The sequence below is a fragment of the Paraglaciecola chathamensis S18K6 genome (assembly GCA_000314955.1).
GTDB classification, from domain to species: domain Bacteria; phylum Pseudomonadota; class Gammaproteobacteria; order Enterobacterales; family Alteromonadaceae; genus Paraglaciecola; species Paraglaciecola chathamensis.
Genome location: BAEM01000027.1, coordinates 57,672 through 115,342 on the forward strand (window position 1 = coordinate 57,672; position 57,671 = coordinate 115,342).

General features: G+C 44.5%; 51 protein-coding genes (2 of these 51 cut by a window edge). 22 read left to right on the plus strand and 29 right to left on the minus strand.

Annotated elements, in window-relative coordinates:
- On the minus strand, positions 1–692 hold the beginning of the coding sequence (locus GCHA_RS08515; protein ID WP_007987121.1) for an ATP-binding protein. Its footprint begins 2,338 nt before the window's first position; only the first 692 of its 3,030 coding nucleotides appear in the window; its start codon is at positions 690–692; its stop codon lies beyond the left edge, outside the window.
- 214 nt (positions 693–906) lie between these two features.
- Positions 907–1,509, minus strand: coding sequence for a tRNA-uridine aminocarboxypropyltransferase (locus tag GCHA_RS08520; protein WP_007987122.1), 603 nt, complete (start codon positions 1,507–1,509; stop codon positions 907–909).
- Positions 1,510–1,635: 126 nt separating this feature from the next.
- Here GCHA_RS08520 and GCHA_RS08525 point away from each other — a divergent pair, with 126 nt between their 5' ends.
- On the plus strand, positions 1,636–1,980 hold the full coding sequence (locus GCHA_RS08525) for an MGMT family protein (RefSeq protein WP_007987123.1): 345 nt from the start codon (positions 1,636–1,638) through the stop codon (positions 1,978–1,980).
- 149 nt (positions 1,981–2,129) lie between these two features.
- Here GCHA_RS08525 and GCHA_RS08530 read toward each other — a convergent pair whose 3' ends face one another.
- From GCHA_RS08530 to GCHA_RS08545, 4 genes are all read right to left on the minus strand, one after another.
- Positions 2,130–3,620 carry a tryptophan halogenase family protein gene (locus GCHA_RS08530; RefSeq protein ID WP_007987124.1) on the minus strand — a complete coding sequence of 497 codons (1,491 nt, stop codon included), beginning with the start codon at positions 3,618–3,620 and terminating at the stop codon, positions 2,130–2,132.
- A 30-nt stretch (positions 3,621–3,650) separates the two neighbouring features.
- Positions 3,651–4,694: a cupin-like domain-containing protein gene (locus GCHA_RS08535; RefSeq protein ID WP_007987125.1), complete on the minus strand. Its 1,044-nt coding sequence runs from the start codon at positions 4,692–4,694 to the stop codon at positions 3,651–3,653.
- Positions 4,695–4,697: 3 nt separating this feature from the next.
- Positions 4,698–5,432, minus strand: a complete 735-nt coding sequence (locus tag GCHA_RS08540; protein ID WP_007987126.1) for a SapC family protein — start codon at positions 5,430–5,432, stop codon at positions 4,698–4,700.
- 151 nt (positions 5,433–5,583) lie between these two features.
- Positions 5,584–8,625, minus strand: coding sequence for a TonB-dependent receptor (locus GCHA_RS08545; protein WP_007987127.1), 3,042 nt, complete (start codon positions 8,623–8,625; stop codon positions 5,584–5,586).
- A gap of 389 nt (positions 8,626–9,014) precedes the next feature.
- Between GCHA_RS08545 and GCHA_RS08550 the strand changes: the two genes are divergently transcribed.
- Positions 9,015–10,184 (plus strand): cyclic di-GMP phosphodiesterase, encoded by a 1,170-nt coding sequence (locus GCHA_RS08550; RefSeq protein WP_039992263.1) that lies wholly within the window; start codon positions 9,015–9,017, stop codon positions 10,182–10,184.
- Here GCHA_RS08550 and GCHA_RS08555 read toward each other — a convergent pair.
- The 4 genes from GCHA_RS08555 to GCHA_RS08570 all read right to left on the minus strand — a co-directional run bounded on the left by GCHA_RS08555 (position 10,181) and on the right by GCHA_RS08570 (position 13,867).
- Positions 10,181–10,363: a hypothetical protein gene (locus GCHA_RS08555; protein WP_007987129.1), complete on the minus strand. Its 183-nt coding sequence runs from the start codon at positions 10,361–10,363 to the stop codon at positions 10,181–10,183. The two genes, GCHA_RS08550 and GCHA_RS08555, sit on opposite strands and share 4 nt — an antisense overlap.
- A 680-nt stretch (positions 10,364–11,043) precedes the next feature.
- Complete coding sequence (locus tag GCHA_RS08560; RefSeq protein ID WP_007987131.1) at positions 11,044–11,892, minus strand: SDR family oxidoreductase; 849 nt, start codon at positions 11,890–11,892, stop codon at positions 11,044–11,046.
- 50 nt (positions 11,893–11,942) lie between these two features.
- On the minus strand, positions 11,943–12,854 hold the full coding sequence (locus tag GCHA_RS08565) for a helix-turn-helix domain-containing protein (RefSeq protein ID WP_007987133.1): 912 nt from the start codon (positions 12,852–12,854) through the stop codon (positions 11,943–11,945).
- A 95-nt stretch (positions 12,855–12,949) separates the two neighbouring features.
- Positions 12,950–13,867 (minus strand): LysR family transcriptional regulator, encoded by a 918-nt coding sequence (locus GCHA_RS08570; RefSeq protein WP_007987135.1) that lies wholly within the window; start codon positions 13,865–13,867, stop codon positions 12,950–12,952.
- Between the two features lie 135 nt (positions 13,868–14,002).
- Here GCHA_RS08570 and GCHA_RS08575 point away from each other — a divergent pair, with 135 nt between their 5' ends.
- Both GCHA_RS08575 and GCHA_RS08580 read left to right on the plus strand, forming a co-directional pair.
- Positions 14,003–15,217 (plus strand): MFS transporter, encoded by a 1,215-nt coding sequence (locus GCHA_RS08575; RefSeq protein ID WP_007987137.1) that lies wholly within the window; start codon positions 14,003–14,005, stop codon positions 15,215–15,217.
- Between the two features lie 17 nt (positions 15,218–15,234).
- Positions 15,235–16,389 carry an MFS transporter gene (locus GCHA_RS08580; protein WP_007987139.1) on the plus strand — a complete coding sequence of 385 codons (1,155 nt, stop codon included), beginning with the start codon at positions 15,235–15,237 and terminating at the stop codon, positions 16,387–16,389.
- Positions 16,390–16,520: 131 nt separating this feature from the next.
- Here GCHA_RS08580 and GCHA_RS08585 read toward each other — a convergent pair whose 3' ends face one another.
- Complete coding sequence (locus tag GCHA_RS08585) at positions 16,521–18,290, minus strand: SulP family inorganic anion transporter (RefSeq protein WP_007987140.1); 1,770 nt, start codon at positions 18,288–18,290, stop codon at positions 16,521–16,523.
- A gap of 534 nt (positions 18,291–18,824) precedes the next feature.
- Positions 18,825–19,688, minus strand: a complete 864-nt coding sequence (locus tag GCHA_RS08595; RefSeq protein ID WP_007987142.1) for a YicC/YloC family endoribonuclease — start codon at positions 19,686–19,688, stop codon at positions 18,825–18,827.
- Positions 19,689–19,866: 178 nt separating this feature from the next.
- Here GCHA_RS08595 and rph point away from each other — a divergent pair, with 178 nt between their 5' ends.
- Genes rph through tusA form a run of 3 tightly spaced genes read left to right on the plus strand, consistent with a single transcriptional unit; the run spans position 19,867 to position 21,526 of the window.
- Entirely contained in the window at positions 19,867–20,580 is a 714-nt protein-coding gene (rph, locus tag GCHA_RS08600) for a ribonuclease PH (protein ID WP_007987144.1), read from the plus strand.
- A gap of 39 nt (positions 20,581–20,619) precedes the next feature.
- The gene (gene pyrE, locus GCHA_RS08605; protein ID WP_007987146.1) at positions 20,620–21,273 is read left to right on the plus strand and encodes an orotate phosphoribosyltransferase; all 654 of its coding nucleotides are present in this window, start codon (positions 20,620–20,622) and stop codon (positions 21,271–21,273) included.
- Positions 21,263–21,526: a sulfurtransferase TusA gene (gene tusA, locus GCHA_RS08610; protein ID WP_229816553.1), complete on the plus strand. Its 264-nt coding sequence runs from the start codon at positions 21,263–21,265 to the stop codon at positions 21,524–21,526. The genes pyrE and tusA overlap by 11 nt, the downstream gene beginning before the upstream one ends.
- Positions 21,527–21,585: 59 nt before the next feature.
- Here tusA and GCHA_RS08615 read toward each other — a convergent pair whose 3' ends face one another.
- The 6 genes from GCHA_RS08615 to GCHA_RS08640 form a co-directional block, all read right to left on the minus strand.
- Positions 21,586–21,765 carry a hypothetical protein gene (locus GCHA_RS08615; RefSeq protein ID WP_007987149.1) on the minus strand — a complete coding sequence of 60 codons (180 nt, stop codon included), beginning with the start codon at positions 21,763–21,765 and terminating at the stop codon, positions 21,586–21,588.
- 20 nt (positions 21,766–21,785) lie between these two features.
- The gene (locus GCHA_RS08620) at positions 21,786–22,238 is read right to left on the minus strand and encodes a hypothetical protein (RefSeq protein ID WP_007987151.1); all 453 of its coding nucleotides are present in this window, start codon (positions 22,236–22,238) and stop codon (positions 21,786–21,788) included.
- Positions 22,239–22,388: 150 nt separating this feature from the next.
- Positions 22,389–23,156, minus strand: a complete 768-nt coding sequence (locus GCHA_RS08625; protein WP_007987156.1) for a class I SAM-dependent methyltransferase — start codon at positions 23,154–23,156, stop codon at positions 22,389–22,391.
- Positions 23,157–23,189: 33 nt separating this feature from the next.
- The gene (locus GCHA_RS08630; protein ID WP_007987158.1) at positions 23,190–24,485 is read right to left on the minus strand and encodes a metal-dependent hydrolase family protein; all 1,296 of its coding nucleotides are present in this window, start codon (positions 24,483–24,485) and stop codon (positions 23,190–23,192) included.
- Between the two features lie 170 nt (positions 24,486–24,655).
- A complete protein-coding gene (locus GCHA_RS08635) occupies positions 24,656–25,180 on the minus strand; it encodes a DUF1285 domain-containing protein (RefSeq protein ID WP_007987161.1) in 525 nt (174 codons plus the stop codon).
- Positions 25,181–25,191: 11 nt separating this feature from the next.
- Positions 25,192–26,031, minus strand: a complete 840-nt coding sequence (locus GCHA_RS08640) for a DUF3014 domain-containing protein (RefSeq protein WP_007987164.1) — start codon at positions 26,029–26,031, stop codon at positions 25,192–25,194.
- Positions 26,032–26,338: 307 nt separating this feature from the next.
- Between GCHA_RS08640 and GCHA_RS08645 the strand changes: the two genes are divergently transcribed.
- Positions 26,339–27,586 (plus strand): sterol desaturase family protein, encoded by a 1,248-nt coding sequence (locus GCHA_RS08645; RefSeq protein WP_007987165.1) that lies wholly within the window; start codon positions 26,339–26,341, stop codon positions 27,584–27,586.
- Positions 27,587–27,670: 84 nt separating this feature from the next.
- On the plus strand, positions 27,671–27,979 hold the full coding sequence (locus GCHA_RS08650; RefSeq protein WP_007987167.1) for a DUF6482 family protein: 309 nt from the start codon (positions 27,671–27,673) through the stop codon (positions 27,977–27,979).
- A gap of 15 nt (positions 27,980–27,994) precedes the next feature.
- On the opposite strand, the gene GCHA_RS23205 is transcribed toward GCHA_RS08650, so the two are convergent.
- The 4 genes from GCHA_RS23205 to GCHA_RS08665 all read right to left on the minus strand — a co-directional run bounded on the left by GCHA_RS23205 (position 27,995) and on the right by GCHA_RS08665 (position 32,448).
- The gene (locus GCHA_RS23205; RefSeq protein ID WP_007987169.1) at positions 27,995–28,117 is read right to left on the minus strand and encodes a hypothetical protein; all 123 of its coding nucleotides are present in this window, start codon (positions 28,115–28,117) and stop codon (positions 27,995–27,997) included.
- A 125-nt stretch (positions 28,118–28,242) separates the two neighbouring features.
- The gene (locus GCHA_RS08655; RefSeq protein WP_007987171.1) at positions 28,243–29,364 is read right to left on the minus strand and encodes an AI-2E family transporter; all 1,122 of its coding nucleotides are present in this window, start codon (positions 29,362–29,364) and stop codon (positions 28,243–28,245) included.
- A gap of 124 nt (positions 29,365–29,488) precedes the next feature.
- Positions 29,489–29,995 (minus strand): DUF6702 family protein, encoded by a 507-nt coding sequence (locus GCHA_RS08660; RefSeq protein ID WP_007987173.1) that lies wholly within the window; start codon positions 29,993–29,995, stop codon positions 29,489–29,491.
- A 2-nt stretch (positions 29,996–29,997) separates the two neighbouring features.
- A complete protein-coding gene (locus tag GCHA_RS08665) occupies positions 29,998–32,448 on the minus strand; it encodes a M1 family metallopeptidase (RefSeq protein WP_007987176.1) in 2,451 nt (816 codons plus the stop codon).
- Between the two features lie 282 nt (positions 32,449–32,730).
- Between GCHA_RS08665 and proB the strand changes: the two genes are divergently transcribed.
- From proB to GCHA_RS08700, 7 genes are all read left to right on the plus strand, one after another.
- A complete protein-coding gene (proB, locus tag GCHA_RS08670; RefSeq protein ID WP_007987177.1) occupies positions 32,731–33,828 on the plus strand; it encodes a glutamate 5-kinase in 1,098 nt (365 codons plus the stop codon).
- 47 nt (positions 33,829–33,875) lie between these two features.
- A complete protein-coding gene (locus GCHA_RS08675) occupies positions 33,876–35,126 on the plus strand; it encodes a glutamate-5-semialdehyde dehydrogenase (protein ID WP_007987179.1) in 1,251 nt (416 codons plus the stop codon).
- 116 nt (positions 35,127–35,242) lie between these two features.
- On the plus strand, positions 35,243–35,647 hold the full coding sequence (locus GCHA_RS08680; protein ID WP_153810707.1) for a hypothetical protein: 405 nt from the start codon (positions 35,243–35,245) through the stop codon (positions 35,645–35,647).
- Entirely contained in the window at positions 35,604–36,896 is a 1,293-nt protein-coding gene (locus GCHA_RS08685; protein WP_007987181.1) for an NAD(P)/FAD-dependent oxidoreductase, read from the plus strand. The genes GCHA_RS08680 and GCHA_RS08685 overlap by 44 nt, the downstream gene beginning before the upstream one ends.
- 263 nt (positions 36,897–37,159) lie before the next feature.
- Positions 37,160–38,563, plus strand: coding sequence for a nidogen-like domain-containing protein (locus tag GCHA_RS08690; protein ID WP_007987183.1), 1,404 nt, complete (start codon positions 37,160–37,162; stop codon positions 38,561–38,563).
- A gap of 66 nt (positions 38,564–38,629) precedes the next feature.
- Positions 38,630–39,118, plus strand: coding sequence for an invasion associated locus B family protein (locus GCHA_RS08695; RefSeq protein ID WP_007987185.1), 489 nt, complete (start codon positions 38,630–38,632; stop codon positions 39,116–39,118).
- 194 nt (positions 39,119–39,312) lie between these two features.
- Positions 39,313–41,208, plus strand: a complete 1,896-nt coding sequence (locus GCHA_RS08700; RefSeq protein WP_007987187.1) for a hypothetical protein — start codon at positions 39,313–39,315, stop codon at positions 41,206–41,208.
- A 31-nt stretch (positions 41,209–41,239) separates the two neighbouring features.
- Here GCHA_RS08700 and GCHA_RS08705 read toward each other — a convergent pair whose 3' ends face one another.
- Positions 41,240–42,703 (minus strand): M20 family peptidase, encoded by a 1,464-nt coding sequence (locus tag GCHA_RS08705; protein WP_039992269.1) that lies wholly within the window; start codon positions 42,701–42,703, stop codon positions 41,240–41,242.
- Between the two features lie 74 nt (positions 42,704–42,777).
- Between GCHA_RS08705 and GCHA_RS08710 the strand changes: the two genes are divergently transcribed.
- The 3 genes from GCHA_RS08710 to GCHA_RS08720 all read left to right on the plus strand — a co-directional run bounded on the left by GCHA_RS08710 (position 42,778) and on the right by GCHA_RS08720 (position 45,882).
- Positions 42,778–43,674, plus strand: a complete 897-nt coding sequence (locus GCHA_RS08710; RefSeq protein ID WP_007987191.1) for a DMT family transporter — start codon at positions 42,778–42,780, stop codon at positions 43,672–43,674.
- 155 nt (positions 43,675–43,829) lie between these two features.
- Complete coding sequence (locus tag GCHA_RS08715; RefSeq protein ID WP_007987193.1) at positions 43,830–45,062, plus strand: multidrug effflux MFS transporter; 1,233 nt, start codon at positions 43,830–43,832, stop codon at positions 45,060–45,062.
- Between the two features lie 172 nt (positions 45,063–45,234).
- On the plus strand, positions 45,235–45,882 hold the full coding sequence (locus GCHA_RS08720; RefSeq protein WP_007987195.1) for a YiaD family glycine zipper/OmpA-like lipoprotein: 648 nt from the start codon (positions 45,235–45,237) through the stop codon (positions 45,880–45,882).
- Positions 45,883–46,007: 125 nt separating this feature from the next.
- Here the strand turns inward: GCHA_RS08720 and GCHA_RS08725 are convergent, their stop codons facing one another.
- Positions 46,008–46,319 (minus strand): hypothetical protein, encoded by a 312-nt coding sequence (locus GCHA_RS08725; RefSeq protein ID WP_007987196.1) that lies wholly within the window; start codon positions 46,317–46,319, stop codon positions 46,008–46,010.
- Between the two features lie 628 nt (positions 46,320–46,947).
- Positions 46,948–48,432, minus strand: a complete 1,485-nt coding sequence (ilvC, locus tag GCHA_RS08730; RefSeq protein WP_007987200.1) for a ketol-acid reductoisomerase — start codon at positions 48,430–48,432, stop codon at positions 46,948–46,950.
- A 142-nt stretch (positions 48,433–48,574) separates the two neighbouring features.
- Here ilvC and ilvY point away from each other — a divergent pair, with 142 nt between their 5' ends.
- Complete coding sequence (gene ilvY, locus GCHA_RS08735; RefSeq protein ID WP_007987202.1) at positions 48,575–49,429, plus strand: HTH-type transcriptional activator IlvY; 855 nt, start codon at positions 48,575–48,577, stop codon at positions 49,427–49,429.
- Here the strand turns inward: ilvY and GCHA_RS08740 are convergent.
- The 3 genes from GCHA_RS08740 to GCHA_RS08750 form a co-directional block, all read right to left on the minus strand.
- Positions 49,419–50,615: a PepSY-associated TM helix domain-containing protein gene (locus tag GCHA_RS08740; RefSeq protein ID WP_007987204.1), complete on the minus strand. Its 1,197-nt coding sequence runs from the start codon at positions 50,613–50,615 to the stop codon at positions 49,419–49,421. The genes ilvY and GCHA_RS08740 overlap by 11 nt on opposite strands.
- A gap of 417 nt (positions 50,616–51,032) precedes the next feature.
- Positions 51,033–52,547: a YifB family Mg chelatase-like AAA ATPase gene (locus GCHA_RS08745; RefSeq protein WP_007987206.1), complete on the minus strand. Its 1,515-nt coding sequence runs from the start codon at positions 52,545–52,547 to the stop codon at positions 51,033–51,035.
- 97 nt (positions 52,548–52,644) lie between these two features.
- On the minus strand, positions 52,645–53,265 hold the full coding sequence (locus GCHA_RS08750; RefSeq protein ID WP_007987208.1) for a trimeric intracellular cation channel family protein: 621 nt from the start codon (positions 53,263–53,265) through the stop codon (positions 52,645–52,647).
- 439 nt (positions 53,266–53,704) lie between these two features.
- Between GCHA_RS08750 and ilvD the strand changes: the two genes are divergently transcribed.
- Positions 53,705–55,552, plus strand: a complete 1,848-nt coding sequence (gene ilvD / locus GCHA_RS08755) for a dihydroxy-acid dehydratase (protein WP_007987210.1) — start codon at positions 53,705–53,707, stop codon at positions 55,550–55,552.
- The gene (ilvA, locus tag GCHA_RS08760; protein ID WP_007987212.1) at positions 55,552–57,102 is read left to right on the plus strand and encodes a threonine ammonia-lyase, biosynthetic; all 1,551 of its coding nucleotides are present in this window, start codon (positions 55,552–55,554) and stop codon (positions 57,100–57,102) included. The genes ilvD and ilvA overlap by 1 nt, the downstream gene beginning before the upstream one ends.
- Positions 57,103–57,225: 123 nt before the next feature.
- On the opposite strand, the gene plsB is transcribed toward ilvA, so the two are convergent.
- Positions 57,226–57,671 carry the 3' portion of a glycerol-3-phosphate 1-O-acyltransferase PlsB gene (gene plsB, locus GCHA_RS08765; protein ID WP_007987214.1) on the minus strand. The gene runs 1,990 nt beyond the window's last position, so the window shows 446 of its 2,436 coding nt (coding positions 1,991–2,436); its start codon lies beyond the right edge, outside the window; the stop codon is at positions 57,226–57,228.

Sequence of the window (57,671 nt, forward strand, 5' to 3'; positions counted from 1 at the left end):
TACTCAAATACACCAAAGATAGCTGCCCATGCGCTGGCGTAAAAAAGAGTGGAAAGTGCGTAAAACAGATATTGGGTGTCGCGCATCACTATGTATATAAATAGATTATATAAGCCTAGCGCCAAATAAATGCCAAAGCAGATAAAAAGGATAACATTGTGATTCGCTACTGATGTCAGCATATGCTCTTCGGTTTCAAGCACGATTTTTATAGGGGCAAAGAAGAAATCACTATCAAACACCATGAGTAAGGTGGCGGTTTCTCCGGCAGGAATACTGAGTTTACTACCGTAATGTAAGGGGTAAATATTGTTATGATCTAAGCCTGATATTGAGCTCTCCACCGGACTATGTTGAGAGTAAAGTGACACTTGAACCGTTTCGATCACTGAGCCGCTTGGGTAAATAAACCATTGCTCATTTTGCGTATCGTTATAAATTTCGAACGCAGTGACATACCTGTCTTTGAAAGGGTCATTGGGATTATGTTGCTCGAAAGTGCCAAGCCACTCTTGTAGTGGTTCTCGGTAATGCGGAGTTTCAGCTCGACCAATACTTAAATAAACTAACTGCTGACTAATGTCATTTTGCCTAATTTCAGATGCATTAAAGTGCGGAATTAAGGTGTCTTGTGCCTTAAGATCGAAACTGAACAGGGACAACAACAAAATACAAAATATAGCTGTTTTCAAAATAGTACCAACATACTAAAGAGACCTTGAGGCTAACCTCTGATCTGCTTAACTGTGATGGCAACATGTGTGCGAATACGCGTTCTAATGTCGCCAATCTACGACTAATGTGAATTATGCCCGACAATGTGCCTGTACGGTTAGTGTTTTTACCTTTTTGCTACATTTCCCCTTAAAATTCCGTTAAAAAGGCGCTAATTCTGCGTATTTCTTCCTATTTTTGATTGTTAACTTGCTGATTTGCTAATTGGCGGGCAAAAACACGGTCCTGCATCTGGGTAAAAGTAGACAATAACGGCGTAGTGTCGATACCTTGAGTAAAATGTAGTGTATGCGCAAGCGCTTCTAATGTTGATAAACCAGCTGCTACCGATGTTTTACGTATCCTATATAGGCTTTTTGGTGGCTGTATAAAGTGCCAAGCAGGCAGAGTATGCAACCAAGGGTTCATCATCCATAGCTTATAGGCTTTGCGCCACGTGGCGTCGAGCAATATAAGAGCGGGTGGAGCGCTACGCTCTCGGCTTGTCGTTGTTTCTAAGGGTTTACTGTTATCATTTGGATACACTAGGCAGGCTAACTCTTGTTGTACGTTAATCCAACTCATTAGTTGACTGAAATCCCCTGGCTTTTCGCCCACCCAAATTTCGCTATTCGGTACACAAAGCTGAATCAATTTGGCGCTATTTTTAGCGTGATTCACTTCACTCGGGTGCTGCAAAATAATGACTTTTTGCGCGCTGCAAACAGTACACAATAGATCGCAAATACACACTGATTGTGGGTAATCACAATGATGACATATCACTCTTTTCATGTCGTTGAGCCGAGTAGTCCTAGGTCACTATTTACATTTGATTGTTCTTTGCAGTTTGAAATAGTGAGTATTAATCGTAAGTTTTGCATAATGAACACTTAAAGTTTGATGAAAAGAAAAATGCATATGGCTCGAAACCCACATTATACCCAAATTTGGCAAACTGTTTGTGCGATACCTGCTGGCAAGGTAGCTAGTTATGGTCAAATAGCGGATCTTGCTGGATTACCGGGACGAGCTCGCTTGGTTGGAAAATCACTAGGGGTAGCTCCGAAAGAAATGAACTTACCCTGGTTCCGAGTGCTGCGATCATCAGGACAATTAGCTTTTGCTGCGGGCTCAGAACAAGCATTGAACCAGGCGGGTTTGCTTCAGGAGGAAAACGTGGTTGTGTTGCGTAATCGCGTTAAGTTAGCTGAATTTCAGTGGAAACCGACCTTAGATGAAATGCTTTGGAAACTTAACCATTAATATTTAGTGCTCCTTTAAGAAAGTGAGTGTTTACTACGTTGAATTTCTTAATATTCTTGCATTACGGCTATCTGAGTCGCGTCGTCACTAATATCACAAGTGAGCATCAATCAGTCATTTGCTTAGCACCACTAAAATGTATGCCACGATTAAACTGCGGCACGTTTACAATAGTAACGAATAAACGCTAAATGGTTCGGTAAGCTGCTGACTCGGCGTGCCGTTTGTTGCTTTACGTTATCCAAAAAACTGGCTAATTCCTGCACTGGCATTAAATCGACGATTGGGTGATACGCCTTCGGCGTTATGCCCTGCCCGAGCATCACTTGTAACCACGATGCTTCGCCGAATAATTCCCCGTTTCCTTGGTGGACGTGAGCACTGTGGGCAAATTGCTCCATGCGCTCATCTAACGAAGTTGGAATAGGCATGTCTTTGCAGTAGCGCCAAAACGCCGAGTCTTTGCGGGCGGTGGCATGGTAATGCAAGATAATAAAATCGCGAATATTATCTATCTCATTGCGCATGGTAGCGTTAAATTTATCGATGATTGGAGATTCCATATGAGCAGACGGTAACGACTGCATCAAACGGATTATGCTTTGTTGAATTAAGTGAATGCTGGTGGACTCAAGTGGCTCTATAAAGCCACCAGCCAACCCAATGGCGACGCAGTTTTTATTCCAAAGTTTGCGTCTCACGCCTGTTTTAAATTTCAGTACACGAGGGGTGTTTAAGGTCTTACCCCGAATGTTGTCCAGCAACTGGGTTTTTGCTTCATCATCGCTGATGTATTTACTGCAGAAAACCAAGCCATTACCCACACGGGTTTGCAGCGGAATCTGCCATTGCCAGCCTGCATCATGGGCAATTGACCGAGTGTAGGGCACATTTGACTCGTTCAATTCAGTTTGTACTGCGACAGCACTGTCGCAAGGTAACCAATGACTCCAGTCTTCATAGCCGGTGTGCAAAGCTTGCTCAATCAATAAACCACGAAACCCAGTGCAATCAATAAATAATTGCCCTTCAACACGTTGTCCACTTTCTAAACTGAGTGATTGAATAAAGCCGTTGTTATGATTAAGGTTTACGTTATCAATTTTACCTTCAATGCGCCTGACCCCATATTGCTCGGCAAAATCGCGTAAAAACTTGGCGTATAACCCTGCATCTAAGTGAAAGGCGTGATTGCGCTCTTGTTTTGGTGCCGTGGCGAACTTACCCATTCTGCAAGCAAGATGCTCGGGGCAGTAGTCTCCTATCTCAGAAGCAATATCTAACTGTCTTCCTCGCAGCCAAAAATGCTGAAAGCCAGCCGCCCAGCACCCATGGTCAAAACGGCCAAACGAGTGTATATACGACTGATTTCGTTGATACCAATCCTCGAACTTTATGCCCAGTTTGAATGTGGCATTGGTGGCAGTCATAAACTCGGACTCTTTGATTTTTAGTAGGTCGTGAAACAGGTGCAATGTGGGGATAGTTGCTTCCCCAACGCCTACCGTTGGGATCGTGTCAGATTCTATGAGTGTCACTTTGATGTTCGCGCCAAATAGCTTACCAAGGGCCGCCGCGGTCATCCAGCCAGCGGTTCCGCCACCAGCGATAACAATATGTTTGATTGAATCTTTTTGCATAAGATAAATACTTCGTTCTTTTGTCGTTCGTTATCGTCTGAGTTTGTTTTGCAGTTCTGCACGCAGCTTTCTTAGGCTGATGTCGTCCATAGGGCTTGCCAGTATACTTTTGGCCGCTTCTGGTATATGTGAGAAATTTTCTGGCTGATGTGCAAACACGTAATGATCAAATAGGTTTTTCCAAGCATCTCGCTGGTGTGTTGGTAAGTCTCGTACACTCATCATTGCCAGTAACAAGGCATTCATTGGACGCCCCATCTGAGCAGGGCTATCACGCCACCAGTGGGTAATAAGCACGTTGAAAGCACTTAATCCTTGTACATGGTGCCACCACATACTGGGCAGAATAAGAGCATCACCTGGTTCTAGCTCTGCAACTTGAGCTGCTTCTAGCGCCTCAGAATACTTTGGATGCTCGGCAAGATCAGGATTGGCAACGTCGACGGTACTAATTTCTTGCCCGCCAGGCGCTTTGTCTAGAGGGCCCACATAGAGGTTCTTTAACTGCTCAGGGGGAAATAAAGTGAAACGTCGTTTGCCGACCACACAACAGGCAAAATTTTGCGCAAAATCATAGTGTGCTGCTATACGACTAGCATTACCCAGCCAAATATTGACCAACGGTGAGGTAATATCGGGCAGTGTTTCAATTTGCTTGAGTAAGCTTGGTAAACTTTGGGCAAGGCTGGTGGCACTGACATACACGCATTCACCCGTTTTGCTCTGGGCAGTTTGCAGAATATCATTCAGTAACTTAGGCAGTTTTTGCTGCTTGGATGCAAAATTAAAACCTGTCATATCCTGGTTGTAAAACACCCGCCCTTGCGCAGCACTTGGCAAATAATGTGTATGAAAATTTGCTCCTTCATCGAACTGCAGCAGATATTGCTTGGCAGCCTCATCAGACTGTTTAGCCGCTTTTACTAACGGCCAGTGGTTACAATATCCTCTGAGAACAATGGGTTCATGGCTGTTGAGCAACACCGAAGGGATATTTTTAGGGCTAATACCCTCGAGGTATTTTACCTCTTGAGCAGTCTGTTTCGCGTTCGATAAGGGCACGTCAGTGTTCACAGGTTATTCCTCTGGCGCGACTCGCTTATTTTTTAGCGCTACCAGATCGTTAAAATGAACCTGTGAGGCGAGTATAAGATAAACAGCTTGCAGGTAACCAGCGTTATGGAGCTGCACTATATTGTCAGGTGTAAGGTTATTTAGAACGTCCTCGTTTATGGTGTAAAAACCAATCAACTGATGTTTGCTGCCGTCATTCAAAGTGATATCAAGAGTCATTGACTCGAGTAGATTAAGTGTAACTAAGGTGTTTATAAAAGCGTCGTTAGCCTGTAGGCCATGATGCAGTGTCTCGAGGATCGCCGCGATATTTTCTAAATATTGGCTGTTACCGCCGTATTCCAAGAACAACTCAATACCTTGTGTTTTACTCACTTTCGGCGAGTCAATATCCAAGGTAATCACGCGTTGTTGCTCGGTCATGCCATCTGTTGTTACTGCTTGTCTGCCAATGAAAAAAGGCATGCGTTGCACAGAAAGTGGAATATACGAGGCGTTCCATTCGTTTGCCTGCAGAAATAGATTTTCTTGCTGTTCGAAGCCAAAAAGGGCCACAGGTGTAAATTGAGCTGTGGTTTGGTCTTTGTGAAATACAATTGGGTAATGCGCTTGCACGCTGCGTATCTCATCTACAAAAGTTGGAGAAAACCATAAGTCGTCTCCGTATTTATCACCGCGCTGAGTAATAACACGCAGATCACTATGCTCAACACTGTTCAGTAATACATGGTTTGCCATAAACGTCCCATTCGTTATTGTTATGCATATCACTAGTTGTTCTTATCTGTACTCAACTAGTACTCGTTAGTGACACTGCACAAAAGCCACAGGACTTATGTTAAGCATAAGTCTGTGGCTACCTTTTTATTTTTATAAACAGAGTGTGGCGTTAAAACGTATACCTCGCTCCTACGTTATAACGCGCACCTGTTTGAGTTAACTTATAGATTAAACGGTTATCACGACCAAATTCATTTGTATATTCGTCAGTAATGTTAATACCTTCAACGAAAACGGTCAGTCCTTCAAGCTGCTTAACCTCATAACTGATGTTAAAGTCAATTTGATAATAAGCGTCGGTAAAAATAGGCGCGGTTAAATCACCGTTTACCCGGCGCTCATTTAAATACTCATCACGCCAGTTGTAAGCTACTCGAGCCTGTAAACCATCTTTGTCGTAGAACAAGACTAAGTTAGCTGTGTCACTTAAACCGACGAGTGCTTCGGTATCACTCAGTGAAGACTTATCGTATTCTAAACCTGAGTCCACCATGGTGTAGTTGGCAATACCCCCAAAACCAGACTCACCAAACAGATGTTGAACGTTAAACTCTATCCCATCTATTGTGTGCTCAGTGTCGCCATTGACAGGTACGTTAATTCTGAAGTTAACGAGGTTATCTGTCGCTGGGTCGCCTAGTATTGTGCCGCCATCTAATTGCCCATTCTCATCGAAGTTAGGGGTAACATTCGGATCATCTGCGAAGTTTTCGAAGATGTAAGCTCGAAGTTCTTGGTTACTCGCACCTGCGCCTAATGCGGCGACGGCAGCATCAAACTTCTCTCCGTCCAGTGGGTTAGCAAGATTAAATATGGTTGAATCAACTGTGCCTGTGGTTATCCAATTAGTGACGTCTTTCCTGAAATAGCCAAGAGAGACGTAACTCCCTTCATCGTAATACCACTCGGCAGAAAGGTCATAATTCACAGATTCTAATGGACGCAAGCCTGGGTTACCTGAATTTCCCGAATAGCCACTCAAGCTACCTGATGTATTGATAGTTGTGCCGCCCTGTAACTCACCATAGCCAGCTCGTGAGATAGTTTTCCCCACAGCTGCGCGTAAAATGACGTCATCTGTTACGGAAATATTAAAGTTGAAACTCGGTAAAAATTGAGAATAATCAGCCTCTTGGCTTAACGTCTCTACCCCAGTAACACCGGTGACAGCGGTTGACGTATCTTCTGACCATTCAACACGGCTATAGCCGGGAGCCGATGCGGTTGAGGTAACATCGGTTCTTTCATAACGCATGCCCAAGTGAGCATCGTATGGCATATCACCTAACTCACCTTCGTAGTGTAACTGCACGAATGCGGCGGTCGTTTCTTCTTCGGTGAAACGGTTAGTATCAGCGTCCCAGTCGGTTGAAGCACAAAAGTGTCCCTCTCCATTTGGCCCCGCAGATGCGCCCTCAGGTGCTAAACAATCACCCCAAACCGTATCTACATTTGCAACCGGGTCGGCAAATTCAGCAGCCCTCACTATCTCATCAAAATCAGCGAACCAGATACGGTTAAACAGATCATAGTCGCCCTGAGTGGGGGTACCTTCGAAGTTACCTGCATCGGCGTCGAACTTGTCTAGAATGGTGTCTTCGGTCCAGTTAACATCGGCAAAATCACCTTCAACCCCGACGCCGGCCCAGTCCGCTCTTTGTACTTGAGTATGCCGGTAGCGGTTATTAACCGTATTTATTGAAACACCAAAATCGATACTGGCTTCATCGTTGTAGTGATATTTACCGGTGACTTGGGTCTGGTCAATTTCAGAGGTGTAAAAATCGTTAGCAAACCAACTGCCCGACAAGCGCATGGTGTTAGGATTAAAGTTCTCAATATTACCTGTGGCAATACCGGGTAAATCACCCGTTAAGTCTAAGCCTGTGCGTGTTCGCGTATAAGAAGGTAACTGTAGATTGTTGCGCGTACCATGGCGCGGGTCCGACGCCTTCATTTCGGCTTCTGAACTATGGTGATCTAGGGCAAACTGTAAATCGTCATTGACCTGCCAGTCTAAATTCAGGCCAATAGAATCAATGCTCTCTTCGCGCCCCCAAGCCCCTACGGTTAAAGAGGTATCCTGCAAATCAGCGTCACTGTTGATTTGGTATATCTCTGAGTAAATTAATGGCACTGCGTTAGGTTCACCGGCCCATACCGACTCGCTGCGATCCCCTGAATAGGTAAACCACACAGAAGCATCAGTATGTTGCTCTTCTATATTGTTGCGGATTAAGGTGTAATCTAGGGTGGCAGTCAGGTTATCTGTTGGTCTAAATTGCAGAACCAGCTGTCCATTGGTTCGTTCGCGCTGGCGCTCTTCAAATACATACCTAGGTTGCTGTGGATTAGAATAAATACCTGATGTAGGCCGATTGATACCGCCCTCTTCACCAGCGGGTACACCGCCCCAGCCTGTATTCGTATAGTCACTTGCGCGATAACCTTGGTCTGCTAAAAACTGCTGCATGCCGCTTTCGCGTTCTTGATAACTACCAGATATTGAAATACCGAAGGTTTCGTCAGCAAAGGTTTGTGAATATAAACCGCTGATCTCGGGCGTGACATCACCTTTTTCTGTAGACTTATCGTCCACTAATTTAGCCCCAAAAGTCGCCTTTGTTCCAGGAGACTGAAATGGTCTGTGGGTAGATAAGTTGATTGTTGCGCCTATACCACCTGAGGTAACGCTGGCATCAGCGGTTTTATAAACTTCAACGCCTGATACACTTTCAGAGGCTAAGTTTGCGAAGTCGAATGTTCTGCTGCCGGTTGTGGTCGGCAACTGGCGACCGTTCAGGGTAATTAAGTTATTGGCTGCGCCAAAGCCACGTACAGTAACCTGCGAGCCCTCACCACTGGCGCGATCAATCGATACACCGGTAATACGCTGTAATGATTCAGCTAAGTTTGTATCGGGGAACTTCCCCATATCTTCTGCTGAAATGGCATCCACTATGCCGGTGGAGTCGCGTTTAATGTCCATTGCACGCAGTAAGCTGCCGCGAATACCTGAGACTTGTATGACTTCTACATCTTCTTGCGCTGTTTGTTCTTGTGCTATTACGGGGGTAATAGCGGCGCTGCTAAGTAGCAGTGAAACACTGCTTGCTAACACCGACTTGTTAAACTTTTTGTGTGTGTTCATAACGTGTACCTTGTGATCCTGATTTGTAATCATCAAAAGAGGCGCTGACCTTGGTGTCTCGGGTAACTTGAACCAACAACAAGATGTAAACGCAACATTACGTTAAAGTCACATTAACTATATGTCAATCGGCTATAATTAACTTGTTATTAACAAAAATTGTTATTAATTTGTTTTTTTTCGTGAAACGTTATTTTTGAGCGAATTTCGTCATTTTAAGGGTGACGTAATTACTAAAAGCGCTGGAAATTTAGGGCGAAAATAAAAAAGAAAGCGGTTTTTAAAGGCTTGATGAGCAATGTGTGGCGTTCGGTTAGGTTTGCGCTAATTTGCAAAATCGTTTATTTTTCTCACATCCCTCGTGTTTCACTGATTGGAATATATTTTTAGTGTTGAAAACTATCCCGGTAGACGAATTGAAAGTCGGCATGTATGTCGATTCAATTGCTGAGCAAAACGGCAACCTAAAGATTAAAAGCAGAGGGAGAGTAACCACTAACGCCGCTATTACGACTATGAAAAAGCAAGGTATTGTTGCTTTGGTAATAGATTTGAGTAAGCAAATCGAGAAGGAAGAAGAGCCTAGCCCAGTAGAAGAACAAGAACCTCAAGAGGTTGACGTTTCTTTTGCTGATGAAATAGGCAAAGCGGCGAAATTGCACGAAAAAGGCAAAGTGCTGCAACGAAGAATGTTGCAGTCAGTGGGTAAAGGCTTACCTATTGATATTGCCATACCAAAAGAATTCACCACTAATTTAGTCTCGTCAATTGATCGTAACCCGAATGCCTTGCTGTGCATGACTAAAATTCGCGAGAAAGACAGTTACTTACTGGAGCATTCGCTGAACGTGGCTATTTTACTGGCTAATTTTGCAACCTATTTAGGCATGTCTGAGAGTGACGTGCAGGAGTTGGCGCTTTCTGGATTTCTGCATGACATTGGTAAGATTAAAGTGCCCGATGAGATCCTGCATAAGCCTGGCCGTTTAACCGACCAAGAAATGGTGGTAATGCGTGATCATGTATATTACGGCGTGCGGATTTTAGAAGATATGGGCATACCGCAGCGTATGATCAATACAATTTCTCAGCATCATGAGCGACTCGATGGGTACGGTTACCCAGATGGTGCGCGCGGCGATGAAATTAGCCATTTTGGACGTATGATTGCGATAGTCGATACCTATGACGCAATCACTGCAGATCGCTGTTACAAGGCTGGTATGCCATCACAAAAAGCACTCAAAATTTTACATGCAGAAGCGCCAATCAAGTACGATCAGGACTTAGTGGAGCAATTTATCAAGTGCATTGGTGTTTATCCAGTCGGTAGTCTGGTTAAACTGTCCAGCGAGAAAATTGCCGTAGTGATTAAGCAAAACGAGAACCACCCATTAAAGCCATTGGTAAAGGTATTTTACTCTGTTCGCAGTGCGCATTACCTTCAACCTGCGGAGATTGACTTGCTGCATTCCCAATACCGAGTCGAAAAAGCCGTTCTCGCTAGTGAGTTCAAGCTAGATTTCAATCGTTACTTCAATGAGTCCATCGCTATTTAGCTGCTACGCACATCCTGCAGTATTACCTTTACCTGATCGGTAGTAACATCTGAAGGGCACACCCCTTTGCTGACTAAAACATCGCGAATCTGCTCTGCATTGTTAGCGGTCAGTGCGTTGCTATTACGCTGAATATAACGCGTAAGTTGTTGCTGTAATTTTCGTGTTAAACAAGACATCTGTGCATCTAAACCAGTTAGTTATTTATCAATTAAATCATGTATACCGTTTAGCAAACCCACCCTAAATTCGTATACAAAGTTGGAATATACTCAGTACTACATCTCTAAATTAATAAAAGCATATAGCAAGCCAGAAAATAAAAAATTATAAAAATCAAAGCATTAAAATAAGATGACGAGCTTTTTTACAGTTTCTGTTAAATTTTTTGACAGTCGATAAGCTCATATAACCCCTGCAACAACACTACAGTTGGCTAGGGAGCCCGCAGGTTATACCGCGAGGCCGGCATACTAGGTTACTTCAGGGGAGAATAGAACCGCAGTGTTAGTGAAAATGCTGATTATATATGCAGATAGGTTGTTAAAAGTACTGATAAGAAAACGCCAAGCTAGGATTTAATGATGATTTCACCCTTGTATGTGTCGCTTATGCCGGCCAGCCATTGTCACTCCTTATATTTTGGCTGTTTCACATGAAACACAAAACCCTATTGAAATATATGAGCTGGCTGGTAGTGCATATTGCTAAAGTTTAACTTGAGCAAGTGTGATCCAAGTCGCCGTGGCCTAATGCAGCATGAACGGGAGCACTGCAGAAAAAGGAGTTAGGGGAAAGTGGCCGTCACTCCTTTGTGAGCTTTCCCTCTTACTCGTGAGAACACAGCAAGCTGTACAGGTTACAGCATAGTTTTTAACACTTGCTGTTGTTGCTTTAAACCGCTCGGGTCACGCTCGGTCTTCAACAAGCAAAACTGTTCAGCCCAAGGGGAAGTACGCATTCTTATCGGGGGATGCGGTTGGTTAACACAGTCTGTAACGACCTTGGCAACCTCAGCGGAGGTTTGATAAACCCCTTCAGTGCGGCTGCCCGCCCCAGCGATGTATTTTTCTAGAATAGGACGATATTCATCCTCCTTCATGCCACCGCCACCTTGGAATTGAGCCAATGCATTATTAGCAAATTCAGAGCGAATACCGCCAGGCTCCACATTAGTAAAGTTAATGCCGAAATTAGCAGTGATATAGGTAGAAACGGACTCAACATAACCTTCCACAGCAAATTTAGCAGCACAGTAAAATTCATTGAATGGTTGGCCTATTAAGCCACCAACAGAAGATATATTAATCACGTGCCCGCTGCGCGCTTGACGCATGTGTGGTAACACAGCTTTGATGCAGCGCACAACGCCTTTGAAGTTCACATCCATCACCCATTCAATTTCTTCTTCTGTGGCTTGTTCTGTTGTTCTTACAAACCCTGCCCCGGCGTTATTGACCAGCACGTCTATCCGTCCTTCTTGTTCGATAATCTGCTCGACACAGCGCTGAACACTGTCTGTGTTTTGCACGTCGAGTTGTTTAATCGATAAGCTCACTTGCGCTTTTTCAGCTGCTTCAAGCAGAGCGGTTTTCTTATCAGTGTTGCGCATAGTGGCAAATATTTTATGACCTTGAGCAGCCAGCTGTATGGCTATGTCGATACCTAAGCCGCTAGATGTGCCGGTAACTAATATGACTTTTTGCATGATAATTTCCTTAAAACTAAGGTGGGAATGATAACCGTGTTTTGTTGCTACTAATGTTGAAGTTGTGCTGCACGGTATTGTGATGGAGTTTGGCCGACTTTCTTTTTAAACAGCCGCGCGAAATATTGTGGGTACTCAAACCCCAACGAATAGGCGATCGTAGCTATGCTCTGGTCGGTACCTATCAACAAATCTTTTGAACGCTCGATCAATCTAAGTTGCATGCATTCTTTGGCTGTTTTACCGGTTTCTACTTTTAGGGCGTCACTAAGATAGCGTTGGCTCATTTGCATACTTTGCGCTATCTCCGTAATCGTCGGCATATGAGTGTGATTTGGGTCGCTACACAGAATATCTAAGGCGCTTGCGAATCGTTGGAAGGTTGATGAGTGAGATTCGCTTCTTAATAGGAACTGGCGACGATAAAAGCGCTCAGCATAGTGCAGTAATGCTGATAACTGAGCGAGAATAATTTCTCGGCTAAAGTCGTCGTATCGCTGCTGATATTCATTGTGGATGGTATTAACAATCTGCTCTAGCACCAGCTCTTCACTGGGGGATAAATGTAGTGCTTCATTCACCGCATAGCCGAAAAATGAATAAGATTTGATGCGTTCGAAAATCTTGTGCCCGCGTATGAAATCAGGATGAATTAAGAGAGTTTTTCCGGTCGGCTCAATAGTCACGCCTTGGGCGCTAAAGACTTGATTAGGTGCCATGAACAACATTGTTCCACTACTGCAGTCGTATTTGGTTTTGCCATAAAATATTTCACCTGAGGTTACTTTTTTAAGTGAAATTAAATACAAATCACTGCTGATGGCACTAGATTGCTGTTGGCAGCTTGTATCATTGGTGGCATGAGTTTTTGTTTCAGTAATCGAAAACAGCGGATGCTCTGGCGCAGGCTTTCCCGCGTACTGGTAATACTCACTTATAGAATTAAAATGCACTCGCTTCATGAACTTATTCTCGAATGAACGTTTTAAATAAGTTTATAGCGTTCTTAGCGTAATGGCAGTGCACAAACACGCAAAATATGGATACAAACTTACATTCAAGCCACTGACATTCGGGCTTGTATTTCAGTGTTATGCTCAGCTAACAAGGTGACAAAACTTGACACCGTTGGGCTCATTGGTGAGTGTTTATATTGAGCTACCAACGGAATTGAAACACTGACATCATTGATTTTGACAAAGGCACAGGTATTGCTGACCAAGCGCTTTATACAATGTGGTGCAATACCTATCCCTAAACCGGCACCCACCTCAACTAATAATGTTTGCATTGAACGCGGTTGGCTGGAAATCAATGGTGTCACGCCTGCTGCTTGAAACGCGCTTAAGGTTTGTTCATATAAACCCACTGCTTCTTCGCGCTTAAATATAATAAACGGGCTATCACGCATTACGTTTAATGCGATGCTTGGCACATTAGCAAGGTGGTGGTCTTGGGGAAGCACCAACACTAGCTCGTCGTTGTAAATTAACTCTGTTTTTAACCCAATTGGTTCAACGTCATCCAAAATTGGACGTGTTAAGGCGATATCAATGTCATTATTTTCAAATGCTTGCTGCTGACCTTGAACCGTTAAATCAAATAAAGACACCTGTACGTTTGGATGCGCAACACTGTATTGCCTGACTAAATCAGGCAAAAAATTTGAGCAAGCTGAGCTGATATAACCTATGCGAAGCTGGCCTGTTTCACCTTTGGCCACTCTACGAACTTTTTCGATGGCGCTTTGTTGCAGGGCGATTAAACGGTTGCTTTCGACGAGCAATGCATCTCCTGCTGAGGTAAGTTTTACTTCTCGTGTGTTTCGCCAGAACAGTTTTACCCCTAATTCATTCTCTAACTCTGATATTTGCCGACTTACTGCTGGTTGAACGGTATGCAGGGCTCGAGCAGCACCAGAAAAGCTACGATAAGTTGCGACTGCTACGAATGTTTTAAGAACCTTTATTTCCACTTGTTTCACCCTATAAACCGCCAACCTATAGCAAAATAGTATCAGTTTAATCAATAAATAACATTTCTGTTATGCATCAATAATCCCTACTCTATTTGCTATTCCAAACTCAATGAAATTAAGGATTTTGCCGCTATGCAATCAATACGCCCCGTGCAATCTCTACAGACCAAACAAGCGATAGCTCAGCCATCTATTCTAAGTACAAGGCAGTTATTCCTTTTTGCTTTCGTTATTGCCGCTACAGTGGCCAATTTGTATTACGTACAACCCCTGTTGCCTGAAATAAAAAACAGTTTTGTACTCAGTGGCCTTGAATCCAGTTTACTGGGCTCGTTTACCCAGCTTGGTTATGCAGCTGCGCTACTATTTATATCTCCCCTCGGGGACATTTTTCCACGTAAAAATGTGGTCAGAGTGTTGTCTTGCACCTTAGTTGTTGGCTCTCTTCTTGTGGGCTTCAGTGAATACAATGTCGCGTTGCTCTTGGGATTATTTTGCATCGGCGTTAGCGCCAATATCACACAGCAAATTATTCCTTTAGCGGCTTCACTATCAATACCCTCGGATAGGGGCCGCGTAGTGGGTACATTAATGACTGGCTTGACCGCAGGTATATTAATTTCCAGAGCCATAAGTGGGTTTATCGCTCAGCATTATGAATGGCGAGCAGTGTTTATTTTTGCCGCAGTGATAGCCGCCTGTATTGGTTTGTTGCTGAATGCCCGTTTACCGCTAAATCAGCCTGCTGCTAAGCTGGCATACCCTGCTCTTTTACGTTCAATGTTGACCCTTTTTAAACAACATAAGTTGCTCAGGGTGGCTTCAATCACTGGCGCTTTATGGTTTGCTGCGTTTAACGCGTTGTGGGTCACCGTGGCTATTCACGTTATGGATGAGCCTCTGAGTTTTTCTGTTCAGCAAGCCGGTTTGCTTGGGTTTATTGGCTTGTCTGGCATTGTTGGGGCAAAAGTGTCAGGTCGTTTAGTCACTAAACTAGGTGCTAGTCGGCTAATCAGTATAGCGATAGGGCTGACCATAGCTGGGTTCGCGGTATTGATGTTGTTTGGCGCTAGTATTTGGGGGCTGGTATTCGGAATTATTCTGATTGATATCGGCGTCTTCGCTGCTCAAGTGCCTAATCAGGTCAGTGTGTTTTCTATCGATCCCGCTGCGCAAAGCCGTATCAATGCGGTCTACATGTTGATGTATTACACAGGCGCTTCACTTGGCGCCGCTGGGGCTATGTACCTAGTCAATCATATTAATTGGCAAGCCGTTATCTACTTCGCTATGGGCCTAAGCGTCCTCGCGCTCACTCATCATCGCTTTCAAGCGAAACACTACTAATTATTGAAGGAAAGTTTATGTCTCAGTTATCTCGTATAGCTGGGTTCACTTTATTGGTGATATCCAGTTTAACTATCATGGTGGGCACAGTCGTTGCCCCTGGTTTACATGGGGTAGCGAATGCCCTAGGTGTTGACCACTTCGCTACTTGGCTTATCACACTACCTGCGTTAGGAGCGGTCATTTTTGCTCCATTTGCTGGGCGGATAATCGATAAGTTTGGCGCTTACTATGCGCTGATATTTGGCTTGGCTCTGTATGGATTACTAGGAGCAGGAGGCATCTTTTTGCATGGGCCTTATTTTGTGTTTGCTGATCGCATCTTACTTGGTGCGGCAACCGCAATCGTTATGGCTGGTGGTACCACGTTAATATCTCAGTGGTACCAAGGGCATAAGCGTTTAGCTATGATTGCCAAGCAAGGTATGGCGATAGAGCTTGGTGGCGTAATATTTTTATTTATTGGTGGCCAACTCGCCCTTGAAGGCTGGCAAATGCCCTTTGGGCTTTACCTGATCGCTTGGGTTTGTTTAGTCCTCATGCTGTTATTTATTCCTAAGCAAAGCCCAAAAACGAATAAAAACAGCCATGCAGATGAAGATGAAAAGCGCCCTGCTACATCACTCAAGTTAGTCTATTTAATGTCAGTACTTTCGATGGTGTTGTTTTTTATCGCCATTGCTGTACTGCCAATGAGTATGGCTAGTTCAGGTTTTAGTGAGGATGAAATCGGCTTTTTCTTAGCATTTATTTCACTGATTGCTGTGGTGGGGGCACTTATCATGCCTAAGTTGGTGGTTAAGCTCGGTGAGAAAGTCGTGCTCATTCTTGCCACATGCATGTTTGCATTGACCCACTTTACCTTCTTCAACGCTGAAACGTTGCAACTATTAATTCTTGGCGGTGTATTTTGTGGCTTGGGTTTTGGCTTTTCTATTCCTTTGTTAAATCATATGGTTGTTGAACAAAGTCATCCGCAATACCGCGGGCGTAACCTATCGTACTTTACCATGGCAGTCTTTCTAGGCCAGTTTCTCACCTCTTTCGTTGAGCTAATACCAGGTGAACGAAATACAGTTTATGCAGTGGCAAGTATCGCAGCGCTGATCATTGCTTGTTTATTAATTGCACAGCGCGTTGTCAGTCTGCGTCAGCCAATCTATCAACGGTAACGATAGAAGAAAATATAGACCATGAAATTTTTCATTCGATAAGAATTTAATTTGTTTGTTTTGTCGGTAAAGCTCACCTCGCAGGACCTAAGTGAGGTGAGCTTTCTGTTCAGTGATTAGCCTTATGGAGCTTAGGCTACCAGTGTGCTTTGTATATTCACTTCAACAATATCATTGGCTTTTCGCAGTAATTGGGCTGATTCGTTATTTAAGTTGCGTAAATAAACGGTTTTGCCCAGCTTTTTGTATTTCTCACTAATACCCTGTACAGCTTCGATGGCAGACTGATCAAACAAACGAGCGTCTAAGAAATCAATTGCTACGCAATTAGGGTCTTGCGATGGATTGAATTTAGCTTTGAAGTCAGTTATCGAACCAAAAAACAAATTGCCTACAAGGTGATAGGTTTTGCCCTTTTCATCTTCATCAACCCTAACGATGATATGTTTGGCACTGTTCCAAGCATAAACGAGTGCGGATAAGATAACGCCAATACTCACCGCTATGGCTAAATCAAAGATTACAGTCACTGTGGAAACACAGATGATGATGAAAATTTCAGATTTAGGCACCTTGCCAAACAAGCGCAATGAGGTCCACTCAAAGGTCGCAATGACCACCATGAACATAACGCCTATCAGCGATGCTACTGGGATCATCTCGATCACACTTGGGAAGAACAAAATGAATACCATCATAAATAAAGCTGTTGATATGCCCGACATACGCCCGCGCCCACCGGAGTTAAGACAGATCATACTTTGTCCTATCATCGCGCATCCACACATGCCGCCGAAAAATCCACTTAGCATATTGCCTGACCCTTGGGCGATAGCTTCTTTATTACTGCGCCCTTTAGTCTGTGTAATTTCATCTATGAGAGATAGAGTCATCAGTGATTCAATAAGCCCGACTGATGCTAATACTAGAGCTAAAAAGAACACGGTTATCAGTGCGCTAGTGGCACTGGAGTCTGACAAATCCCAACTTAAGGTCGGAATATGCAAGCTCGGTATTTCTCCTCTTAAACTACCATCTAAGGGATCAGCATGTTCTTTTTCACCACTGTCGAGCATTCTTTGTTGGTTTTTATTCCATCTTGCGTTTATTTGCGCTTGTGAAGGACGGTCAGCGGCAATCTGCGTTGCTACCGCGTCATATTGCCCGTAGGGGATCGTGTCTTTAATGGCATCGAATCGTTCATCAATGATTTGTTTTTCGATCATTGACGTGCGCTGATCAAGCACGACCTGGCTGACTAGTTTTGATTGTAACGGGGTGAATGATACTAGTAAGGTGCATAGCACAATTGCAGCCAAAGGGGCTGGTACAGCTTTAGTGACCTTGGGCAGAAAATGCACTATTGCCATCGTCAGCGCAATAAGACCCATCATTGTCAGCATTTCAGGACTGGTTAGAGAAAGCCAATCTCCAGCATAGGTAAAGAAATTATTCTGGGCATCAAACACGACGTGGGTATTGCCTTTGAATTGGTTAAATTGTGCTAAGCCGATAACAATCGCGAGGCCATTTACAAACCCAAGCATAACAGGGTGAGGTAACAGCCGAATGAATTTACCCATTTTGAATATGCCAAATAGCACCTGTAATATTCCGGTCAAAATGACGGCGGCTAACAGATACTCCAAGCCAAACATAATAATAAAGGCAGTAGTGACCACAGCCATTGAACCCGCTGCACCAGAAATCATGATAGTGCGGCCACCAAATATCGCCGTGATCAAGCCAATGAAAAACGAGCCGTACAATCCCATCATCGGGTCAATACCCGCGACAAAAGTGAAAGCGACCGCTTCTGGGATCAATGTCAGCACGGCCGTTAGACCAGCCAGAACATCGTTCTTCAAATTCGCCTGACGTTTAGTGATTAAGTTAAACATGTTTTTCCTCGTAAAAGTCTGAAAGAAAAATTCCTTATACGCACCGCATCAAGGCAGACGCATGTGCAGCAAATTTATAAGAAGCTTGAAAGAGTGTTGAATTAACGTGGGGTGGTTAACGGGAAAGAATTTTAATTTTAGGAGGTATAAAAACAATGAATTTTAAAAGGAAACTCTTTATTGATTCTGTTGATAACACACGAATATTTATCTTCTTTCTTATAAAAATCAATATAATGACACGTGGCCTTAGAGTGTTATTTTTGGCCGTCGTGGCGTTGAATGATAGCAAAGCTAGCCGCTTTCTACGGTTACAGAGCAGAATAAACAAACTATGACTTCACGCGTAAAGGTTGAGTAGAAGAGAGGCTAAGCGATAGAGCAAAAAAGAGGGAGACAAACGCGGAGAATAAATCAAAAAGACATAGCCACAAGTGACCCAAATATACGAGGGCTTATCATGTATTTCAATGTGGCCAAAAAACTTGATAAGCCCATAGTGTTCGTGGTGTTTGGTTAAATCATGTCAGGTAATTACTCTATATTAGCAATCTGCTCGCGCATTTGCTCGATTAGCACTTTTAGCTCTACCGCTGATTGGGTAATGTCACTATTAATTGACTTTGAGCCTAGTGTGTTTGACTCGCGGTTAAACTCTTGCATCATAAAATCTAGCCGGCGACCTACTGCACCGCCTTTTTTGAGGATTTTGCGTGTTTCACCTATGTGCGACACTAGGCGATCGAGCTCTTCGGCGACATCGACTTTTTGTGCCAGCATGATCATTTCTTGCTCAACGCGGGTGGCATCAAGTTCAATCTTAGCTTCTTCAAAGCGGGCAAGTATCTTGTCTTTTTGCCATTGGATGACATCAGGCATGTGCTGCGATACTTTGTCTACTTCCACCTGAATACCGTCAAGGCGTTGCTCGATCATGGCTTTAAGGTTTGTACCTTCGGTGGCACGGGCAGTGATAAAGTCAGTCAGGGTGGCATCAAACTCAGCTAAAATATCGGCTTGAATACCTTCCATGTCGGTTTCTTCTGCTGCGATAACACCCGGCCAGCGCAATACGTCTAACGGATTTACACCTGATGATTGGCCATGAGATTGCACCCAATCTGCTGCATCCATAACCTGACGGGCTAAGTCTTCATTTAAACTAAGTTTACCCACAGCGGCATCATTTGCGACAAAGCGTAGTGCGCACTCTACCTTGCCCCGTTGCAACTGCTTGCGAAAACGTTCGCGTAAAATGGGCTCTAAACTTTTGAATTGCTCTGGAAGACGAAAGTATGTTTCGAGAAAACGTTGGTTAACCGAGCGGATTTCCCATACGGCTGTACCCCACTGTGCTTTGAGTTCGCGACGGGCAAATGCGGTCATGCTGTAAATCATTAGGTTAATTCCTTGGTGAAAACTGATAGGTATTATACCCCTGTGACCGCCATGCGCGATAGCTAACATTTTTTCTGACGTTTTCTGTGACAGATTAGTGCGAGATTGGCGGTATTTTTGTAAGAACCCGCGCTGTCATTTGGGTATAATGCGCGCAAATTATTTAAAGGAGTTATCCATGCGCCCGAACGACAGAACTGCTAGCCAAATTCGCCCAGTTACTATTACCCGTAATTTCACTTGCCATGCAGAAGGCTCTGTACTGATTGAATTCGGCAACACAAAAGTGTTGTGTAACGCCTCTGTGACTGAGGGGGTGCCTCGTTTCATGAAAGGCCAAGGTAAAGGTTGGGTAACGGCCGAGTACAGCATGTTGCCTCGCGCAACTCATACCCGTTCAGACCGTGAAGCTGCCCGTGGAAAACAAGGCGGTCGTACGTTGGAAATTCAGCGTTTAATCGCCCGTTCATTGCGCGCCGCCCTTGATTTAAAATTGCTGGGTGAAAATACCATAGTGGTTGATTGTGATGTTATTCAGGCCGATGGTGGAACTCGTACTGCTTCTATCACAGGAGCATGTGTTGCTTTAGTTGACGCCCTAACGTGGATGCGTAGCAAAGGGATCATCAAAACCAACCCAATGAAGCACATGATCGCAGCAATTTCTGTGGGGATTTACAAAGGCAATGCCATTGCTGATTTAGAATACACAGAAGATTCAGACGCTGAAACCGATATGAACGTGGTGATGACTGATACCGGCAAGATGATTGAAGTACAAGGCACTGCAGAGGGCGAACCGTTTAGCATCGAAGAAATGCATGAAATGTTAGAGCTGGCAAAACACGGTATTCGTGAATTGTTCGACGAACAAAAAGCTGCGCTGAACTAAAGCTGACAACAACTCAGATCTCAATATACAGGTAGATAAATGCTAGATTATCAAAAAGAGTTTATTGAATTTGCCTTGGGCCGTGGTGTGCTCAAATTCGGTGAATTCACTTTGAAATCGGGGCGTAAAAGCCCATATTTTTTCAATGCCGGTTTGTTTAATACTGGTCGCGATTTGGCTAAATTAGGCCAGTATTACGCTCAAGCCCTGCAGACGTCGAAAATTGACTACGACTTGTTGTTTGGCCCTGCATATAAAGGCATTCCTATTGCTACAACTACTGCGGTGGCATTGGCTGATAAGCACGACGTTGATAAGCCTTACTGCTTTAATCGCAAAGAAGCTAAAACCCATGGCGAAGGCGGAAATTTAGTCGGCAGTGCGTTGGTTGGCAAGGTCATGTTAGTGGACGACGTGATTACAGCGGGCACAGCCATACGTGAATCTATGGCGCTAATTGCTGCCCATGATGCAAGTTTAGCAGGCGTGTTGATTGCACTTGATCGTCAGGAAAAAGGCCAAGGCGAGCTGTCTGCGATCCAAGAAGTTGAGCGAGACTTCGCTACCAAGGTGGTGTCGATCGTTAGCTTAGCTGATTTAATTGAATACCTGCAGACACAGGTTGAGTCTCAACCTGAGTTGGCTGACCACTTAGCTAACATCAAGCAATACCGTGTTGATTATGGGATCTGAAGTGGCTACCGATGATTTTGACGCGGCCAATCATCAACTTGATGCGATCGGTCTTCGTTGTCCTGAGCCTGTGATGATGGTGCGTTTAAGTATTCGCAATATGCAACTAGGTGAGACATTAGCCATCAGTGCTGATGACCATTCTACAACGCGTGATATACCCAGCTTCTGTCGCTTTATGGGGCATACCCTACTTGCGAGCGACGTTGTGGGTAAACCCTATCGTTACTTGATCCGCAAAGAGAACAGTTAGTTAGTACTTACACCGCCTCTAATTCCCACATAAATCTTAGTGGTAAACAAGCCGCTGCATTAAACAGCGGCGGCTTGTAACAGAAGACGCATCAATATGCGTTTGCTACGGGTACAATCACAATGCAGCTCCTCTGCACATACGTAGTGCTCTGCTAACAGACGTTTAAGTACATCCACACGCAATTGAATGGGTACGAACTGCTCTTGTTCACGAGTCTTTGCGGCATGATTTTGCATAATTTCACCGGATCAGAAGATTAATGAAGTGCGTGTTCTTCGTTTGTCTGGCTGTGCATAAACTTCTGATGAAACCCTGCACCTAAGGCCAAAGACTTAATACAATCGATCACGCAGCGTTGAAGCTTAGGTTGCTGGTAGCTCAAGGTTAGCTCGGGCTTTAAGCGCTTTTGTGCCTGATCGTATATGGCTAAACTAAGGGTTTTTTGTCCTAGCTTTTGCAGAGTGTCAGCCAATAAGACTGCGGTTGCGGTAAAGTCGACGACCTTTGAAGACGTTTGCCTATCAGCTTGAGACATCACTATTTCAGCTGTTTCGTAAGCACAACCTAAATAGGGTAAAGCTTGCTGCCAAGCACCCTGATCACGATAGTATTGACCTGTGTCCTGAGTTTCACGCAGGTGTGTATGTGCGGCTATTGGATTAGTTGCTAACCACTGACGATGATTGGGGCATAGAAAATTATGTGACATATCGATTCTCTTGTTGAAAGCGTTTTATCAAATTAACGCAAATGAGAATGATTATCAATTAATATTGTTAAGTTTATTAACCTTTCTTGAGTAACCTATATTTTGCACTCAAGAAAGGTCGGTTTTTCTAATTTTTAGATATTTTTATTTTCAATCTGGCTTTTTGAATTTTAAGGTCCAGCGGTCTGTATTACCCGTTACGCTTTTAGCACCTACTTCGTATCTCAGTTCATCATCTTCTTTGTAATGTAAGTCGCTATAATCCACCAGCTCGAAACCAGCTTGTTGAATTTCATGGATCGCCATAACAGGATCAATTCTTCGACGGTTTGCGTTACTAGCCGGTTCATTGTGGCGTGCTGTGTGATCCACCACCGCATAGATACCACCGGGTTTTAGGGCAGCAAAGGCCACTTCATTCATTTTACGGCGACCTTGTTCATTAAAATTATGGTAGTTGCGAAACGTCAGCACCATATCCACATCACTTACACCGAGCGACTCAACATCAAGGGAGTAAAAACGCGCACCCTCTTCGCGCCACAAACGTGCATCTTCAGCAGTTGTTTTAGCTTTCTCGAAACCGGGTTGACTGAATAACCTTTCAGCCACTCTACCGCTGCCGATAGCAGCATAATATTGCCCTTCATCAGCGACAACAGGTGCCAGTATTTTGGTGTACCAGCCACCGCCTGGAATAAGCTCCACAATACGCATATCAGGCTCTAGACCAAAGAAGGATAGCGTTTCCAGGGGTTTACGGTTTTCGTCACGTTCGGTATCGCTCGTTTGACGTATGTCATTCGTCATAGCCGCTTGCACTTCTTCTTTTAAAGTTGATTCAGCAGAAAATGCAGATCCGCTAATCAATAAGCTAGTTGCTGTGAATATGGATAGCGTGCGGTTGGTCAAATTCATAGGTTGCTCCAAAGTGGTTAAGGTTAAATTCAGTTATGCTTCTGGGGCTTTGTAAATCTTGCCGTTTTTCATTACAAAGGTGACGTGCTGCATCTGCTTAATGTCGTCAAGTGGATTTCCCTCGACCGCCACTAAATCAGCGAATTTTCCGGTTTCTACAGTGCCTAAACTATCAAGTTGGTTGATCAAGCTCGCACCATGATAGGTTGCGGCGCGAATAGCCTCGATGGGTTTCATACCCGCTTCAACCATAAGCACAAACTCTAAACCATTATCACCATGTGCTGACACACCTGAATCAGTACCAAAGGCAATTTTTACCCCAGCTTCATGAGCCTTAGATAAAGTTTGTAGGATAAGTGGGCCAATGGTGGCGGCTTTTGGCCTGACAAGCTCAGGAAAAAAACCGTCAATTTTGGCTTTTTCAGCTACCCAATTTCCGGCCATGACAGTGGGAACATAGTAGGTCTTGTGCTTTTTCATCAGCTTGAAGGTTTCTTTGTCCATGTAGGTGCCATGTTCAATAGAGGTCACGCCAGCTTTTATTGCGCGCTCCATGCCTTCTTTGCCGTGAGCATGAACGGCGATCGTCATGCCATAGTCTTTGGCGGTATCTACAATGGCTTGTAGCTCATCGTTCATAAACTGTGGATTTTGGCCACTCTTAGCGACTGATAACACGCCCCCTGTGGCGGTAATTTTTATCAAATCGGCCCCATCTTTGTAGCGCTGACGTACCGCTTTACGGGCTTGTGCTACACCGTTTATGACACCCTCATTTGGACCCGGATCACCCTGAATTTTCTTCGCAGTGCCGTTAGAGGGATCAGCATGACCCCCCGTAGTCGCAATAGATTTAGCTGCGGTAAAAATGCGAGGGCCCTCTACTATTCCTTTGTTGATGGCGTTGCGTAGGGCTACGGATTCATTGTAGCCATCTCCTAAATTACGGATCGTGGTAAAACCTGCAAGTAGTGTGCGTTTTGCGTATTGCACCCCTTTAATTGCATAGTCTGCCTCGTTAAGCGTAAAACGTTCCATATAGCTGGCTGGGCCGTTGTGTTGAGACGTAACATGGGTGTGCATGTCCATCAGGCCTGGCATTAAGGTATGAGTTTTGAGGTCGAGTACCTCGTCTTGTTCGCCACCGGCAATATAACCTTGAAGAATTTCGCTGATTTTATCGCCCTCAACAACCACGGTTACTTCACTCATGACCTTGTCTGAGTCTGCTGTAATGAGCTTACCGGCTTGAATATAAGTGGCTGCAACTGCTTGGGTGCATATCAGTGAAGCGATTAAGGCAGCGCTGGTAATCGAAACTCGCATAGTATTGTTCTCGTTTTAGCTAGTGAGCATTCAGATTAGGGGAATTAGCTCAGCAGGTCAAAACGATACCGCGCACTAAATGTTAACGAAATGTATCGTCAGTAAAGTATTCACAACACAATGATTTTTATCGACAAAAGTTAACTGGAAGGGATGAAAATGTAGGATGACTATAACTTACCTAAACAAAAGCGGTAGTCACCGCTGTTGATATACACAGCGTCACCTTCTTGTTCGGCTTGCTCTATCAGTTGGTAGTAAACATTTTGATGCAGTCGCGCCCACAAATTTCGCCTTACATTGATATATGGCAAGGCGAGGTTATTTTGGCTGTCGTTTTTTAACTCTACCGGGTTTTCTGCACTAACAATAATTTGTTCATCAGTTTGAGTGGTAAACACCAGCAAATCACCTTGCTGCTCCCACTGAGTAATGACATAGGGCACGTCTTCTACGGTGATGCCAAGTTTTTCCACTGGCGTCACCAAGAAATACGCTTCACCTTCTTTTTTTAACACGCGAGCAAATAACTTTACTAAGGCCTTTCGGCCAATTGGCGTGCCCATATAGAACCAACTGCCATCATGTTTAATGACAAGCTCCATGTCGCCGCAAAAGTCTGGGTTCCACTTATCTACAGGAGGCAGCTTGCCTTGTTGGTCGCCAAGCTGCTTTTGTAGTGTTGCTAAGTCCATATTGTTCTCGGTTACTCTTGATCAGCGGCGATAGCCGTTCTGAGTTCACGTAATTTCGCTTTAATACGACGCATGTTCTCAGGACCTGTGCGCAGCAATTGTTTTTGCGGTGCGGCCAAAGCCTCTAAGCGTTGATCTTTGAACTTAAACATTACGCTGTCGGTGTAAACTTCTACAGGCATGGGGACTTCAGGCGTATCTAGTAACAAGTCTATGGCATCGATCAAGGTTTCGTCGAAATCTTGTCCTGGGCTGCTTATTTCGGCAAAAATCTCATTGATTGCGGGTTTATATTCCTGATAAAGCTGTTCTAAAGATTCAGGATCGAGCGACTCTAAAACATCAACGTAAGGGGTGTAACGTTTGTAGCTGGCAGGATCTATCCACTCTTTATCGGCTTGCTGAAAGGTACGAAACGTTTGGTCAGGTTTCGCTAGCACTTGATGGTTAGCAGGTAATTCTTCATCAGCTAAGTTGTTGGTAGTGATCACAAAGCGTTGCAATAAATCGTCATTGACCAACAAGCGAGCAAGCTCACCGTAATCTGACAACTTAAGCAATTCTGTTTTGACCGCACCGTCACTGGTATCTACTGGCTCTGGTTCAGGAATGGGTTCTGGCTCAACTTCGGGCTCAGGCATTACCTCTGGTTCTTCTTCCATAGGTTCTTCTTCTGGCATAGGCAGTGGCTCAACCTCAGGAATGGTTGTCACTGGCACATCCACCGGCGGAACTGGCTCTATGGGTTTATCAGCAGGCCAAAAAAGTACCGCGCCAATGATCACGATTAGCACAACAGCTATCGCTACATACGGCACTAGTGATTTACTTTTAACGTCTTCTTCACTCATAAAAACTCCTTTAGAGGCATTAACATGGTCCGAAACTGTGAATGTACCTGTTTACTACTTTGTTGAGAGTACTTCGCTTTCTACTCGCTAACTTATAGTGTTGTGATAAAAGATCAATCTATCAAGGGCATATATCTCAAATCATTGCATTTAATATGACAGATGGCACCGACCAAAATTCAATTTTTATATTAGGTTCACGCGCTAATAAATAGTAACTTTGTTAATAAAATGTTGCTAACAAGCGTTGAACGTCTTAATTTAGAGGAGTAATAGTCGAGAAATGTTTGTTTAAGGCAACACTGAAATGAGCTACATAATTTACGCAATACCGTTTTTCTTTTTGTTAATCGCATTAGAGCTATTAGCTGAGTACGTTAGAAAAACTGACTACTATCGTACTAATGACGCGATTAACAGCTTAACTGCGGGGGTGCTAAGCCGTATGTTTGGCATTCTAAAAGCGCTGGTGCCTTTCACGCTATACATCATGCTGTACGACAATTATGCCCTTTTTAGTTTGGGGGATAGCATTTGGCTGGGGCTGCTGGCATTTGTACTCTATGACTTTTGTTACTACTGGAACCATAGGTTTGGGCATGAGATGAGTATTTTATGGGCAGCCCATGTGGTGCATCACTCAAGTGAAGAATACAATTTAACCACTGCTCTGCGACAAACAAGTGGCAGCTTTTTAAGTTGGATATTCTATCTTCCATTAGCTTTTCTCGGTGTAGACCCTTTACTGCTGCTCAGTGTAGGTTCGCTTAACCTAATCTATCAGTTTTGGGTTCATACTCGCCACATCGGTCGGTTGGGTTGGTTGGAGTGGGTATTTGTCACCCCCTCTAACCACAGAGCGCACCATGCACAAAATCAAATTTACATTGACCGAAATTACGGTGGTGTTTTTATTATTTGGGATCGTCTGTTTGGCTCATTTCAGGATGAACTAGATGCCGAGCCACCGATTTATGGCATTCGTAAAGCATTACATAGTTGGAACCCGATTTACGCCAATACCCATGTATATCAACAGTTGATTAAAGACAGTTGGCGCACCAAGGCATGGTCTGACAAATTCAAGGTCTGGTTTGGTAAAACAGGCTGGCGCCCAGCAGACATGGAGCGAGACTACCCTTTAGGGCGAGTGGATCTAACCCGTTTTGAGAAGTTTGATATACCTCTTTCAACGCTGCGCAAAGTGTATGGGTTAATCCAGCACGGACTCACCACCTTTATTGGTTTAGTTTTTTTACTCAACATCACGCAGTTGGCTGTGTTACAGCAAATACTGGTTATTGCATGGGTGGTTTATGCCAGCGTTGCAGTGGGCGAGATATTATCCTTAAAACTCCTAGGCTGGTGGCTAGAGATAGTGAAGTACCTTTTCGTGTTCGCTGCTGTCATGACGCAACCTGTACCCATGTGGCTGAATCTGACATTGGTAGCTTTTGCGCTGGTTAGTGCAATGATGTGGCCGAGTTTGAGGAAAGAACACGTCCGCCACGCAAAGCCCGAGAAAAATGAGGAAAATATAGCAATTACCAGTTGATCCACGCATAAAACTTGTCAGTAAACATAGGCACGGTGGGAATTTACCTACCTAAGTAAGTCACTAACGTGGAATGATATAACTATGTTTACCTACGAGTTGCAGAGCGTTACAACACAAAAACCTGATATAGAAGTGGTGACAGTTGAGTCGCATGAAATGAGTCTGTACATACTGAGATTGACCATAGCGGGTCGACAAGGTGTGGTCTTTGACAAGCAGACCAAAAGACCTGCCGTGTTTAGAAGTACCGAACATATTCGTGAGGTTTTAAGTGAATGTAACGTCGCTTATGCAGAGCTAATTCACTTGTCACCTTATGACGAGATGATTGGCAACGGCAAGTCAGAGCGCGCTATGGTGTTGCCGCTTTTTATCTCGCCAATTGAATAACAATTTTCACTGGGCCTAGCGATTCTCAATCGTATTATGCACGAACAAATAGGCGTAATAGCAGCATAAGGCGACGACAATGCCTATACCAAGAATTGAGCCCCACGCGACGGGATCTGTCAGTATTAAAGCCATCATAATTGGTTTCCTCTGAGTTAGTTTTCGCTTTTAAGGTTAGCGAAAACCTCTGAGGGCAATTTGATCTGGATCAATTAAGCTGTGAGAATCGGTCTTTATTAACTTCATATAATTTCAGTTAGGTTTTACTCACTTTTTGCTTCAATAATTTTAAGCCAGTGGGTCCAAATATTCAGTTGGGCTAATGTCAGTTTAATGCACACCAACAAAGGTACGGCTAAAAGCACCCCAACCGCACCCCATAACCAGCCCCACACGAGCAACCAAAGCACAACGATTAAAGGGTTAAGCTGCATATTGCGACCAAGTACGGTAGGAGTAATAAATTGAGACTCAATCAGATTTAACACAAAGTACACGCCTGGAGGGATAAGCGCTGTCACTTGCATGCCAAACTGGACCAAACCCGCCAGCGTTAAGATTGTCGCGCCAATAAGTGAGCCTACATAGGGTATAAAGTTTAGTAAGCCAGCCAACACACCCCACAGTAGCGCATCCTCAATGCCTATGAAGTACAAAACGAGCGCAGTGCTTAGTCCTAGCCCAGCGTTGATAATACTCACGGTCACTATGTAGCGAGATAACTCTTTCTGGATGGTGGCAACTAAGCATCTCGCCTGATCTTTATCTGTAATTTTTGGAAAATACCGGATAAACGCTTCAAATAGCTTTGGTCCAAAAATAAGCAAGAACAAGGTTAGAATGACCCCCGTCATCAATTGCGCCAAAATCAATGGGGTGCTCGATAGTACAGAAAGCATTATTTCTAAGCCGCCCTGTTTTAAGCGCTGCGACATGGCATTGTCATCACTTTTCACTGGGGCGTGTTCTGCTTTTTCAGAGAAGATACCAAAAAAACTGAATCCGTCATCATCATCGTTTTGTGCTGGGGCATTCTCTTTGCCGTCCATAGCATCACTGATGGAATCGAGCTGCTCGGTAATGTGCTGGGTAAGTTCGGGAACCAGTTTAGCCCATTTTTGCGCAGGTTCAGCAAGCTCAGCCCCAAGAAACGTAAATGGCGCGATCAAAGTGGCTACCAAAAAGAAAGCGGATACCGTTCGCGGAATATGTAAACGTTGTAGGCCGGCTACTAATGGGCTTAAAAGAAGGGCGATCAATGACGTGACGACAACGGGCATCAGCAAACTTTGGGTGAAATATAGCGTATACAAAACGCCTAGAAAAAGTAACCAAACCACAGGTTCGGTTTTCTTTACCCTAGATTGATCTGAAAGTGTGGCCATTGATGTCTCATTATGTGCGGTTAATAACGCATAGAATACACGGGAAAAGCATAAGGTGAGATATAAAAATGCCCGATGAAAGAATCGGGCACTGATGATTGATAGTTAAGCGACTCAGCACCAATTAATGATGATCAAACTCTACTTTTAGTAGTTCAATTGAATCTTCAAAGGTAAGGGTTTGAATATCACCTTTGCCTTCGACATTGATGGTATTGATTTGGCTTGGCCACAAGTCGCGCAACGCATTATGTTTGATCACCAAGTTATCTAGCTGTTCGGGCTCAGCTGTTTCTTGGTAAACCCAAAAAAACTTACCATCAATCTCAAAACCGGCAGATTTTAACAAAATAGCTTGACCGTCTTGTGTGCCCATAGCAAAACGTTCACTCACGTAAGCACTGAACTGCTGCTGGGTTTTGGTCGAACCTATAATATCTGCGTTTTTACCAAAAATATGCCGCACTGCATGTTCTGCATCATGCAAATTAAAGCGATGCATGACCTCGATATTTTCGGTACGAGGATTAAACAATATTGTGCTAATGGCGGTTTTTTGTTGATGAGCGAAAACCGAGCTTGCTGCAATAAGCAACAAGCCGGCGATAGTACGGGTTAAAAGCTTAAACATGCTTAGTCGTCGTTCTCGTCTTCATCATCACTTTTAAGCTCGGTTTTGATGTCTTGCATGATATCCCGAGAGACCTTCTTCGTGCTCTTCTTCGCTTTGTATGCTTCGATACGTGAAGGAATTATCTTACGCGGATAATCATTGTTACTAACGTCGACATCGGCTGTTTCCCAGCGAGGATCCACTGATACACTGACCAACTCTTGATCTTTATCGGTGATTATCAGCTTGCTCACTGCTTTTGGCGTACGACGCCAAATTTCAGCAGGAATATACTGGTTCTGCGTTGTGCCATCAGCAAAGGTAAGTTCTAAAATAATCGGCATAACTAGCCCGCCTTTATTAGAAAAATCAAGAACATAGTAGTTCTTATCTTCTTTCACTGCGCGTTCAAAAGCGGTACGTTCCCAAGGCTCTAGGTCCTTTAGGAATTTGTTGTATTTATTACGCTCTTTATTGGTCACAGTGAAGCGATCATTTTCGTCGTAAAAGTCCGAAATATCAGGGAATCTGTCAACCCAAAGCTCTTTACCTTCAGCTTTGTTGCGCTCGTCGGTTACCGACATAGGTTTATCTAACTCTTCTTGACGCTGGCGAGCAAAATCGATGTCAGGATCCTTGGTGTCTAAACGTAGTTTAGAGATTTTATCCAACGAGATATCCACGTGATCTGTGGTGTAAAACCAACCACGCCAGAACCAATCTAAATCTACGCCGCTGGCCTCTTCCATCGTACGGAAAAAGTCTGACGGTGTTGGGCGTTTGAACATCCAGCGCTGAGCATATTCTTTAAACGCAAAATCAAATAATTCACGGCCTAAAATCGTTTCACGCAAAATGTTTAATGCTACAGCCGGTTTGGTATAAGCATTAGGGCCAAGATGTAAAACGCTGTCAGACTGGGTCATCACAGGCACTTGTGAGGTAGATTTCATGTAACCTACAACGTCTCTAGGCTCAACACCCCATGGAATTGTTGGGTCCCACTCGCGACCTGCTACACCATCTAGGAAACTATTTAAACCTTCGTCCATCCATGACCATTGGCGCTCGTCTGAGTTGACGATCATCGGGAAATAGTTGTGCCCTACTTCGTGAATTACCACACCGATCAAGAAGCGTTTTTCCGCTTGAGAATAGGTGCGGGTGCCGTCGTCTTGTAGTTCAGTACGCGGGCCATTGAACGAAATCATTGGATATTCCATCCCGCCCACTGGGCCGTTTACCGACTGAGCTGTTGGGTAGGGGTAATCAAACGAGAAGCGTGAGTACACATCTAATGTATGTACCACTGATTCTGTCGAGTACTTCTTCCATAAATCGCCGCCTTCTTTGGGGTAAAAAGACATGGCCATTACTAATGGCTGCTTTGAGTCTTTTTGCGCGTGACCTTTGGCGTCCCACATGAACTTGCGTGACGATGCCCATGCGAAGTCACGTACATTTTTAGCACTGAACTTCCAGGTTTTTTCTTTACTGGTACCGTCTTTTTCGTTCTCTAGGGCTTCATCAGCGGTCACCACGAAAACGGGGCGCTTTGCTGTTTCAGCATCTTTTAAACGTTTACGCTGAGTAGAGGTCAGTACTTGTTTTGGGTTTTGTAGTACACCCGTTGAACTTACGATATGGTCCGCAGGAACGGTCATTTCTACGTCATAGTCACCAAACTCTAGGGTAAATTCACCGCGACCAATAAACTCTTTGTTTGTCCACGCTTCATAGTCGGTGTATGCATGTAAGCGCGGAAACCATTGGGCAAGTAGGAATATATCGTTACCGCCTTCACGTTCGTCATCTGGGAAGTGCTCGTAGCCTGAGCGAGCCGAAACAGCGTCTTCTTCAACAATGTTGTAGGCAAAATCGATAGCAAAATCAACAGACTTACCTGGCGCTAGCGGCTTGGGTAGATCTATACGCATGTTGGTACCCACAATGACGTGGTGCAGTTTAGAGCCCGTTGCGTCGACTACCTTTTGAATGTCGTAGCCAAGTTCGTGGTCTGCAACAAATTGGTCGCGACGAAGGGCGGCCAAACTTACTTGAGCAGGTTTACTCGATGTTGCCCCTTTTGTTGCTGGGCCTCGAGCGCCAATACCACCAAAAGTGGTGGTCATGGCCGACATAGAGTCATTCTTAAATTTATTTTGATCCAACTGCAGCCACAAATATCTTAACGTGTCTGGCGAGTTATTGGTGTAGGTAATGCTTTCAGTGGCTTCTAAACGACGTTTTTCCTCGTTCAAATGCACTTTTATTTTGTAATCCACTTCTTGTTGCCAGTACTGGTGACCAGGCTGACCTGCCGCATTACGGTATACGTTGGGCGTGGGAAGAGATTCATCGAGTTGGCGAAACTTGTCTTTGAAGTCGCCTTTGGTTTGGTCGATAGCAGCGTTTGCAGCGCCCATCGATAATAGCGACAACAGCGCTGTAGTAATTAATTTATTGATCATGATATTCCCTGACTTTTGTAATACGAGCTGCACTGAATTTATTGTTATTTTTCATCGCAGCCGAACATAATATTATAAATGTAAAGCGAGATCTCGTCATAGGGACATTAATGCAAAGCTGCTTTGTAAGTAAATTGTACAAGTTGCTGAACGTTCACTTTTAGGCGCTTAATGGTTTTTGACACAATTTGTTCTCAAAATACCATAGCTTATAGCAACAAAATCTTGTTTCTAGGCAGGTTTGTCGTAATCTAGCAGCATATTAACTCGGTAGGATTTTTCATGTCACAGTTCACGTGGCAACGTGCCGTCATTAAAGTCGGCAGCGCCTTGATCGCGCCAGATGGCAAAGCATGCAGTAGTCAGTTTTTACTGCCTATTGCACAGTTTATTGTTGCTAGCAGGGCGCAAGGTAAAGAAGTCATTTTAGTGTCTTCTGGCAGTGTGGCAGCCGGACGCGGTAAAATAGGCTATAAGCATCATCCCTCTATCGCTGAAAAGCAGGCAATGGCCGCCATTGGTCAAACACAAATGATGGCCAATTGGGCACGTTTGTTTGATTTCGATTGTGGGCAAATATTGCTAACGTCAGATGATTTTCATAATCGTACACGCTACGTAAATATTAAAAATACCTTGCGCGAGCTATTGCGTAATAACGCCCTGCCGATCGTGAACGAAAACGACACAGTCGTTATTAACGAACTAAAAGTGGGTGATAACGATAATCTCGCAGCGTATACCGCCTTGGTAGCCCAAGCCGATACCTTGATTATCTGTTCGGATATTGATGGTTTATATGACGCCGACCCAAGGCAAAATCCAAACGCCAAGTTTATCCCTAGGGTAGATGAAATAGACCACAGTATTCATCAGTTGGCGGGTGGTGCAGGTACCAGTGTAGGCACCGGCGGTATGCGTACTAAAATTCAAGCCGCCGAAAAATGCGCCAAAAGTGGTATTCAAACCCTTATTGTTAATGGCCGTAACCCCGAAGTATTTGAGCAACTTGCGCTATCCAGGCAGCCCGGTACCTTGTTTGTACCTAGTAAAAATCGAGACAGTGCTCGTACCCAATGGCTACGCCACACATTACGCTCAAAAGGCACTCTCGTGATAGATGATGGTGCTTCGATTGCACTGGCGAACAATGGCGCATCCTTACTGCCCTCAGGTATTACCAGTGTATTAGGCTCGTTTAAACCAGGCGAAGCAGTTGATATTCGTTATAAAGACCAGATAATAGCTAAAGGACTTTGTTTGTACGGCAACAGTGAGTTGTCGCAAATTAAAGGGCAACGCAGCGATAAAATCGAAACCATTCTTGGTTACTCATCCGGCGAGGTCGCCGTCCATCGTGACGACCTTGTTTTACTCTAGCTTTCACGTTTTAGCTGGCTTTGATATCAATTTAGAGGATTTTAACAATGGCATTTTCAATCGCTCAAGCTGCTAAGGCAGCCCGTGTTGCTTCTCGTCAAGTAGCCAAATTATCAGCAACGCAAAAAGAAACCTTATTGAAAGACATTGCTGAGCGCATGTTAGAGCAAAGCGCAGAGATCATGGTTGCCAATCAACAGGATTTGGCGGCAGGGCGTGAAAATAATTTAGACGATGCCATGCTAGACCGTTTGCTCCTTAATGCTGAGCGCATTCAGGGCATAGCCAATGCGGTACTCGATATTGCTGCCCAGGCAGACCCTGTGGGTAGCATTGAACATATGCAACAAATGCCAAGTGGTATTCAAGTGGGCAAAATGCGTATCCCGTTAGGGGTGATAGCAATGATTTACGAGTCACGCCCTAACGTAACAATTGATGCGGCCGCTTTATGCTTAAAGGCGGGAAATGCCGTTGTATTGCGCGGAGGCAAAGAAGCCCTGCACTCTAATTTAGCTCTAGCTGAATGTATCAGCTTCGCATTAGACAAAAATGGTATAGATCCCGCGGCGGTTGTGGTTGTGCCAAACCCCGACCGAGCGGTGATGAACGAGTTAATGACCTTAAATGAAGATATTGACTTAATTATTCCGCGAGGCGGAGAAGGCCTTATTCGTTTTGTAAGTGAAAATAGCCGTATTCCTGTCATTCAGCATTACAAAGGTGTGTGTCACTTATACGTTGATGATGCGGCTGACGAAGGTAAAGCGCTGAACTTATTGAAAAACGGTAAAACTCAGCGCACCGGCGTATGTAACTCCCTAGAAACGCTATTAGTGCACCAAGATATAGCCGCCTCATTTTTGCCAAAAGTGCGCGAATTGTTTGACGAATTTCAGGTTAAAGTACATGCCTGTGAACGCAGCATAACCTATTTCGAAAACGCGTCGGCCGCTACTGAAGATGACTGGCATGCTGAGTATTTGGCGATGGAAATCGCTATTCGTGTGGTCGATGACTTTGACTGCGCTATCGAGCATATCGAAACTTATAGCTCGGGTCACACTGAGGTTATTGCTACTCAGGATTTTAGTCGGGCGCAGCAATTTATTCGTACCTTAAACTCGGCCGTGGTCATGGCAAATGCGTCATCTCGTTTCTCAGATGGGGGCGAACTTGGCTTAGGAGCTGAAATCGGCATATCAACCAGTAAATTGCATGCCTATGGCCCAATGGGCGCAGCTTCTTTGACGACACAGAAGTTTATCGTGTTAGGAGATGGGGAAGTACGTAACTAAGTTCGCCTACGACGTTTCTACCTGTAGGTTCAAAAAGTCAAAAAGGAGTTGTTTTGCCCAACCTGTCGATGGTTGCACTTGCACTGATGTTAACGCAGCGAGCGTGGATACGCTTGTTGAGCACAGGTGTGGCTGTTGCTTTTAGCCCGTTGGTTTATCTTTCGCGGTATTTAACGACTTCTTTCTGGCGAGGGTTTTTTATTGCCCTAAGGTCTAAAAAATGGTCATACCGCTTTGCTGAAAGCCGCCTGTTTTTACACAGTCTAAGCGAATCAATTCAGGTTGGTAAGTGCTTGCCAACCTTCTGCTCCCCTATTTTTAATCAAGCTCATCGCAGCTCTGCGCTGGGTGCTTTATCGCTTAATCAATTTATTACGCTAATTTATTTCCCATTATTTGCTGCCTTTTCTTCTGTTCGAATCGAACCTGCAGCTATGCGTAAACCGAATTCTATCGCAACTTTAAAAGGTAATTTTTATGAAACGTATAGTCGTTGTAGGCGGCGGGGCGGGTGGTCTTGAATTAGTAGCTCAGCTAAGTCGTTACTGCCGTAAGCATGCTGCTGTTGAGTTGATCTTGGTCGACAAGGTCAGAACGCACGTGTGGAAACCACTGCTACATGAAGTCGCCGCAGGCATTATTGATAAAAACTCTGACGGGGTGGATTACCGTATTCATGCGAGTCGTCTTAAATATGAGTTTCAGCAAGGCACGCTAAAAGGCTTAGACGAGCAGAATAAGACGATCGCACTCGACGCACTTTACGATGAAGAGGGTGAGCTAATTCTCCCTGAGCGTACGATTGAGTACGATATTCTCGTATTAGCCATTGGCAGTGTAAGCAATGATTTTGGTACGCCTGGGGTAAAAGAGAATAGCTACTTCTTGGATTCACTTGCCCAAGCAGAGCGCTTTCATCGCGCCTTGTTGAATCAAATGCTCAGAGTCAATCAACCTAAAACACAACAATCGCTATTAAAGGTTGCAATTGTGGGGGCTGGGGCAACAGGCACCGAGCTTGCGGCGCAGTTGCATCACGTAGCCAATTTATCTCGGGCTTACGGTATGCCTGCAATGTCAGCTCAACGTTTGGAAATTTCGATTATCGAAGCAGGGCCTAGAATTTTGCCGGCACTGCCAGAACGGATTGCCTATGCTGCTAAAGGCGCGCTACAGAAAATCGGCGTGAAACTTTATGAAGACACCAAAGTCACCAGGGCAGAAAAAAATGGCTTTGTTACTGCTGGTGACGAACTCATCGAAGCTGATTTAATGGTATGGGCAGCGGGTGTAAAAGCCCCAAATTTGATTAAAGAGCTTGATATGTTTGAAACAAATCGTGCACAACAAGTGTTAGTAGACCCGCAACTTCGGGCGAAAAACCATCAAGATATTTATGTGCTTGGTGACTGCTGTGCGTTTCAGCAAGAAGACGGTACTTGGGTGCCCCCTAGAGCTCAATCAGCCCATCAAATGGCATCAACAGTCTACAAAAATATCGTTAATCAACTCCAAGGTAAGGAATTTGAGGACTACAAATACAGTGATTACGGCTCGTTAGTACATTTAAGTAAGTACAGCACAGTGGGTAGCTTGATGGGAAATCTGTCTAACAGCAGTATGTTCGTCGAGGGTAAGTTAGCCCGCTTGGTGTATACCTCACTCTATAGCATGCACCAGTTTGCGGTTCATGGCTGGTTAAAGGCCACGCTGACAATGCTTAGCCGCCGAGTCAGTAAGTTTGTAGGACCTAAGCTAAAACTACACTAATAATCAAATACCTACCTAAAGCCAAGCACTCGTCTTGGCTTTTTCGTTTCTGATGGAATAATTATTAATACGGATTGGTATAACCATAAAGCGTCTTTAATTGGGCACGTGTTTAAATAACGGTGTCAGAAATTATTACACTATTATGACTTTTTAATTTAGGTGGCGCATAACCAGTTGATTTTTAAGTATTTAAATAACTGGTCTGACATTTGCTTACTTCGCGGTGATTTAGATTTTATGCAAACAAAAGGATGTAAAAGATGTATGAATTCAAGAAGTTAGTCAAAGCGGTAGCCTTTGGCGGCGTGCTAGCAGCGAGTATGGCTCCGATTGCCGCTAACGCAAGTGTATTGTTAGAAGGTTGGAGCGGTTCGGGTGATTCGGGGTTTGGCACCATTGCCCTTGAGAAAAACGATGATGGTTCTAGTCAGGAAATCTTTTTCAGTGATTATGCTGATCTTAGTTTTGATTCCGGTGTTAATTTCTTCGGCCGTAGCCATGACTCATTTTACGTAAACAATAACGGTAACATTAGCTTTAATGGCTCAGTGGGTTCTTTTACGCCAGAAGAGTTTCCAATTACTCGCTTTGGTGACGATAATGGTGATGGGGAATGTGAAGTAGACTGTAGTGACATTCCTCAAGCGCAAACTAATTCAGCATTTTCCACACCCGAAAATGACGATATTCAATCGCCCGCAGAATTAAATACTATTGCTATGATCGCACCCTTTTGGGCTGATGTAGACACAGGTTGTGACGACTGTGGTGACGTATTTATTGGCTCGCCTAATGCCGAGACCTTGGTGATTACGTGGGATAGAGTTGGTTTTTACCCTTCAGATAGCTCACTTACGAATACCTTTCAATTAGTCCTAATTGACCGTGCTGACACCGGTGCTGGCAACTTCGATGTTGAATTTCGTTATGAAGACATCAACTGGACCACTGGTGATGCTTCAGACGGTGAGAACGGCCTTGGTGGAGTACCAGCGCAGGCAGGCTATGACGCAGGCGATGGGGTGAATTTCTTCACTCTTCCTGGTTCACGTACTGATGAAGTGGTTAATTTGGATACTGCCGCTAGCAATACAGATACTGCGGGTATTTGGAAATTTGCGATTCGTGATGGTGAATTACCAGGCGATACCGCTGAAAATCCAATTTTACCCGTGATCGACCCAGAGAACCCCACTGACTACAACTTTGAATTTGTAATCATTGAGCCTGAGACGCCAATTTTCATTGACCCTGATGTAGCGGTTGGTTACGACTATATCGTAAACAGCGGCCCTAACATTACCTCGGTTATGTTGCCTACCGGTTTTGGCGATGATGTTTATGACCTTTGGTTATGGGATGCTGCCTTGATGGATTGGTTCGACACTGGTGAAGATTTGCTTGGTGGTGTTACCTATGATTTCGATACCGCGGTAGACCGTTTCCGTATATTGGGTATTGAGGCCTCTGAAATGGTAGACCCAACGGATCCTCAAGCGTTTGTAACTGCATTAACATTTGATGCTGCAGGTGTAATCAACATCAACCAAAATGCAATTACTGAGTTCGTTGACGACGCCCAAGCTGTGTCAGCTCCTGCAGGGCTAGGTATCTTCGCTCTATCTTTGTTGGTATTCTTGCGCGCTAGAAAGCGTCTCGCTTAATATTTGTTAACCATTAAAAAAGAGGAGCTATAGCTCCTCTTTTTTTGGCTTACATGGAGTAATAATATGCGTTTGGTTCTTACCGTTTTTATCTTTTTTTTCGCTGTTTCAGGCCTTGCTCAAGCCCAGAGTAAAGAAACATTTGGTTCTTGGAGTTTACTTTGCGGCGGCCAAGGAAACTGCTCAGTGAGTCAGCTGGTGGCGATGGACCCAGAGGGAAAGAAGGTGCTGCTTGGTGCCAATATTAACTTTTCTATTTCGAATAGCTTTCCAGTATTGATGATGCGCATGCCACCAAATTTAAATAAAACGAGTGGTGTTGGCATTAAGATTGATGATAACAAAGCGATTCAAGTTGCTTTGTCTCAATGCACCTCTGTAGCATGTCAAAGTGTAATAAAAATCGATAAAACCCTGTTTGCTGAAATGCGTGATGGCAAGCTTGCAAAAGTCGCATTCGCGTTAGAAAAAGGAAAGCAGCTTACGTTGCCTTTATCTCTTGATGGTTTTGCTGATGCTTACGCGGCATTACTTGCCACACGTAAAGGATCTTAAAGTACGTTCCCCAGCCTTAGGTGGTAATATTCTATTGCCACTACCTCAGCGGTATGACGCGCTAATTTTATTTACTCAATAATTGCGTTATCTTCTCAATGTTTGATTGTGGTGTGAATAACGCCCTATGAAACTTAGACGTTTATCGATTAAGTTTATGAAAATTAGAACTAAAATTAAAAGGATGTATTCAAATGGCATATGATTTTGGTACCAATACGTTGGGGATCAGTAACCCATTTAAACCCGAAGGGGCAACGAAAGCTGTCAGTGGGTTGGCGATTCTTATACTTGGCGTTGTTGCGCTTCTAGGCGTCGCCGAAGATTTGAAAACCGATTTGGTTTTGGCTTGGGTTAATGCGCTACTGGGCCTTACGCTTCTGACTTTGGGGCTTCGCCATACAGGGATTGGCTTATTTCAGTTGTTTAAGTATTTTGTCGGCCGTTCTGTACCTACTTCACTTGCTTATAACCACAACCCAAGCGAAAAGCAGAATGCCCAGCGTGAGCGTTCGCAAACGGCATATGACGCACAAGAATTAGAGTCTATGCTGATGGGGCGCAAAAACGCCACCTTTACTGAGCCAGAAGGCTGGATAGCGCGACTTATTCATACCTTATTACCGCGGCTCATCTTTAGCCCGTACCCGATCCGTAATTTTGTACAAGCCCTAGGTGGTTTGGTGTGTGCAACAATAGTGGGTTTGATTGCATTTGGCGCCGCCTACTTCGTTTCAGTATCAGGTTTAGTGGGCAATGCGGGTGTGATTATCACCCCCATATTATCCGTTTTATTACTGATATATCTGATAGCTCAATGGCGCAGCACGTCAAACTCGTTAGCGGCTTCAAATATGCGCGAACTACAGGCGAAAACCGCTGCAAGCTTGGCGAAACTGCTGGTATTTGCGATTGTGGTGCCTATTGTTGTCGGTTTTACTTACAACCAACTTAGCGCAAATGCTGCCCAGCAAACACAACAGGTCTTAGCGAATGTTGTAGCGTTTGATGCGTGGTGGAACTTATTGTTATTAATTCTATTAGTTTTGACGGTGATCGGCTTGTCTTGGGTGATGATCCGCGAACGTCTAGCATTAGCTAACCCGAGTACTGAAGTCAGTGAATTTCGTGAAAACTTACAAGAGTCTGTGCACCCCAATGAGATTTTCATCAATATTGAAAACATCGTCTTGGCTAATCGCCGTTACAAAGAAATTCCTAATCGTATGTATCAGGAGTTTGACCCTAAATTAGAAGAGCAAAGCCAAGGTAAAGGCAGTTTCAAGGGAAAGCTGCTCATTGAAACACAACCTGAATACAGTCAATTGACCTTTAGCGCCAAGTTTAGTGCGTTTCGTTTGCTGGCAACCGTGGCTGCTCAGATTATGGTCTTCGTGGGGGCTTTGTTGTTTTTCTTTACCGTGCAAGATGGCTATCAGTTGTATCAGTATATGGCCCAGCAGTTGGTGAATCTGGATGGTTTAAGCCAAGCGCGTGTCGATGCCATCTTACAGGGGTTTGGTTTGCAATTAAGTGGCTTTTTAGTTTTGCTGTTTAGTTGGCTAACGGTGTCTGCCGGGGCCAAAATTTTAGCCAGAGGCACGCATCTATTTTGGTCCGAGATGCAATTTAGTAGTTTATTGATGTGGATGAAAACCGAAGGCACTTTCACTGAAAGCAAAGTCTCTACTGGGATGTCTATCCATGATTCAACACGCTCTGAAAATGTGGTGGTGCGAAGCTCTATTACTCCTTGGATTATCACGTCTCGGGTGATGACCTCAACGTTTGCGACCACAGGCCCTAAAAACTTAGAAATGCCGCGTTATGTGATGCAAATGGATAAGAACAACCAAGAGCTACAAGGTATTGTGGGCGAAATAACGCAGTTTTTACGTAAGCGCGAAGCCATTGCGTCGATTACCAATGAGCAAGACTTATCCAGTGCTGAAAACATCTATCGGGTTAATGAAGCCAGCCGCGCTAAGCCTGAGCGTTTAAAAGCTGAGCCAAGCGAGGCGGAAAAAGGCAAGCTTGAAGAGCAAGCCGCCGGTAAGTTGCGGCAAGATGACGCAAACGAGTCAGCTTAATATTCACATTAAGTAACGCTGTCACAGCAGGCTAGCCTTGGGCTGCCTGCTTGACCATAGCGTAGTAAAATTGAATAGCGCGCAGGTAATCTTCAACCGATATCTGCTCGTTTACGCCATGAAAACGCTTCATGGTACTTGGTGTCAATTTGACCATCATAAAGCGATATACGTTGTCTGATAGGCCGTAAAATTTGGAAGCGTCTGTGCCGCCCTGCACTAGATAAGGTGCGACTAGTAAGTCTTGATCTAATCTGCGTATGGTTTGTTCAATTAGTTGATAACCGTAGCTTTGAGTCGAAGAAACCGGTGAGGCTTCGTTGGCCATAAAGGCTTCAATTTTTACTCTCGGGTCGTCTATGGCTTTGGTGATATGTTGGGTCACGCTGTTTACAGTATCCCCTGGCAAGATTCTGAAGTTGACGATGGCCTCAGCCTCGGTGGGTAAAATATTTGATTTTGAACTGCCTTTGAGCATGGTAACAGCCGTAGAAGTGCGAATACTTGCTGCTGAACTTGGAATGTTAAGCATCATGTTTTCTACCACAGGTGAGAATAACCACAAATTAGCCATAGGCAGCCTAGTGGCTAAATCGGTGGCAAACCCAATATGTTTAAACGTGTCTTGGATGAAACGCATGTCCGTCGAAAATGGCGCAGCTTCTACTTTCACAATAGCTTGAGCGAGAATACCCGCCGCGGTGTTCGCTGGCGGTTGAGATGAATGACCGCCTGCTGCGTTAACTGTTAGGCGCAGGTTAACAAAGCCTTTTTCGGCTATACCGATAATGGCCACGGGGGATGTAACGCCTGGCAACATATCTTGAGTAACCACGCCACCTTCGTCGAGCACGAATTCAAACTGGATATTTTGCTTGGCTAAATGCTCGGCTATTTTGAGCGCCCCATCCTTACCACCGGTTTCTTCATCATGACCAAAGGCGAAATAAATACTGCGTTTAGGTGCAATGCCTTGGGCAATGAGCATCTCCATGGATTCCATCAAGGCGACCACGCTAATCTTGTCATCTATGGTGCCTCGGCCCCAAATAGTGCCATCAACCACCTTACCGCTAAAGGGTGCTTGCTCCCACTGCGCTGCTGTTGACTCATCCACAGGTACCACATCCATATGCCCCATAAACAAGGCCGGTTTTAAACTAGGATCACTGCCTTTTAGGTGATATAGCAAACTATATTGGTTGATGACATCAAGCGTTGCTTGTTGATGCACAAGGGGAAATGCGTCTTTTAGATACTGCTGAAAGGCAATAAACGCATTTGCGTCAAACTGAGTACGGTCGTCATAGGAAATTGTTGGAATTTTGATTGCATCTGAAAAGCGCTCAAGGACTGCTTGCTTTTCTATCTGCACCGGCTCTAGCGGTGTTTTCACGTCGAATTGGTTATCGTTAAAAAAGGTATTGGCGCGGAAAAATAACACTCCACATAGCACCAACAGTAAAATGGCAAAACTCATTATTATTTTTTTCATATTTCGCTACTTAACGTCCGTTTTGAAGATAGAATCGTCGGTCAGTATAACGCTATGTGATTCAGGGGATCTAGTTGTCTAATACCGTGTTATTTTCTATGGTCGCCTTGATTTGGGGGACTACCTGGATCGCCATCACCTTTCAATTGGGCGAGCTTGATCCTATTTTATCTGTGGCGATACGCTTTTCGTTAGCCGCTGTTATTTTAGGTGGCTATTGCCTAGTAAAGGGCTTGTCGCTACGTTTACCTACTCATCTTCATATTAAGATGGCCGCTGCAGGACTTTGTTTATACGGCTTAGAATACAGCCTGCTGTATTTGAGCCAACAATATGTGATTAGTGCGCTGGTGGCAGTGATGAGTTCTGGCATGATCTACATCAATGTTGTGCTGCGTCGCGTTTTTCTTAAAAAGCCCATCCGTTTAGAAGTGGTCTTAGGCGGGACCTTTGGTATGTTGGGAATGGGACTTATATTTTATCCTGAGTTTTCTCACGTTCAGGCAGATACTGTCCTTGCTTTTGGCATAGCGCTCGCACTGGCCTCATTCCTATTTGCGGGGTTTGGCAATGTCATCTCTGAACGGATACTTGACTACGGTACGCCGGTTATTCAAATGAATTTCTGGGCGATGAGTTACGGCGCGCTAGGAATTTTCAGCTTTGCCTTCATGACTGATGTTCAGTGGATAGTCCCTACCCGCTGGCAATTCTATTTAGCTTTAATGTATCTCACCGTTTTCGGCTCAGTTATCGCTTTTGGCGCTTACATGAAGCTCATTCGGCAAATGGGTTCAGATAAAACCGCTTACGTAGCGCTGGTTTACCCTATCGTCGCATTGATCGCTTCAACCCTTTTTGAAGGTTATCAATGGTACCTTGCATCCGTGCTGGGCGTATTGCTGGTCATTATTGGTAACGCAATCGCCATGGGTAAGTTGTCTTTAAAGCATTTGGGGATCAGGGTGTAGTGACCATTTTGGAATCGAATTTAGATTAGTAGCTCTTTTACTTTGCGCGGTGTGATTGTGTTTTGTTAGCTTTATTTGCGCCAGAGTAGATAAAGAGTTCATGTCATACTTCACTCGATGGTAGAATTAGCATTTAGTCTAATAAAGGAATTCTCATGGCCAACGCCCCTTTTACCAATGATGCCAAGGTTAAACCTGCTCTAGGGTTAGCCGAGTTTGTGGCTCTGATGGCGTTGATGACTTCTTTAGTGGCTCTGAGCATTGATGCCATGTTGCCAGCGTTAAACCAAATCGCATTGGACTTAGCAATCACTGACCCGCAAGACACACATTTGATTGTGTCATTGTTCTTTATTGGGATGGCGTTCGGGCAGCTGTACTTCGGTCCAGTATCTGATGCAAAAGGGCGGCGTTTTACTATTATCACCGGTTTGCTGATATTTGGTGTAGGCACGATCGTTTGTATGTTTGCTGAGTCTTTGACTGTGTTATTAATAGGTCGTGTTATTCAAGCCTTCGGGGTCTCAGGGCCTCGAATCGCAGCCTTAGCGGTCATTCGTGATCAGTACAAAGGCGAGGCCATGGCGCGGGTGATGTCTTTTATTATGATGGTGTTCATTCTGGTGCCTATGCTGGCGCCTAGCTTTGGTCAGGCCGTTTTGTTTTGGTTTTCTTGGCAGCACATATTTTCATCATTCTTGGTTATCGGTTTTCTTACGGGTATTTGGTACTTTACCCGCCAGCCAGAAACCTTACCGAAACATAAGCGAGTTCCCTTCAGCTGGAAGCAACTTTCGATTTCCAGCCGCTATATCTTAAGTAACAAGATGGTGATGTTTTATACCTTGGCTATGGGCTTTGTTTTTGGCAGCTTTTTGGCGTACATCAGCGCGTCTCAAACTGTGTTTCAGGTGATATATGATACGGGGGAGTTGTTTCCTTTGTATTTTGCGTTATTGGCATTCTCTATTGGTTTTGCTTCGTTTATAAACGGTACGCTTGTAATGCGCTTGGGAATGCGCAAGCTTTGCACTTGGGCTATCTTCGGCTGGTTGGGCTTTACGACGATACTGCTGATTATGTGTTTGGTATACGATGGGCTCCCTCCCCTTAATGCGTTAGTGAGTGTTCTATTCGCTGCCTTTTTCTGTATAGGCATTTTGTTTGGGAATCTTAATTCTATGGCCATGCAGCCACTGGGAGACACCGCTGGGCTTGGCGCGGCAATCATTGGCTCTTTAAGCAGTATGGTTTCGGTACCTGTCGCTGTGTTTGTGGGTAGTTTTATCGATGAAGTTATGACTCCTATTGCCATCGGGTTTGTAGGGTTCGGGGTTATCACTTTTTTATTCTTCTGGTTTGCAGAGCGCACTCCCACAAAAGTCTAATTTACATTTCTCACTCAAATTGGCAGGAGTTTTCAATCTTGGAACACTTCCTGCTTTCATTTAAACATTCATTTATGGTTCAGCTATTGGTTGGATAATCCACATTATAAATTTTGCCTTGCGAAATCTGGTTCGCAAAGTTAGGTCAAAGTCGTTTTATAGGGAGTCTCAGATGTACAAGAAACTGATTGTTGGTGTAGCGTTATCGGGGTTAGTACTAAGTGGTTGCGCATCGAATTCTATGGGCAATGCTTCAAATACACAAAAGGGCGCTGGTATTGGGGCCATCGTCGGCGCGCTCATTGGTAAAGGTACGGGTGACAATGACAAGAGTCGCTACGTATGGGGCGCAGCAGTCGGCGCATTAGCCGGCTCTGCCATTGGTAATTACATGGACAGGCAAGAAGAAGAGTTTCGTGAAGAGTTAGCTGATAGTGGCGTTGAAGTGTATCGAGAAGGTGATGTTTTGCGCTTGTACATGCCTGGCAGCATTACGTTTAGTTCAGGCAATGCATCGGTCGACAGTAGCTTTTTTCCGGTGCTAAAAGACGTAGCTCTTGTGATCAATAAGTATGAAAAAACTACATTAATGGTTGAAGGTCATACAGACAACACTGGTGCTGATGATATGAATCAACGTTTATCAGAAGCCAGAGCAAATAGTGTGAAAAATTATTTAGTACAAAATGGCGTTGATAACAGACGGGTTTCCACATTGGGCATGGGTGAGTATACGCCGATTGCGGATAATACGACTCAAGCAGGACGTCAGAAGAATCGTAGAGTTGAGCTTAAAATTATTCCAATGAGTAAGGACTAAAATAGGCAATATAATGATGGGGTGCTATGCAACGTGCCTCATTGTTATCCTTAACAATGAAAGCATGACGTCGTTAATACGTTTTAAGTGGGGGTAAAGCGGGTTGGATTTTAAAGATAAGAAAATTATTTAACTAAACGAATAGCAGGACGCTGTACTTTAGTGGGTTCTATCTCAATCACTTTTGAGCTGCGAACACCGTTTTTCATACGGTCATAAGACACATACTTCATGTCGAGTGATTCGCAAAACTTATAAATGGTTAGGAAGTCACTTTTAGAAAGTTCTTCGTTGTCTTTGGTTAGCTGTGTATCAATGTACATTTGCTCACCGTTCGCCGTTAACATCGCTACCGCTGAATAAGGGTCGCCATGATTGGCCACTTTCAACGCTCTAACCATTTTCACTTCAAATACCCAGTCGCCCATTTTAGTCATTCTAGTGATTCTTTCGCTCATTGGATTTCCTGTTGTGTTGGTGGGTACATGTTTTGGGGTTCGGGATCATCCTTAAAGCAATACGCAGGCCACTTTTTCGATCGCGCTATATAAGGGATGTCAGCGTTCCTAGGATCTTGAGTGTTTCTTTTTGGGTACATCGAGGGTGATAGTAGAGCAAAATGTTAAGAAATTGTGGTTGTTTTTCATTGGTTTAATGCCGATCGTTGATTTATATGGAAAAATTTATAAATTTTTATGTATGAATTTGGCTACATTGTATTCAATTTTGCTTTTACATTGGACATAGTTTGAGACAAATTGACCCAAAAACGTGTTTAATTCGATTTCTTGAAAAAAATAAAATGGTAATTAAATTAGTCATTTATAAGTAACAGATCATTATTTAATAGGGCAATTTGATCGTATTGGCGCCTTAGTGATTTTTCCTCAGTCGCTATTTATTTCCTACCTAATTATGTGCGGCTTAAATCCAAAGCTGAATAGATTTAGATGAATAATAATATTTTTGCATATAAAAAAGCCCAGCCAAATTGGCTGGGCAAAGAGGGCTTTTTACAGCACCTAACGACAGAAATCGTTCAATTTACTATTCGTTTATGAAGGGTTATACCGCTTCAACTATGGCTTTCATGTCAGTCATGTAGCCACGTAATGTGTCACCTACGCTTTCAACACCGTGCTCACGAATCGCTTTGTTAACCGCTACTAGCGTTTTATTATCAACACTGTTGCTTGTTGCTGCGAAAGGCTTACCAATTAACTCTGTGCCTATGCTTGGCATTAATTTATCAGCCAATAATGGAATGGCCGCGTTAGCAAATAGGTAGTTTCCGTATTCTGCTGTATCAGAGATAACCACGTTCATTTCATACAAACGCTTACGTGCGATAGTGTTAGAAATAAGTGGAGTTTCGTGCAATGACTCGTAGTAAGCAGACTCAGGTAAGATGCCAGCTTCAACCATAACGTCAAATGCTAATTCAACACCTGCTTTGATCATGGCTACGATGAAAACGCCGTTATCAAAGAACTCTTGCTCATCAATTTTTCCGTTATACTCTGGTGCATTCTCAAAACCAGTTTTGCCGGTTTCTTCGCGCCATTTCAACAAGTTAGCATCTCCATTGGCCCAATCTTCCATCATAGTGCGAGAAAACTCACCGCTGATAATGTCGTCTTGATGTTTGCCAAATAAAGGTTTTAGCATCTCTTTAAGCTGCTCAGATAAATCAAATGCTTTGATTTTTGCAGGGTTCGATAGGCGGTCCATCATATTGGTCACGCCACCAATTTTAAGTGCTTCAGTGATAGCTTCTAGTCCGAACTGAATCAAGGCACCTGCGTAAGCTGGGTCGATACCATCAGCAACCATTTTCTCATAACCAAGCACAGCAGCAGCTTGCTGCATACCACAAAGAATGGTTTGTTCGCCCATTAAGTCAGATTTCACTTCTGCTACAAATGAAGACTCAAGAACGCCTGCGCGGTCGCCTCCGGTTGCACTTGCTAGTGCTTTAGCTATATCCCAACCTTGCTGTTGAGGATCGTTCTCAGGGTGAACCGCAATCAATGTAGGTACACCGAATCCACGCTTATACTCTTCGCGTACCTCAGTACCAGGGCACTTAGGTGCGCACATCACAACTGTGATATCTGAACGAATTTGTTGACCTTCTTCAACGATATTAAAACCGTGAGAGTAACCAAGTGATGCGCCTTCTTTCATTAGGGGCATAATGGCTTCAACAACGCTTGAGTGTTGTTTATCAGGCGTTAAGTTATAAACCAAATCAGCACTAGGAATAAGCTCTTTGTAAGTGCCTACAGTGAAACCATTCCCACTTGCACGTTGGAATGAATCACGTTTTTCATCGATAGCGGCCTGACGAAGTGCATAAGCGACGTCTAAACCTGAATCTCGCATGTTAAGGCCTTGGTTTAAGCCTTGAGCGCCACAACCTACGATGACTATTTTTTTGCCTTTAAGGAAATTACAGCCTTCTGAAAATTCGCTGCGCTGCATGAATCGGCAACGACCAATTTGGTCTAGTTGCTGACGTAAAGATAATGTATTGAAATAATTTGCCATTTTTAAAATCCTAGTAAGTGCAACAAGTCAGTGACGATCTCGTGTGATTGAGAGAATAGGGTATTTCTTCTGTTGATTAAAATGATATATTTGCAATTTAATATTTCATATTTTGCAACATGGCTTTGGTAGGAGGATTAAAGTGGATATTCGTAGCTTGGAACTGTTTCAACATTTAGCCAGTAGTTTACACTTCAGCAAAACCGCTGAAGCCTTATTTGTCAGCCCTTCCACCCTAAGCCGGGTTATTCAGCGTCTTGAAGAAGACTGCGGCACGCCACTATTCGTACGGGATAACCGCAAAGTTAAACTCACGGCTGCTGGGGCAAAGCTATTGCGTTTCTCTCAGCAAACCTTGTCTGAATGGAAAAAGGTAAAGTGGGAGTTACAGCAAGATCATGAGCAAATTCAAGGGGAATTGAGCCTGTTTTGTTCAGTGACCGCCAGTCAAAGTCATTTGCCGCAATTACTGGATAGTTTTCGCCATCAATACCCACAGGTGGAAATTAAACTGAATACTGGCGACCCTGCTCTGTCAGCTAGCAAGGTGATGAAGCAGGAAGTGGATGCAGCCATCGCCATTCATACGCCTGACTTCCCCTCTGATTTGACGTTTTTACCTCTTGGTGAGGTGCCGCTGCTGCTTATTGCGTCTAAAGAAACCCAAATAACTCGCTTGAGCCAAGTGGACTGGCGGGAGCATTCAGTGATCTTACCTGATTCTGGCCCATCAAAACGCATCGTTCATCACTGGTTTGCTGAGCAGGGTATTCGACCGCGTGTGTATGCGACGGTAGCAGGTAACGAAGCGATTGTAAGTATGGTGGCGCTCGGTTGTGGCCTGGGCATAGTGCCGGAAATTGTATTGGATAATTCAACCATCAGTCAGCGGGTAAACCGCATTCGCCTAGACGATATTGAGCCCTATCAAATTGGGCTTTGTTGTATTAGCAAACGGCAAAGCGAGCCTGCTATTCAAGCACTATTTAATTGTTAATCAGTGTTGGTTTCGTGGGATTAGGCTTTCGATTAGTACGTATTCGCCAGCGTATAAAGCCAAGTAAAAACAATAGTAAAACGGCTGCGCCGACAAACAGCCAGAAAACGCGAAGAACTAACCCGCCAGCACTGCCATCATGCAGTGCATGTAACCAGCCTTTAATGATGTTCGCAGTGCCATGATCCCATGTTGAAAAAATGTCTATGACCGCTGCCGTTTGCGCATCAACTTTAACAAATGTGTTGGGAAAACGCGTTGAAGGATCTTCAGGTGTTTGAAATCTAAAGGTAAAATATCTCGAAGACACATCTGTATTATCAGGGGTGTAGATCCAAGCGAGCCGTAGTTCGGGCTGTTGATTACGGTTGCTTTGCTGCGCAGGTAAATGATGAGCTATTGCACTGCGGGAAGCCAAAAGCGCTTGCTCAATACTGATGTGTTTATGCTTTGAAATGGGTTGTTCAAGTACAATTTTTTTAGCTGATTGTACCGGCTCAAGTAACTGGTTTAGGATTGAGTTTGTTTCTTTTGGTAAAGCCAACATTACCCCAGTCGCTATCAGTACAAAAAGTGGAATGAAGCTTATTAACCCTAGAACTTTGTGCCAATCGTAAAGCAGCCCTATAGCAGAGCTTCGAGCTTTAAATTTAAGGGATTTACCCCACTGCCCTTGTTTGGGCCACCAAGCCAGCAAGCCGCTAAGCAGTAATATGAGGGCCGCCAAACCCATATAACCAATGATGACGGTGCCAGTTTCACCAAACAGTAACGTGTAATGTAAATTGTACAGCCAAGTGACCAAATAATGGCCCCAGTAATTTTGGCGCAGTACGGTTTTTCCATCATCGGTAACCCATACCATTAAAGGCGCGAACCCTTCATTTTGTGTTTCTGGTGGGTTGTAATAACGGCCAGAGACCGCTCTGTTGCTATCATTTACTTCAATTCGCCAAGAGCCACTTTTATCTGGGTAGGCGGTATTCAGCGTTGCGAGAGTGTTATCCCAAGTCGCATCTGTGGTGGCTTGTTTACGCTCAAGTTCAGGGTGTAACCAAGTATCGATTTCAACATAAAAAACCAGCGCAGCACCAGATAAGCAGATTACAACGAGCAACAGACCAAGGCTCAAACCCAACCATAAATGGAATCTTCTGGCGTATTTTTTAAAAGGAATTGATTGCAATGTTTAATACCATTCCACGTTAATAAGTGATGACTCAGCGAGAGTTTAAAAGGGCTTAAACAAGGCGCATGACTGACAGCTCTTTATTAAAAGAAAACTAGTTCTCTTTCGAAGTCATGCAACGCAGTGTAAGCCCTTTTAAAACTCGCCTGCAAGGAATGCCCCAGCGGCTTTTGCTCTGCGTTCTCACTATTTGAAAGGGAACAACCATTACTACATAGCGACGCCTTAATCAAAAACCGCTGGACGCATTCTGAGGCGGTCACTTATTAATGCGGATTGGTATAACCTGTGGCTGGGCTCAATAAACAAGTTCGTTATTGGGGGGCTGCTGTTTCGTCGGGTGCTGATCCGTACCCCTAAGAATAACGTGAATGAAATTTATAACTCAACGAGCAAGCGCTTTTAATCCCAAGATTAATTGTAAGCAAGTTGCGCCAACATACGGTCAAATGCTCGATAGTTAAGGGCTTCAGCCAAGTGCTGGCGGGTGATTTGGGGTTGGTTAGCAAGATCTGCTATGGTCCGAGATACCTTTAGCACTCTATGATAGGTGCGCAGAGATAAGCCGAGTTTTTCCACCGCACTTTGCAGAAAACGTTGGTCTTCACTCGAAAGTTGACAGTACTCCTGCACCTCTTTACTGCCGAGCATAGTGTTGGGTTTGTTGTTGCGTTTTAGGGCGATATCACGTGCAAACACCACTCGTTCTCTGATGTCTTTACTGCTACTTCCTCGCGTTTTCACTTGCTCTGAGAATTCATTGCCGTTGAGTTTAGGAACATCTACTTGCAAATCAATCCGGTCTAAAAATGGTCCCGAAATACGGTTGAGATAGCGCAGTATTTGGTCTGAAGTGCATCGCCCGTCGTTCAAGCTGCCCGTTGGGCTTGGGTTCATGGCTGCGACTAATTGAAATTGCGCGGGAAATAGCGCTTGCCTTGCGGCACGTGAAATCGACACAGACCCTGATTCTAGCGGTTCACGTAATACGTCAAGCACCTTACGGTCAAACTCTGGTAATTCATCTAGAAATAGCACCCCGTGGTGAGCGAGGGATATTTCCCCCGGCCTAGGAACACTGCCGCCACCGACTAATGCAACCGCCGAGCTAGTATGGTGAGGGTGACGAAAGGCACGTTGTTTCCACGTTTGTGGATTAACCGGTTTACCTACTATGGAGTGAATGGCGGCGCTGGCGAGAGCTTCTTCATCTGTCATGGGCGGTAAAATGGTGATCAAGCGACTGGCTAGCATGGTTTTACCCGTGCCCGGGGGGCCAGTGAACAGCAAATTGTGCCCCCCTACTGCGGCAATTTCTAATGCTCGCTTGGCTGAGCTTTGCCCGACTACGTCTTGCAAATCAACTTCATATTCGGCTTCTTGAGAGATATTTTCGGAGGTAAATAACGGTAAGGTGTTTTGCTTACCTAAATGGTGAAATACATCGAGTAATTGAGAAGCTGGGACGATTTTTGCGCATTTTATCAGGGCCGCTTCATTAGCATTTTCAACCGGCAATATGGCTGTACGCCCTTCTTTGGAGCAAGCGTAAGCAAAAGGCAGTGCACCCTTTATGGGGCGAATTTCACCTGATAGCGCCAGTTCTCCCACTAGCTCTATTCTGTCTAAATCTATCCCCTTAAGCTGACCACTGGCGGCAATAATACCAATTGCGATGGCCAGATCGAACCGCCCTCCTTCTTTAGGCAAATCAGCAGGCGCGAGATTGACCGTGATACGCCGCGCGGGAAACTCAAAGCCTGAGTTTATTAAGGCACTGCGCACACGGTCTTTGGCTTCACGTACTGACGCTTCGGGTAAGCCAACCAAGTTGAAGCAAGGAAGCCCGTTGGCGAGGTGTACTTCTACTGTGATAAGTGGGGCATCAATACCGACACTGGCTCGTGATAACACTACCGCTAATGACATAGGCAAAGCCTTTTGCGCGTCAAACTAGAATGTCATAAGGCTAGTCAAGCGCACGGGTTAGCGCCAATTAGCATCCTTATTCAAGCAGTTAGCGAACTCAATCCATGTGTTCTGGGTTAAAAACAGGTAGGTGCCAATGCCATTTCATCGCAGCCAAACGAGTTGCTAGGGTAATTACAAAACCAATGATCATGCAGCTATAAGTTGATAGCCCCAAATAAAATGCAGCTATATAACAGGCTCCACCAATAATACAGGCGGTGGCATACAGCTCGCCCTTCAGTACCAGAGGAATTTCACGGCAAATAACGTCACGAATAAGACCGCCAAAAACCCCTGTCATAGTGCCAAGGGCTATCGCGATAAAGGGGGATGCACCATAGCCTAGCGCTTTTTGTAAACCCATGACGTTAAAAAAGGCTAAACCAATGGCGTCAGCGACCTGCAGGTAGCGAAGGGGAAAGCGATGGCTGATGCGCAGCCAAATAATGGTGCAAAATGCCGCGCCGAGTATGGCAAAGAAGAAGCTATGATCTTGCACCCAAAATACGGGAAGATCTAAGATGATGTCACGCAGCGTGCCGCCGCCAATGGCGGTCACTGAAGCTAAAACAACCACGCCAAAGCCATCCATATGCTTTTTATAGGCCATCAAGGTGCCTGAAACAGCAAACACTGCTACGCCCATTAAATCAATCCAATGTAACCAGGTACTCATAAATCTTCTCACTGCTATTTGAGGCTGAATGATACCGTTAAATGATAAATTCTAAATAGCCAAACTCTGGGTTTGTATATAAACGACGCAAAAAAAGCATATAGCATTGCTTGATCCCTTGCAGGGGTTCGTGTTACCAATATAGGCAGTGACGATACACCCAAATTAAGTTAGAAATTAATCTAATGTTCTATTCCGACTCGTGCAGCAAAGTAATTATTTTGGTGACAGTAGTGGAGACGTGTTCTCTGCGGGGATAGATCTGAATTAACGTCAGACATTTTTAACCCCCCGCACGTAAGTTCGGGGGGTTTTTTGCTTTTGGCATAAAATTTTCTGAAACAGCTATTTCGACGGCCGGTAGAGGTTTTTCGCGCATTCCTATTTAAATGCGACCTCGACGGATTTTTTACATTATTTAAGTTAGAGAGAAGAGACAATGCCCAAGTTACGCTCAGCAACGACAACCCAAGGTAGAAATATGGCTGGTGCCCGCGCGCTCTGGCGTGCGACTGGTATGAAAGATGGTGATTTTGGTAAGCCAATAATTGCTGTATCTAATTCATTTACTCAGTTTGTACCGGGTCACGTTCATTTGAAAGACATGGGGCAATTAGTAGCACGGAGCATTGAAGCTGCCGGTGGCGTAGCAAAAGAGTTCAATACGATTGCCGTCGATGACGGTATTGCTATGGGTCACAGCGGTATGCTGTATAGCTTGCCTTCGCGGGAAATCATTGCAGACTCGGTTGAATACATGGTGAATGCTCACTGTGCAGATGCCATCGTGTGTATCTCTAACTGCGACAAAATCACCCCAGGGATGTTAATGGCGTCTATGCGCTTGAATATTCCAGTCATTTTTGTTTCTGGCGGCCCAATGGAAGCAGGCAAAACCAAGCTTTCAGATCAAATTATTAAATTAGATTTGGTTGATGCCATGGTCGCCGGCGTTGATGACAATGTGAACGACGAACAAAGTGGCGAAATTGAACGCTCAGCTTGCCCAACATGTGGTTCGTGTTCAGGTATGTTTACCGCAAACTCTATGAACTGCTTAACAGAAGCGCTTGGGCTGTCGCTACCTGGTAATGGTTCAATGTTGGCTACCCACGCGGATCGTGAAGGATTGTTCAAGCAAGCAGGTACCCAGATAGTTGAATTGTGCCGTCGTTATTATCAACAAGATGATGAATCGGTTTTACCGCGCAACATCGCCAACTTTAAGGCATTTGAGAATGCTATGAGCCTTGATATTGCGATGGGCGGCTCAACCAACACTATTTTGCATTTGTTGGCTGCTGCGGTTGAAGGGGAAGTACCTTTTACCCTAGATGATATAGACCGCTTATCACGCAAAGTACCGCATTTGTGTAAAGTTGCACCGTCTACCCCTCAGTATCACATGGAAGATGTGCACCGAGCTGGTGGCGTGCTGGGTATTTTAGCTGAGTTGAATCGAGCTGGCTTGTTACATGGTGATACGCCCCATGTTTTAGGTAAAACCATCGGCGAAGTCATTAGTGAGTGGGATATTACGCAACCTGAAAATGCCCATGCCCTCGAGTTTTTCCGTGCAGGCCCAGCGGGTATCCGTACAACTAAGGCGTTTAGCCAAGACTGTCGTTACCCTACTGCCGATACAGATCGTGAAAATGGTTGTATTCGTAGCCGTGCTAATGCCTTCAGTGAAGAAGGTGGTTTGGCTGTGTTGTTCGGTAACATTGCACAAGATGGCTGTATTGTAAAAACTGCCGGTGTGGATGAATCGATTCACGTATTCACTGGGCGCGCACGTATTTACGAAAGCCAAGACGATGCTGTTAAAGCGATTTTAGCTGACGAAGTGGTAGCGGGTGACATAGTGGTTATTCGTTACGAAGGCCCTAAAGGTGGCCCGGGAATGCAAGAAATGCTTTACCCAACAACGTACTTGAAAGCCAAAGGTCTAGGTAAGAAATGTGCCTTGATCACAGACGGTCGTTTCTCTGGTGGCACCTCAGGTTTATCTATTGGTCACTGTTCACCAGAAGCTGCTAGTGGTGGTGGTATCGGCTTGGTTGAAGAAGGCGATAGCATGACGATTGATATTCCACAGCGCAAAATTGGCGTAGATATCAGTGATGAAGAGCTTCAAGCTAGACGTGAAAAAATGGAGCAAAGCGCAAATCCTTGGAAGCCCGCTACTCGTGAGCGTAAGGTGTCATTGGCGTTAAAAGCGTATGCTCTTTTAGCTACAAGTGCAGATAAAGGCGGCGTGCGCGACGCCAGTAAATTGGAAGACTAATGACCACCAGTGCCCAAGAGTATTTAAAGAAAGTATTAATGTCGCCCGTCTATGACGTGGCGGTAAACAGTGAGTTTGTGCATTTAAACAAATTCTCTGCTGTTTTAGGCAACGATGTGTGGCTTAAGCGAGAAGACCAACAACCCGTTAAATCTTTTAAGCTGCGCGGTGCCTACAACAAAATTAGCCACCTTGATGATGCATCTCTTGAAGCCGGTATTATTACGGCTTCAGCGGGGAACCATGCCCAAGGGATAGCGTATTGTGCTTCTCGCAAGAATATTCAGGCTACGATTGTGATGCCTGAAACCACACCGGATATTAAAGTGGAGGCAGTGCGTAATTTTGGTGGTAACAATGTCAATGTTGTACTGCATGGGACTAGTTTTGACCAAGCAAGCCAGGAGTCTAAACGACTAGCGGCGCTGCACGGCTATACCATGATCCCACCATTTGACGATCCTGATGTGATTGCCGGCCAAGGCACCATTGCCAAAGAAATGCTTGAGCAAAACCCCAACTTAGATGTGGTGTTTATCGCTGTGGGCGGCGGTGGTTTAGCCGCTGGTATGAGTGTTTATTTAAAGCAGCTTAAACCGAGCATTAAGATTGTGGCCGTGGAGTCGAGCGAGTCAGCCTGTTTACAAGCAGCCTTAAAAGCCGGTGAGCCAACCCCTCTGCCGTTTGTGGGTATCTTTGCCGATGGTGTGGCTGTGAAAACCATCGGGACTGAAACATTTCGCTTGTGTCAGCAATACGTAGATGAAGTGATTACCGTCAATAACGATGAACTGTGCACAGCCATTAAAGATATTTTCGATGATACTCGGGTCATTGCTGAGCCAGCTGGAGCATTATCAGTAGCGGCTATGCGCAAATACGCCAAGCAAAACGAGGTGACAGGAAAAGTGTTTGGTGGTGTGCTATGTGGCGCTAACATCAATTTTCATACCCTGCGTTATGTGTCTGAGCGCTGCGAATTAGGTGAGCAAAAAGAAGCTGTTTTTGCGGTAAAAATTCCTGAGAAAAAAGGCGCGTTTAAACACTTTTGCGAACTGCTAGGCGGCAAAATTATCACTGAGTTTAATTATCGCTTTGCCAGTGATAAAGAAGCCCATATTTTTGTCGGGGTAAAATTGCGCCGAGGCCAAGAAGAGTTTGCAGAGTTAATGCGAACCCTCAGTGCCAGCAACTATCCCTGTTTGGACATGTCAGACAATGAAATGGCCAAGCTGCATGTTCGTTATATGGTTGGAGGGCGACCTCCTGCTTTACTTAATGAGCATTTATTCTCGTTTGAGTTCCCCGAACAACCTGGGGCACTTATGACGTTCTTAAAAACCTTAGGTGAGCGTTGGAACATCACATTGTTCCATTATCGCAACCACGGTGCTGCAGAAGGCTTAGTGCTCGCTGGTTTTGATTTTCCTGATACGGAACGCGCTGATTTTGAAGCGCATTTAAAGCAATTGGGCTATCAATACGCGGAAGAAACGGAAAATCCTGCCTATAAGTTTTTCTTGTCTGATGTGAATGGCATCTTTAACTAATTAGTGGGTAATAAAAAAGCGTTGGGCTATTTACCCAACGCTTCTCTTTAGTATTCGACTTTCACGAACAACGTGTTGTACCACTCCAGGTTAATAAGCTCCCCTTGTTAACATGGAATAGTATTATATTTGCTGAAGTCGTTGTGCTATTTCTGGTGAAATGAGCTCTTCAACTGTGGCAAGCAGCGCTTCGCTAGTATCTGAATGTTCCAACTGCCCCTCGCTAGATGCATTAATAAGCGCATTGTCTTTCAGCGCGTGAATGAAAGTGGACAGCACATTCTTATCGAAAAACTCTGGTGAATTAATACCATGTAATGCTGCTAAGCGTTCTGCGAACTCACGGCTTTGCTTTTCTAAACGGCCACGGCCAATGGTTTTCTCTTTTTTCAGGATGGTCAGTACCGCAGCGTAGCGCTGTAATGTTTCTTGAATACTGCGATTGAGTAACCAGAAAGAATAAAACGCTTTGCTGGTGGCTGCAGGTGGGCATAGGGTTTCACCTTCGTGGCGCAATAAGCCCATGTCCAACATGGTGCTTAATAGGCGGTCGGTGTATTGCATTGCTT

Coding starts and splice junctions, on each gene's coding strand:
- GCHA_RS08520 (WP_007987122.1), bottom strand. CDS start 1,509: ATGAAAAGAGTGATATGTCATCATTGTGATTACCCACAATCAGTGTGT.
- GCHA_RS08525 (WP_007987123.1), top strand. CDS start 1,636: ATGGCTCGAAACCCACATTATACCCAAATTTGGCAAACTGTTTGTGCG.
- GCHA_RS08530 (WP_007987124.1), bottom strand. CDS start 3,620: ATGCAAAAAGATTCAATCAAACATATTGTTATCGCTGGTGGCGGAACC.
- GCHA_RS08540 (WP_007987126.1), bottom strand. CDS start 5,432: ATGGCAAACCATGTATTACTGAACAGTGTTGAGCATAGTGATCTGCGT.
- GCHA_RS08545 (WP_007987127.1), bottom strand. CDS start 8,625: ATGAACACACACAAAAAGTTTAACAAGTCGGTGTTAGCAAGCAGTGTT.
- GCHA_RS08555 (WP_007987129.1), bottom strand. CDS start 10,363: ATGTCTTGTTTAACACGAAAATTACAGCAACAACTTACGCGTTATATT.
- GCHA_RS08560 (WP_007987131.1), bottom strand. CDS start 11,892: ATGCAAAAAGTCATATTAGTTACCGGCACATCTAGCGGCTTAGGTATC.
- GCHA_RS08565 (WP_007987133.1), bottom strand. CDS start 12,854: ATGAAGCGAGTGCATTTTAATTCTATAAGTGAGTATTACCAGTACGCG.
- GCHA_RS08575 (WP_007987137.1), top strand. CDS start 14,003: ATGCAATCAATACGCCCCGTGCAATCTCTACAGACCAAACAAGCGATA.
- GCHA_RS08580 (WP_007987139.1), top strand. CDS start 15,235: ATGTCTCAGTTATCTCGTATAGCTGGGTTCACTTTATTGGTGATATCC.
- GCHA_RS08585 (WP_007987140.1), bottom strand. CDS start 18,290: ATGTTTAACTTAATCACTAAACGTCAGGCGAATTTGAAGAACGATGTT.
- GCHA_RS08595 (WP_007987142.1), bottom strand. CDS start 19,688: ATGATTTACAGCATGACCGCATTTGCCCGTCGCGAACTCAAAGCACAG.
- rph (WP_007987144.1), top strand. CDS start 19,867: ATGCGCCCGAACGACAGAACTGCTAGCCAAATTCGCCCAGTTACTATT.
- pyrE (WP_007987146.1), top strand. CDS start 20,620: ATGCTAGATTATCAAAAAGAGTTTATTGAATTTGCCTTGGGCCGTGGT.
- tusA (WP_229816553.1), top strand. CDS start 21,263: ATGGGATCTGAAGTGGCTACCGATGATTTTGACGCGGCCAATCATCAA.
- GCHA_RS08615 (WP_007987149.1), bottom strand. CDS start 21,765: ATGCAAAATCATGCCGCAAAGACTCGTGAACAAGAGCAGTTCGTACCC.
- GCHA_RS08620 (WP_007987151.1), bottom strand. CDS start 22,238: ATGTCACATAATTTTCTATGCCCCAATCATCGTCAGTGGTTAGCAACT.
- GCHA_RS08625 (WP_007987156.1), bottom strand. CDS start 23,156: ATGAATTTGACCAACCGCACGCTATCCATATTCACAGCAACTAGCTTA.
- GCHA_RS08630 (WP_007987158.1), bottom strand. CDS start 24,485: ATGCGAGTTTCGATTACCAGCGCTGCCTTAATCGCTTCACTGATATGC.
- GCHA_RS08635 (WP_007987161.1), bottom strand. CDS start 25,180: ATGGACTTAGCAACACTACAAAAGCAGCTTGGCGACCAACAAGGCAAG.
- GCHA_RS08640 (WP_007987164.1), bottom strand. CDS start 26,031: ATGAGTGAAGAAGACGTTAAAAGTAAATCACTAGTGCCGTATGTAGCG.
- GCHA_RS08645 (WP_007987165.1), top strand. CDS start 26,339: ATGAGCTACATAATTTACGCAATACCGTTTTTCTTTTTGTTAATCGCA.
- GCHA_RS08650 (WP_007987167.1), top strand. CDS start 27,671: ATGTTTACCTACGAGTTGCAGAGCGTTACAACACAAAAACCTGATATA.
- GCHA_RS23205 (WP_007987169.1), bottom strand. CDS start 28,117: ATGATGGCTTTAATACTGACAGATCCCGTCGCGTGGGGCTCAATTCTT.
- GCHA_RS08655 (WP_007987171.1), bottom strand. CDS start 29,364: ATGGCCACACTTTCAGATCAATCTAGGGTAAAGAAAACCGAACCTGTG.
- GCHA_RS08660 (WP_007987173.1), bottom strand. CDS start 29,995: ATGTTTAAGCTTTTAACCCGTACTATCGCCGGCTTGTTGCTTATTGCA.
- GCHA_RS08665 (WP_007987176.1), bottom strand. CDS start 32,448: ATGATCAATAAATTAATTACTACAGCGCTGTTGTCGCTATTATCGATG.
- proB (WP_007987177.1), top strand. CDS start 32,731: ATGTCACAGTTCACGTGGCAACGTGCCGTCATTAAAGTCGGCAGCGCC.
- GCHA_RS08675 (WP_007987179.1), top strand. CDS start 33,876: ATGGCATTTTCAATCGCTCAAGCTGCTAAGGCAGCCCGTGTTGCTTCT.
- GCHA_RS08685 (WP_007987181.1), top strand. CDS start 35,604: ATGAAACGTATAGTCGTTGTAGGCGGCGGGGCGGGTGGTCTTGAATTA.
- GCHA_RS08690 (WP_007987183.1), top strand. CDS start 37,160: ATGTATGAATTCAAGAAGTTAGTCAAAGCGGTAGCCTTTGGCGGCGTG.
- GCHA_RS08695 (WP_007987185.1), top strand. CDS start 38,630: ATGCGTTTGGTTCTTACCGTTTTTATCTTTTTTTTCGCTGTTTCAGGC.
- GCHA_RS08700 (WP_007987187.1), top strand. CDS start 39,313: ATGGCATATGATTTTGGTACCAATACGTTGGGGATCAGTAACCCATTT.
- GCHA_RS08705 (WP_039992269.1), bottom strand. CDS start 42,703: ATGAAAAAAATAATAATGAGTTTTGCCATTTTACTGTTGGTGCTATGT.
- GCHA_RS08715 (WP_007987193.1), top strand. CDS start 43,830: ATGGCCAACGCCCCTTTTACCAATGATGCCAAGGTTAAACCTGCTCTA.
- GCHA_RS08720 (WP_007987195.1), top strand. CDS start 45,235: ATGTACAAGAAACTGATTGTTGGTGTAGCGTTATCGGGGTTAGTACTA.
- GCHA_RS08725 (WP_007987196.1), bottom strand. CDS start 46,319: ATGACTAAAATGGGCGACTGGGTATTTGAAGTGAAAATGGTTAGAGCG.
- ilvC (WP_007987200.1), bottom strand. CDS start 48,432: ATGGCAAATTATTTCAATACATTATCTTTACGTCAGCAACTAGACCAA.
- GCHA_RS08745 (WP_007987206.1), bottom strand. CDS start 52,547: ATGTCATTAGCGGTAGTGTTATCACGAGCCAGTGTCGGTATTGATGCC.
- GCHA_RS08750 (WP_007987208.1), bottom strand. CDS start 53,265: ATGAGTACCTGGTTACATTGGATTGATTTAATGGGCGTAGCAGTGTTT.
- ilvD (WP_007987210.1), top strand. CDS start 53,705: ATGCCCAAGTTACGCTCAGCAACGACAACCCAAGGTAGAAATATGGCT.
- ilvA (WP_007987212.1), top strand. CDS start 55,552: ATGACCACCAGTGCCCAAGAGTATTTAAAGAAAGTATTAATGTCGCCC.